We start from the raw sequence: 53,486 nt of genomic DNA, 5'->3' as shown, positions 1-53,486 counted from the left end.
CCGGAGCCGAACCGGCAGCCACCGCGGACTCGACCGGAGCCGAACCGGCAGCCACCGCGGACTCGACCGGAGCCGAACCGGCAGCCGCCGCGGACTCGAGCGAACGGGGGATCCTCCCGGAGTTCATGCGCCGACTCTAGCTGGACGGGCGTCTACAGACAAAGCAGGGTAAGGTGGATCAGTACGTCAAGAGGCCAAAACGGAACCGCTCGCTGCAGGACGGTCGGCTGTTCCGTGCCCCATTCGCGTGAATTATTGCCGTACGCTACTGTATAGTGCCCCTTATCGCCATAGTAGCGGTCTTATCGCACCGCCGTCAGCAGTAGCAACTACCTGCAAATTTATTATTTATCGGGCACAACTAGCACGCGCAATGGCAGATGAATCCGAAATCCGCGACCAGATGATCGACGCGTTCGAAGGTGCCGACTATCCAATCTCCAGCCCCATGGATCTCGTGCCGGCACTACCAAACGGTCCCGGGACGAAGTTCGAGTCCGGCGACTTCTCGATGACCGCAATGGAACTGAACACGAAAACCTCGGGCGGGGACTTCCCCTACGACGACCCCGAGTCCTTCGTCGACGACATCATCGAGGACCTCAAAGAACAGGGCGAAATCTAACTCGGACGGCGGGACTCGAACCACCCGAACGACCGTTTCACGTACGGGAGACGGACTGGCTCCCCGACGATTCCAGTCCCCAATCCTCCGGCAACCACAGATCAGTAGGTCCACAGCTCAGTAGGTCCACGGCTCAGTAGTCCTCGGTCCAACACGGCGGGCCAGACACCGACACCAGTGTCAGCGAACGCAGGCCGAAGGTAACGAGCTACTGAATCGTTATCGCACGGGAAACACGTGACAGCCCCGGAGTGATGCCGTGATCACTCAATCTGCAATACTATCGCCAACCGGTGCGGTGCCGTACAGGCAGTTCACAAATTGTACACAGTGTACACCGTGTAGACTGTGCTGGCGGTCCATCATCCAGAAATCAAGCGAGCGGGCGACGAACGCGGGGGATGACCGTCGAGCGCGTTTCCGACTCCCGAGACGTCTGGCGTGTCGACTAAGCTGACCGTGAGCGAAATTTACGAGTTTCCACCGAGTTAATATCAGGTTTTGTGATATTCGATCGGTCGTCCGACATCGCCCCCTGGTTCCCGAACACCTCGTATAGCGGCGGGGGAGATGTACCAGTAGTCTTTTATTCTGATGTGGTGATAGGACAGAAAGAAGACGCCGGCAGATTGCGATCGGTGAATACTGGTACCGCATGCCCCACGAGAACCCATCCGGATCGATCACACACATCACGGCCGCGCGATCGAGTTCCCTCCGAAACCGACTGCGCGACGGGACACCGTACGCTACTCGAACGGTTTCAGTAGAAACGACTCTCGAGAACGGTCTCGAGGACGAGTTCGAGTCTGCCTCTCGAGAGGGAGTCGGCCCACAGGGTCCTGTCGCCGTCGTCATCGAGCACGACGATCCGGTGGAAACGACGGCCCTACTCGAGCGGTGTCACGCGACCGATGCAGCCGTTCCGACGATCGTGGTCCCGAAGGCGGGAAGCGAAGCGCTCGCGACGGCTGCGCTGCGGGGAAACGCCGACGAGTACGTCGTTCCCGGGACGGACGAAGATCCGGTCGAACGAATTCTCGAGACGATTCGCTCAACCCGAGAAACGAGTGTGGAGACAGCGCGAACGCGACCGTCGACGCGATCCGCCGACCGCGACTACCACCGAATCCTCGCGAACGAACTGCCCGACGAGGCGTTCGTCCTCGGCGAAGACGGAACCTACCTCGAGGTGAAGGTGCGACCGGACGCTGCGGAGCTGTACACGAAGCCGGCCGACCAGCTCACGGGCGAACAGCTACAGAACGTCTTTCCGGACGACGTCGCAGCGAAGCTAGAGGCGTGTATCGATCGAACGCTTCGGACCGATACGATTCAAACGATCGAGTACGGCGCGAAGACGACCGAGGGAGACCGGCAGTTCGAAGCTCGAGTCGTCCCGATCGACGATCGAATCGAGGGACAGCGAGCCGTCGTCTGGCTCGCCAGGGATATCACCGAACGGGCGAAACGCGAACGCGAGCTTCGATCGCGTCAGGATCAACTCGAGACCCTCAATCGAATCAGTACGGTCGTCGGGCAAGTCATCGATACACTGGTGGAGGCCCCGTCGCGGGACGCCATCGAGCGCGAGGTCTGTGAACAGCTCGTCGACTCGGAGCTGTACTGTGGTGCCTGGATCGCCGAGCGCACTGGCGAAGGGACGCTTGCGTACCGAACCGGTGCCGGCGGTGCCGAAACCTACCTCGAGGCGGTCGAAGCGCTCGACGCCGACCACGAGTGGTTAGGACAGCGAACCGTCCAGACGGGGTCGGCCCAGACGGAGATGGACGTCCAGACGAGCGAGGCGGTCCCCGAGCCGTTGCGAAACGCCGCTCGCGAGGACGACGTCAGGTCGGCGATCACCGTTCCGATCGACCACAACGATTCGATGTACGGCGTGTTGACCGTACTCGCCAGCCGTGACGAGGCGTTCAGCGGCGACGAGTTGGCCGGCTTCGAACTCCTCGGCGAGACCATCGGTTTCACCATCATGGCCGTGAAGAATCGACAGCTGCTGTTCGCCGATACGGTCGTCGAACTCGAGTTCCGGATCGACGGCGGCGACACGTTCGCGTTCGACCTCTCGGAGGAGTACGGCTGTACGTGTTCGCTCGAGTGGGCCGGAACGACCTCCAGCGGGCGGACCGTCCAGTACGTGATGGTCGACGGAATCGACGGCGAAACCGTCCTCGAAGCGGCCGGAGACCACCACTCGATCGAGGAGTGTCGACTCATCCACGACGGCGATGCCAGCTGTACGATCGAGATGCGTCTCTCCGAGTCGGGCGTTCGGACGCTGGCAAATCACGGTGCGACGATCAGGGACGTCAGCGTCGAGGACGGCGTCGGACGCTGCGTGATCGAGGTTTCACAGGACGCGGACGTCCGAGAGATCGCGGAGGCACTGACCGTCGTCTACGAGAACACACAGCTCATCGCTCGTCGCGAAGTCGACCGATCGGTGCAGACGGCAGCCGAGCGTCGCAACCGAATCCTCGATCAGCTCACCGATCGACAGCTGACCACGCTACGACTCGCCTACTACAGCGGCTTTTTCGACTGGCCCCGGGAGAGTACCGGCGAGGAGATCGCAGACGCGATGGGGGTTACTCCACCGACGATGCACCAGCACCTTCGAAAGGGGCTAAAAGCAGTTCTCTGCGAGTTCTTCGAAGTCGGCACCGAGACGGAGTGATGGCACAGTCGATGTCAGACGAGGTGCGGACCGAGCTCGCTACCGGAGAAACGTTCTCGGTACAATCGAGAGAGCTTCACCGGAAATCCGGTGTGGTAGATGGGGTGAGACACACATCGATCGAACCGCGCAGAATCGAGTGCGTACGGACTCGAACGGTTCGATGTCGGGCGGACGACGAGGCGCTCGAGAGACGGGACGGTCAGTCTTCCAAACGGTCGAACGGTCCCTATCAAACGGCTTGGGAGAGCGAACAGGCACACGAACGCACAACGCGGATACTGAACGGCACGCTACGGCGATTCGTATGCCAGACGCAGCAATCGTCGGTCTCGCCGGTACAGAGTCGCCATCCGAGCTTGGCCGAGTTGTCAACGCTCTCTAGACCGCACAGAAGTTCGACGACGCGGGAGATAACGTCGAGATCATCTTCGACGGCGCGGGAACGCAGTTGATTCCCGAACTCGAGGACGAGGATCACGACTATCACTCGCTGTACGCCGAACTGACCGGACTCATGTCGGCCTGTAACTATAGTAGCCACTGCAAGTCATTGCACACCTGATCGCCGAACCGTCTGGCGATCAGTGTGTAAATCGTTGCAGTTGTTACTATACTGTGCGAACGCCTACGAGGTCGCCGACGAGATCGAAGACGGTCCGGCAGAACTGCTCGACGAACACGAGGGCCACCCAAGTATCCGATCGCTCGTCGTCGACGGCTACAAGATTATTACGTACTGAGGACGCCAGTGAACCGCCTCGAGGTCAAGTGGTTCGAGAATCTTCGATTCTCGTCGTCGCGGAAATCGAAGACTTCCGTACGACCCCGAGGCACTCGGCCTGCACCGCCTGTAGACATAAACGAACGATACGCGGCCCAACATATTGGTGCCAACGACGCCGACAGCTATTCTGCCGAGCAACGGAGAACTCGTCGAGATGCCAGCGAAGGCACCACCCTCGGTCGCATACCTGCGTCCGAATTCGTCCGCGGAACACTCATAACGAAATCCGATAGTCACGATATCTTAAAGAAACAGTATGTGAACCCGAGGGCCGATGCCGTCGCCTCGAGTTCGAACGACTGGGATGGGTACGACGACCGCCTCGGCAATAATCACCGTCGATCGATCGACGGAGAGCGTGGTATCGTGGTGACGGATACACCCGTCGACGTGCTCTACGAGGGGGCAAACGGCCACTACTACACCGACTGCCAGGTCACGACCAATCTGCGTACCGAACGATGGAAGCCATGCATCAGACAGCGTGACCCGGATCGACGACTGGTGGAAACGAGCGACGGTGGCCTGCTGTTGCTGACACCGACAGACGACCTCCCCGCCTGGGCGGAGATACGCGTCGACGACCGCGGTACTCGCGTCGTCGATACGCGACGCCCACTGCCGGAGTGACGTTCCGTCCCAACGATTTTCGCTGCGTTCGACGGCGGCGCCTGCTGTCGACACCCGTAGTTCGGAAACGACGTTGCCTCGACGACGAAATGGGTGTGGGGATGAGTGTCAGGCGTGCCTGACCGACTATAATGGAGTACTATGTAAAGCGGTACAAACTGGCCGTCGCGCGCGAGAGGAGCGATCGTGAATCGACGCGTGTTTCTCGGCACGGCCGGCTCTCTCGCCTCCGTCGGGACGCTGGCGTACGCGACCCGGGACCCCGTCGACACGCTCGAGATTCGCGTCTGGCTCTCGGAGCAGGCGGCAAGTTACGACGGCGTCACTGATCGTATACAGGAGTACCTCGAGCGAATCTTCGATCTCGAGTACTGGTCGCTCACGGTCTCGAGTGGTGGAGCCGTCGACGTCTCGACCGAGAACGGTGCGGCAGTGACGAGCGGTGGCGAATGGCCGGCAGCGCTCGCTGCGGGGGCAATCGGTCGCCGTGACCTCGAACCGGTCTCCGACGTCAATCTGCTCGTCACGGACGGCCAGATGCGGCAGGCCCCGACCGGCTACGGGCTTCCGCACATCGCGTCGGTCGGCGGGGCCAGGCATATCGCAGCACTCGACCCGTTCGACGACCTCTTCTCGTCGCCGGGAGCCGACGCCGATCGGTGGATCGTTCCGAACGGACGGCCGCCGCGAACGATGCAGATCCTTGCCCACGAAATCGGTCACGCGCTGGGCTTACAACACGACCACGGCGTCGCCTATCGGTACGGCGACGCGATCGTCGCCTCACCCATGCTGAGCAGTTACGCCTGGTCGGCCGACTACGACGACGATAGCTCGCGATGCGGCACGAGCTACCCCGACCCCGCGGGTCTCGATCGAAAGCTCAGTCTGGCGTTCTCGCCCTGTGCGCGCCGCGAACTCGCCGACTACAGCGGCGGGTTTCTCCCGTAGACGAACACAAATTCCACACCTCCCCTTGACGCGCCGACGGGGAGGGCTCGAGTTGGATCAACGGAAGGAGACGACCGGATCAGTCTTCGTCGTCGTCGCTCTCGTCCTCGCCGCGGACGAAACTCGCCTGCGCGTCGCCACCCTGTCCGGTCCCGCCCGCGCTTGGACCTTCGATGAGCGAGTCGAAGTCGTCGACCTCGTCGTACTGCTCCCGGTAGACGAGCGCTGCCTTCCCGAGCGATGTAATCTCGTATAATCCGGACCGTTCCGCCGGCCCGATCTTCCGAACGAGTCCGTAATCTTCCAGTACCGGGAGCCTCGTGTTGATGTTTTTGCGGCTCTTTCCCGTGTGAGCGGCGAGATTCGTGGCGACGTTTCGACCCTTGTCCTCGAGCGCCTCGAGGACCAAGAAATCAGTAGGTTGACGTAACTTCACTATCGTTCACTCTCATCTATCACTATATTTCCAGTGGTAACTAATACTTTCGCCTTTTTCGGTTGTGGTTTCTACGATACCGGGGGGCGAAAACAGCGAATAAAATTACGAAATTTAACATTTCAAGCCCAGCAGAAGGCACGAGGGCACACGGCAACGCCGAGTATCGGGCCCTGGTGTCAGGTTCGTGACTGAATCCGATAGTTAACTCGAGCGGATCTCATCAATACGTGTCGTATCAGCGTTCGACCGTGTGCCAGCGGTCGAGCAGGTATCCGGGATCAAGTGGATACCAGTCCTTGATCGGTCGTCCGGCGAGTTCGTTCGCGTTCGATTTCGCTCGAGTGCGTCGACGCCGACCGAACCGAGCCACTCCAGGAACGTCGCGACGTCGTCGGGAGCGTCGAGTCGACAGGAGGCTGCAGACGGCTCGTCGCCACCGACTCGAATCCCGATTCCCTTCGGTTCGACGGTCCGAAACGCCGATTCGTCAGTCACATCGTCTCCGATATATATCGGCACCGTCCGTGCCGGCATATCCGCGTCGATCAAGCCAACCGCGTTCCCCTTCCCCCACGGAATCGACGGCCCGATTTCGAGGATGCGTTTGCCGGTCGAAATCTCGAGTTCGTCGCCGCCGAATCGGTCGACAACCGCGGTCGTCAGGTGCTCGACGATCGGCCGCAACGCAGGCGGGACCGATCGCACGTGAACCGTCCCCGTCAGTCGCTTGTTCTCGATTCGCGTGTTCGGCACGTGTTCGAGGGCCGTCTCGAGCGCCGTACAGACCCGCTCGATCTTCGCGGCCCGCTTTCGAGCGACGGGATGGACGGCGACCGACTCACCGCGCTCGAGTTCGAGCCCGTGGTTTCCGGCGTACGTCTTTGGGCCGTCGATTCGCTGCCGGACGTCGGCTAACGCACGGCCGCTGACGATCGCCGTCGTCACCGATGATGCCGCCGCGAGGGTCGCCACAGCGGCCTCGTTTTCGGCCGTCGGCGCCGCCGCGTCGGGATCGTCGACGATCGGTGCGAGCGTCCCGTCGAAATCCAGACAGCACAGGAGATGCGACGCGCCGGCGAGTCGCGACCGAATTCGATCTCGCTGCTCGTCGATCAGCTGTGGTGGTGTCGCGTCCGACATTGATCACACGGTGGAGGTGTATTCGGGTGGGTCAGTATCCGAATCCGAGTCCGGATTTGAATCTGAATCTGAGTTGGAACTGGAACTGGAACTGGAACCGGAGTCCATCTCTGTACTACCGTCGGAGTCACCAGACTGACCCGAATTCGAGTCCGACGGCCGATTCCGAGCAGTTGCCGAGTCAGTTCCTCGAGCCACTCCCGAATCCGTTCCTCGAGTTGCACCACCGTGACGGGTATCGCGGCGGCGCTCGTTATGTACCCGGCGAATCCAGTCGAACTGGGTGTCCATCCACCACTCGAGATCGCCGTCGAACACCCGGTTGCGGAGCGTGCGCATCCGGCGCTGTCGACCGTGTAACGGCATCTCGACGGCGGCCTCGAGCTGGCTCGCGAAGCCGTCGATATCCGCCGGATCGATCGTGAGCGCGTGGGAGCCGAGCGTCTCGTGGGCACCGGTTCGATCGCTCAACAGGAGCGTCCCCTTGCCGTCGACGCTCGCGGCGACGTACTCCTGGGCAACCAGATTCATCCCGTCGCACAGCGGACTCACGACCATCACGTCCGCACGGCAGTAGAGCGCACAGAGCTCGTCCTTCGAGAGGTAGTCTTCGGTGTAGACGATCGGCGTCCACTCGTCCGTCCCGAATCGCTGATTGATCCGCGTGACCTCGCTTCTGACGAGATCCCCGTGTTGCTCGTAGGTCCGAATATTCGTTCGGGAGAGCGAGCACGACTGCACGAAGGTGAACTCGCCGTGCCACGACGGGTTCCGTTCGAAGAATCGTTCGAGAGCGGCCAGGCGTTCCGGAATCCCCTTCGAATAGTCGAGTCGGTCGACGCCGAGACCGATGACGTTCTCCGGCGAGATATCGTATCGCTCGAGCAACTCGGACACCGCCGTATCCGAAACCGATCGCGCATCACGGTCGTAGGACTCGGCGTCGACACCCATCGGCGTCGCGACGACGCGCGTCGTCGTCCCGTTGTAGCGGACGACCCGCCGAGAGCGATCGACGCTGGCAGCCGGCACGTACCGCTGGACGCAGTCGAGAAAACGCTCGGCGTATCGGTCGACGTGGAACCCGAGCAGGTCGTTTCCGAGCAATCCCTCGAGAAGGCTACCGCCGGCCGGGCAGTGCTGGAACGTCCGGGCCATCGGCCACGGGATGTGCCAGAACTGCGCGATGGTCGTCGACTGCGGAACCGACTCGCGGATCATTCCCGGCGCGAGTGCGAAGTGATAGTCCTGCAGCCAGACGACCGAATCGTCAGTCGCGTGCTCGCTCACCGCGTCGGCGAATCGTTCGTTGACCGTCCGGTACCAGTCGAAATCGTTCGACCGGTTCTCGACCAGATCGGTAAAGCCGTGACAGAGCGGCCAGAGGACGCGATTACTGAATCCGTAGTAGTAGGAGTCGACCGCCTCGTCCGAGAGATCGAGCCGCCTGAGGGTGTACGACTCCTCCGCCGGCGGGACGGCAACGCAGTTGTCCTCGTCCGTGACGTCGAAGTCCGCCTCGCCGTCACCCCAGGCGATCCAAGTTCCTTCGGACTCCTGAACAACGGGGTCGAGACCGGCAGTCAGTCCGCCGGTCGGCTCGTCGACCTCGATGGATCGACTCGCCGTCTCCGCGGCAGCCTCCTCGCCACCCTCGTACTCGTGCCGGTACGGCTGCCGGTTCGAAACGACGATCAGCGAGCCGGGACAGGCCGATTCGTCGGCCTGCGTGTCGGCAGTCACTCGGCCGTACCCGTCGGCCCGTAACTGTCTGTTATTCGGGTGCGTCGACGACCGCTCGTCGGTAAATCGCATTCGCTGAAAATACACAGTTCCGTGACGGGTTGCTGCGCGGCCTGCATCCGCATGGACCTCTAATAGCGTCCGCTACTCGTCGAATAGAACAGACAATGAGGAAAAATGACCGGATCTGTTCCAGATACCACGCAACAATATCGGATATTTCTCGACAGGTAGAGCACGATATCGTGGAGGAGAGTACACCTGACCGTCCGCCAAGCTGGCATCGGTTCGCCTCACAGACTGCCGCTAATTCATCCGTCAGACCACCTCGTCAGTCCAAACGTTCTTTCCGTTCTCCCGCGAATCGCGAGTATGCAATCGCCCTTCGAGCGCCGAATCGCGGACTGTCAACGCCGACTCGAGCGCACCGACGCGTCGCTCCTCGTCTGTTTTCCGAGCCCGAATCTGACCTATCTGACCGGGTTCGAAGAATCGCCCTCCGAGCGCCACCTGTTGCTGTTCGTTCCGCGAGTAGGCACCCCCACCGTTGTCGCACCGACGATGTACGACCGACAGCTCGCCGACGTGCCGATCGACGACCCGTCTCTCGAGATCCGACTCTGGGACGACAGCGACGACCCGGTTGCCGTTATCGACGGCGTTCTCGAGGAACTGCTCGAGCAGGGAAGGGGAAACGACAGCACGACGAGCGACGGAACGGGCGACGAACCGCCGACGATACTCGTCGACGACCGGATGTGGGCAACGTTCACGCAGGATCTCAGAGCGTGCGTTCCGGACGCACGGTTCGGCCTCGCGAGCGACGTCCTCGAAGACATCCGAATTCGAAAGGACGAGGTCGAGCTAGACGCGCTGCGAAGGGCCGGAGCGATCGCCGATCGCGTTTCGCTCGAGATTCGGTCGCGTGGAGACGACCTCCTCGGCACGACCGAGGCGGAGCTGGCGAGCGAGATCGAACGCCTGCTCGCAGCCGAAGGCGGCGGGAAGCCGGCGTTCGAGACGATCGTCGCCTCGGGACCGAACGGTGCACAGCCCCATCACCACAGCGGCGACCGGGAGATCGAACGCGGCGATCCCATCGTGTTGGATTTCGGTGCGTTCGTCGCCGCCGATCTCGAGGCCGGGACGGGACGCTACCCGGGTGACCAAACCCGGACGATCGTCGTCGGCGAGCCGTCAGACGAGTACGAGCGAGTCCACGAAGTCGTCCGAGAGGCACAGCAGGCCGCGGTCGATGCGGTCGAGCCCGGCGTGAGAGCCGGCGCGGTCGATCGAGCCGCTCGGACGACGATCGAGGCCGCCGGCTACGGCGACGCCTTCGTTCACCGAACCGGTCACGGCGTCGGCCTCGAGGTCCACGAGCCGCCGTACATCGTCGAGGGCAACGACCGCAAACTCGAGCCCGGGATGGTGTTCAGTATCGAACCGGGCGTCTACCTCGAGGGGAAGTTCGGCGTCAGGATCGAAGACCTCGTCGTCGTGACCGAGGACGGTGCCGAACGGCTGAACGACTCACCGCGGGGCTGGGAAACCGGTGTGCCGTCTCAGTCGTAACTCGAGGAACTCACAGTCGTAGCTCGGGGAACTCACAGTCGTAGCTCGAGACACCACGTTTCCGGTGAACCAGTCCAGACTGTCAGTGAATCAGACACCCGGTTTCCGGTGAAATATCGTCGTACTGTCCGCCTATCGATCGGAATCGGCGCTACGTCTCGTCCGTCTCGACGAGTACCTTCCGTACGACGTCCGGATCCTCGAGCAGTTGGTGTTCGGTGTAGCTCCCTTCGGCGCTGCCGCCGCTCTGTCGGGACTGTTCGATGATGTCGAGAAACGCGTGCTCTTTTAACAGGTCGCGGACCCGACGCAGCGAGAGCGTATCGGAGCCCTCCTGCCGACAGATCTCCTCGTAGACGTCGAAGATGCGCGTCGTTCGAAAGCCGTCCTCCTCGGGTCTGTTGAGTGCGAGCACTGCGAGCGCCTGGAGCACGTACCGGGAGTGGGGTGTCGATCCGCGGATAAGCTCGCGGAATCGATCGGTTTCTGCGCGCTCGCGGGCCTGTACGACGAACTCCTCGCGAACCGTTTTACTCCCGTTCGACTGGGCGATCTCGCCGGCGTACCGGAGGATGTCGATCGCCTTTCGGGCGTCACCGTGTTCGCGAGCCGCGAGCGCTGCGGCCCGCGGAATAACCGACGGATCGAGCACTTCGTCCTTGAACGCGTCGCTGCGCGCCTGCATAATATCCCGAAGCTGATTCGCGTCGTACGGCGGGAAGACGAACTCGCGCTCGCAGAGACTCGACTTGACCCGTTCGTCCATCCGATCCTTGTACTTGATCTTGTTACTGATCCCGATAACGCCGATCTTGCAGTTCTCGAGTTTCCCAGCCTCACCCGCACGCGAGAGTTGCATGAGAATGTCGTCGTCGTCCAGTTTGTCGACCTCGTCCAAGATGATGAGCACGACCTCGTACTGGGTGTCGAGCACCCGCCAGAGGCGTTTGTAGTAGGTCGACGTGCTGAGCCCTTTGTCCGGGATCTTGATATCGGTGACCGCCGAGTCGTTCAACGAGTGGGCGATCGTCTGGACCGCCTGCGTCTCGGTGCTGTCCTGTGCACAGTCGACGTAGGCGAACTCGGCCGTGACGCCCTCCTCTTTCGCGACGCGGACCAGCCGTTCGGAGATGTGCTTCGCACAGAGGGACTTTCCGGTGCCCGTCTTGCCGTAGATGAGCAGATTGCTCGGACTCTGTCCGAAGATCGCCGGGTTAACGGCGTTCGCGAGATCCGCAATCTCGTCGTCTCGCCCGACGATACGCCCTTCCTCGGGGAGGTGATTGATCTCGAGCAGCTCTTTGTTCTCGAAGATCGGATCGTCTCGGGTGAAGAGATCGTCGCCGGAACTCGACATAGGTAGTAGACACCACGTTTCCGGTGAAACGTCTTTACTGTTTGGACTCGTTCGCCGGAAACCGGTGAAACGGTGAAATATCGAGGGGAGAGCGAGTCTCGAGAGGGGAGGGTGGAACGAACTGGAAGTGGGTGAGAAGTGGAGCACACACACACCACGTTTCCGGTGAAACGGGGTGAAGGGGGTGTGGGGGTGCAGTTGAAACGGGGGTTGCGTTCATCGGAAACCCGGTGTGGTGGGAACAAGCTATCGACATATCAAAACTGATCTGAACCAGTGTGAGCGCTTGTATCGCGAATGCAGTGTATCGCGAACGCAGGGTAGTTAAAAGCGAGTCAATCGAAGAGCGGATCCATCGCTACAGAGATATCTGCGAAAGGTGGCCAAACCTGAAGAGACCGAGATGGGGTCACTCGAGGATAGGACCGGGAGTAACCGAAATGCAGACTATGAGATCCGAAAGACGCCGATAACTGAAAATGATTTTATTGCAGACCGAGTGCGTGATCTCGGATTTCCGGTGAAAAGTCTCTAATCGACTGACGTCGATTTCTATTCTAATTTTGTACTCAATGGACTTTTTCATCTGAAAATACTTATAGCTACTGCCTCCAACCTCACATGTCTTTGGATTCTTCTGGCAGTCTTCTGATAGTGACTTCAGCTGGTGACCTTCTTTCTCCTCGTTTCACCGGAAACGTGGTGTGTCGGTCTGTGCAAAGAGCACTGTGATGTGTTAGATATCGGTTTTCTCCCCTATTAGCGTTTGAACCCGCTGATTAGCGTTTGCCTCGATCTACTCTTTTCCTCGAGTTCATCCCGTTCGAGCGCAGTATCGCTGCCTCGAATTCGGATCTTTCGCTGTGATCATCGAATCGGATCTCTCTCATCCGCCCCTCTGTTTACCCCCTTTCACCGGAAACCCGGTGTGTGCGCGCGGCCCAACTGGGTCTTTTCAGTTGTCTTACTCGCTCCCGGTCTACCCACTCGTTTCCCCGTTCACCGGAAACGTGGTGTGTCAGTGTAACCGATCATCGGTTCGGATGACCGACTGGTTTTCTCTGATCACGATCTTTCCCCCACCTACGGTCTCACTATCGCTATTCCATTCGTACTGACTTGCTCCCAGCGTGCTCTCTCCACAGGGCATCTCCCGTTGTACGCCCACCGATCACGTGTCTTCACCGGAAACACGGTGTGTAACTCAGTACCGACGCTGTTCTCGAGTGCCGCGTGCCGACCGTCCACTCGTGCCGACCGTCGTGTAATTTCACCGGAAACATGGTGTGTCCGTTCCACTCTATCGTAGCAACTGGAACTTCCGGTGGCTACTATCGCTGCAGCCATTTGCACCGGACGATCGAAATCAAACCCGAGCGTCGAAACCGACGTTCGATATCGGAATCAGTAGTAGTACAGCTCGAGTTCGTGTCCACAGTTCCGACACGCGGTTTCCCTCCCCTGGAGTCGGTTCGTGGCACGTTCCTCGTGGATCCCCGGACCCGGCGGCACGGACGCGTTGACGCGTGCCTCACACTCCGGACAGCCGATACGCATATCTGAGTGGTCTGATCGAGACATACCCCGAGAGTATTCGAGAGCTTCGGTTAGTTATACCAGTCGTACGGTCGATTCATCGTCGGTTTCGATGCGTTTCGTCGTCGTAGGGTCGAATTTCTGCCACTCGACGATCGGTATCGGCAACGAACACACCATCCACCGATCCCGGTCTACAGGAGATCCGGACCGTCCAGCTGGTAAGCTCACAAGGCACGAACTTGTTAGACGGTGAATGAAACGTCTTCGAACTCGAAAAACGCCGTCTCGTACCCGTCGTGGCGCGACACCTGGGGTGGTGAGTCGACGGCGACCGTGATCTCGTCGTCGCTCTCGAGATCGTCGACCGCGACTCCGTAGTGGTGACCGTACTCGTGATCGATCCGCTCGGTCAGTCGTTCATCCTCGAGGACGGCCGATCCGTCCCGGTCGATCGTCAGCCGTAACGAGGCAGACGGGAGGATGACGTCGTTGTATGGGGTCCGCAGACAGCCCATCAGATACGCCGCGTCGTCGGCGAATCGGTCGGTATTGGGGACGATCACGGATAGCTTCGCGTCGCCGCTCCGTTCCGTTCCGAGGACGTCACCCGGTAGTTCGTCGACGGCTGGACCGTCGGACGTCGGCGGGTGTCCGGGGTCGTCGCCGTGGTCGCCTCCCTCGCTACGGCCGTCGTGGTCGTGATCGTCGTCATCCCCGTGACTAGCGTGCTCGTCGTCTCCATGATCAGCATGCTCGTCGTCCCCGTGACCGTCGTGCGCTCCGTGGTCGCTGTGGTCCATCAACTCGAGGGCGTCCCGTTCTCCGCGCCGATCCTCGTCGATCAGCTCGAACTCGAGGTCGTGGATGTCCGACCGGGTGAACTCGAAGTCGATCTCGAGCGTGGACGAGCTATCGAATCGATCCTCGAACGCGCCCGTCCCCTCGGCCTCGAGCCGGCCGATCCGAATTCGAGCCGTGTACTCGCCTTCGTCCGGGAGCGAGATGTTGTCGCCGTAGTGAAATCCCATCCGCTGGGAGAGCATCGGCCAGGGCGAGAGCTGTCCGGTGACCGAGTCGCCGTCTCGGCGCACGTCGAGTTCGGCGTTCACCGGAAGGACGGTGTCCGTTTCGGGGTCCCAGACGGTGAGCATGAGGTGCATGCTGTCGTCGGTATCGACGTCGACGCGCTCGGTTTCGCCGGCGACGAGCCAGAATCGGTGCGGGATCGTGTAGGTGAGTTCGACGGCGTACTCGCCGTCGGTCGCTCGCCCGTAGGTTCCCATCTCCTCGATGCCGGCGGGGAGGTAGACGGCGTCGGGTCGATCGTCGACGAGCGGCGGGTTCGACCAGGCGGACTGCTCTTCGAAGCCGAGTCGCTCGAGACAGCCCGCGACGGCGACGGTTCCAGCCACCGCGGTTCCGCGCAGGAATCCCCGACGGTTCATTGCGCCGATTTTGGGGTGCCAGTGACAAAACGGCTGTTGGTTTGCTGCTCGAATCGCAGCTGTCGACCTGTCTTCGAACCGCGGCTGTCGATCTTTCGTTCGAATCGCGGCGATCGAACCGACCGAGGGAGTGTTTTGTCCCTTCTCGCTGTCAGCCCCTGTTCACTCCTATCCAGCAACGTACACCGGCTCCATCGTCGGGAGCGTCAGGAGCCACAGACTGAGCGCCGTGTAACAGACCATCACGACGACGAACGGGTACTGACTCCGGATCGCCTGTAATCGACCCGGAAAACAGTCGAACGCGATCGCGTGGGCGGTCCAGATCGCGAGCACGTGACCGGCGAGGAGGGTGACGATCTCGAGCGTTCCCATCCAATCGGGCACGACGAGCGTCGTCGGATTCACCGGCGGAGCGAACGGACTCGAGAGCGCTGCCAGCGACGCCGGAGCGAGCGAGACGGCGAACGTGACGTAGTGCGCGAGGTGATAGCCCGCGGCGATCGCCAGCAGCGGTGGGGCGAATCGCCGGGCGAGCATCCGCTCCGAGAGGTACGTCGGTGCGGTTCGCCGCGAGAGGTGTGCGGCCAGCCAGTAGAGGGCGACCGCGACGGCGAACCCGCCGACGAGCAGCGCGAGGTAGACGCCGCGGGCCGGGAGTCCGGTCGCGACGATTCCCTCGACGGTCCGTCGGCCGGGGCGTGTCACGACGAACCCGTTGAACGTCAGTTCCCAGACCAGCAGGACGACGAAGGCGACGTCGCTCGAGTCGGTCACGACGTCCGCGTCCCGAAGACGAGCGCCCGGAACGACAAGTCGAAATTCCCCGTCGCGTCGCTGAATCGGAGCGACGGCTCCGTAGAGCCGGAAGAGGACGGCCAGCGGGTCAGCGCGGCGAAACCAGACCGTCGGCGAGAAGAGGACCGCACCGGTGACGGTGTACCCCGCGTAGCCGATCGCGACGAGCGCGAGGCGCTCCGGATCGGTCGTCACGGGGAGGACGAGCTCGAGCCACACGAGCGCTCCCAACCCGAGCACCGCCGGCCACGACGAGAGCCACGCGGGGTACTCGAGGAGAGCCGAGTCGACCGCGGACGAACCGGTTTCGTTCGTATCGTTCGCTCCGTCCGTTCCGACCGTTCCGTTCGTTTCGTCCGTTCCGACCGTTCCGTTCGTTTCGTCCGTTCCGACCGTTCCGTTCGTTCCGTCCGTTTCGTTCGCACTCGGGTTCGACGGGCGACGCTGGACCACCTCTCGAACGCGAGTCACCAGTTCTCGAGCACGAGTCACTGACCTATCGACACCGCGCGCGAGGGTCCGAAACGGATCGATCGTCGGCCACGGATCGACGACGAGGAAGGCGATCATCGGCAGGACGGCTCGCACGCCTACGAACGCGATGATAACAGCGAGGTTCGCCGTCGGCATCGCCGGGCCCTCGAGACCGACGACGATCACGGCTGTGAGTCCAAGCACGCCAAGACTCCCACCGATGAGCGATCCCGCGGCGACCGTTCGTCTCGAGAGCCCGATCGATCCGACGGGACTGGACGTATCGAGACTCGACTCGACGAGACCCGATTCGGTGGGGCTCGACTCCGCGATAGCCGCGAGCGGAACGCACCACTCGTGGACCGCATCGACGAAGCGACGGTCGGTCACGAGCGCGGCGAGCAGCGCGGAGGCTCCAACGGCGGCCCCGCCGGTGAGCAGGGTGAGCCACGTCGGGACGGTGAGCGTCCGATCGTCACCGAGTCCGGCGGCGACGTTCGAGGCCGCGACGGGTTCGGTCCAGTAGCCCGCGACGATACCGGCTGCTGCCAGTCCGAGGATGATCGAACCGATCAGTCGAGCCGAACGCGTCGGTGACACCGCCGGATATCACGACGCCGACCCTCATGTATTCGGGTCTCGATCGCAGCAGTCGAGAGGGGGACGTCGACACCGGTTTCGGAATGTTCCGCGCCGAATCGTCTCGCATCCGGTCCGAATCGTCTCGTACCCGCGTCGGATCGTCTCGCATTCGGTGAGCGAACCAACGAGCATTTCATGGCGCGCTCCTACGCATCTCGTATGGAACGACGGACGTACCTTCGCGCTCTCGGGGTCGCGGGTGTTGCTGGGACTGCCGGCTGTCTCGACACGGTGGAACAAGCACTTTCCGACGACCACGATGGTGACGGGATTCTCCCGCCGCCGGACCACCCGACGGGTGCCTCGTATCCGGAGTACGGCGAGGAGTTCCCCTCGTTTTCGATTCCGGACCCGATCGCGGAGACGACCGTCTCGCTCGAGGACTTCGTCGGCGAGAAGCCGTTTCTGCTGACGTACATCTTTACGACGTGCCCGGACGGCGCCTGTCCGGCCCTGCTCTTGCGGCTCCGGTGGATTCAGGAGGATGCCGTCGAACAGGGGTACGACGACGACATCGCGTTGCTCGCGTTCACGTTCGATCCCGAACGCGACACGCCCGAGGTCCTTCGTGAGTACGCCGCCGAACGAAGTATCGACTACGAGGCGGACAACTGGCACTTCCTCCGGCCCGAAACCAACGACGAGGCCGAGGAGGTGATGACCGAGACCTTCAACCTGCCACTCCAACGGATCGACGACGAAGAGGAACTCGAGGACCACGACGAGTTCGAGGGCAACGGCGATCACGACGGCGAGGGCCACGACGACGGAGACGATCACGACCACGACGATTCGGACCACGGAAACGAATCCGACCACGACGACCACGACCACGGCGAGTACACGTTCATCCACAACAATTTGATCACGCTCGTCAACGAAGACGGAATCGTGGAACGAGCGTATCCGTCGGCCGTCCAGTCCGAACGGGCGGTCGACAACGAACAGATCGTCGAGGACACGAGGACGGTCGTCGGGGTGGAGTGAGCATGCGGAGACGGGACGTCCTCGCCGGACTCGGGAGTGCGGGCGTCGTCGCCGGCGCCGGCGCGATCGCCGTCTACGGACTCCCGTCGACCGAGAACCTGCTCGACGACGAATCGGCCGACGAACCCGACGACCCGCTCGAGATCGAGACGATCGACGCTCCCGGGAGCGAGGCGGGGACAATCGAGGTTCCCGACCTCGGACGGGTGACGTTCGTCGACCTGTTCGGCACGTGGTGTGCACCCTGTATCGAACAGATGCCGGCGCTCGCGACGGCCAACGAACGGATCGGCGACGAGGTAACGTTCTGCTCGGTCACCAACGAGTCCGTCGGCGAGAGCGGCTCGATCACCGAGGCGGAACTCGTCGAGTGGTGGGACGAACACGATGGTGACTGGACGGTCGGTCACGATCCGGCGGCCGAACTCACGGCTCGCTACCTCGAGGGCGGCTTTCCCACGGCCGTCGCCATCGACGCTTCGGGGCGCGTCCAGTGGGCCGATTCGGGCGTCAAGAGCGCAGACGAGATCGTGTCCGGAATCGAGCAGGCGCTCGAGGCCGATGCCGGTGACGAGTAAGATGGTACTGCAGATGAGGGGACCGGTGTTACCAACTCGGGTGACGGGCGATGACTGACGGCTCGTTGCCGCTCACCTTCGCATTGATAGCGGGCATTGCGACGTTCTTTTCGCCGTGTGCGTACCCGCTCTTACCGGGCTACGTCGGATTTTACGTGAGTCAGACCGAGGGAGAGCAAGCCTCGCTGTCCGGCGCGCTGAGTCGCGGTCTCGTCGCCGGAATCGGCGTCCTGGCGACGTTCGGCGTACTGTTGGTCGCCGCCTACTGGGTCGGCCACTCGACACTGTCGAACATCGTCCTCTTCGAGCCGATCGTCGGAGCGATTCTGGTCGCGTTCGGCCTGCTTGTCGTCTTCGACCGCGCTCCGTCGCTCACGATTCCCCTTCCGAAACGCCGCTCGAGCGTGTTCGGCTTCGGAATCTTCGGCGCTGGCTACGCGCTGGCTGCGGCGGGCTGTGTCGCGCCGCTGTTCGTCGCCGTGCTCGCACAGGCGCTGGCGCTCCCGCCGGTCTCGGCGGCGCTCGTCGTCGGAACCTACGTCGGCAGCGTCGTCGTGTTGATGGTCTCGCTGACGGTCGCAACGGGGATGGGGCTCGTCGCGAGCGCCGGCCGGCTGGCTGCCCACAGCGAGTTACTCGAGCGTATTGCGGGGGTCGTCATGATCGTCGCCGGACTCGGACAGCTGTACCTTGCGATCTTCGTCCTCGACGTGATCTAACCGCACCGACTCGCGGATTTCGATCGTGCTAACTCGCAGGTTTCGATCGCAAGCGGACCGTTTGTTCTGTTCGTGGTCATACTCCATGCCACGGATTCGAAACGTCCCGACGTTCGGCTGGACGACAATCCCGACGAAGCGGGCCGCGTGACGAACCCCGACTGCGAAGCGAACGAGGGGCCGTCACAGTCACTGTTCCAGCGGATTCGATTGTACCTGCGTCGATAGCGCCTATTCCGGTCCGGAGTCCTCGAGCAGTCCGAGATCGCTCGCAGCGAGGTCGGCGATACGTTCGACGATATCGGGATCGACGGCTGCGACGTCCTCGCCGCCGTGTAACTGGTCGTTGTGTCGCTCGATGGTGTCGGCGACGTCCGAGAGGGGGATGCGGGAGGTCGTCTCACAGTCGGGACACACGATCGGGACGCGGGGATCGTCCGAGTCGCTGGCGGCTGTCATCGTCTCACTCTCTCGAGCGGAGCGGCAAAATCTCACTGGTTGGATGACTTCGGAAGCGTCGGTAGCAACGCGACTCTGGTCTCGGAACGACCTCGGTCGTTGATGGAACGTCGACCGAGTCGGTCGGCCGGCAGTCTTATTACCTCGAGACCGAACAGTTCGCTCGAGGGGACGATAGACTATCGACCGGTCCTCACCGGTTTTTCGTTCGCCGTACAGCAACCGAATTCATCCAGCGTCGGCTCTTGCGTAGCCTTTCGTATTTTCTCCGAAACAATTTTGTCGATCGTCAGGTCGATCGGCGACGGACGCCGAGGAGGGCGGCGATTGCCAGCGCGACGATCACTGCCGGGATGCCGAATCCGGGGAGTTCGTCGCCGTCGTCAGCGTCGTCTTCGTCGCTCGTTCCGTCGGCACTCGCGGATCCGTCGTCGGAGTCACTCGAGTGGTCCGTTCCGTCACTATCGTCCGAGTCGCCGTTCTCCTCGTTCGAGTCACCGTCGCCGACGCCGGTCTCGTCGGCGTCGAGCTGGAGGACGACGATAACCTGGCCGTGCGAGCCGTCGGGTTTGAAGGTCCACTCGCCGCCGACTTCCTCGTAGGATTCGGCGTCCTCGATCGGATCGACGCTCGTGTCCCAGGTGTCGTGGGTCTGCTCGACGTAGCCGACGACCTCGATCTTGTCGGCGTGTTCGCCCTCGATCTGGGCCTCGCCGTACTCGATGGTCGCGTCCTCGGGCTGGCCGTGCATCTCGATACTGTGCGTGTCCATGTAGCCGTCGCCCTGTGGCAGGTCGTCGGTCGTTCCGAACTGGTCGCTATCGAGCGGTCGGTCGTAGTGGTCGGTCAGCGGGTACTGGACGGTCACCGGATTGGCGTGGGAGTGCCAGTTCAACTCGTCGCCGGTGTCGATCGTGACGGTCGTGTTCGGAACGGTCTCGCCGACGATCGGTTCGCCCGCTTCGTTGAGGAGCGTCACGCCGATCTTCCCGGAGCCGTCACCCAGATACGGGGATCGGTACTCGTCGCGCGGGTTGATGTAGCTGACCCAGTTCCCGTCGCTCGCTTCGTAGTACGGATCGCCCACTTCGGGGGCCGGTTCGACGTACGCCTCTTCGGAGACGTTCGCGTTCGTCGACGCGTCCGGATCGATGGTCGCGCCGGATGCGGCCACCGACTCGTCGGCGCTGACGCCGCCCATCAGGGCGACACCGAGGACGCCGACGAGACAGAACGCGAACACGCCAGCCGCGACGGTCGTCCGTGCTCGATTCGCACTCATCGAGCGTTCCCTCCGAACGTCACCGTGTCGGTCGCGTCGTTCGACTCTTCAGGCCGTGGGTCCGTCGCGACCCGACGCTCGAGGGTCCGGGACCGGTCTTCGAATTCGGTAGTACGTTCGCGATCGAAGATCTCGTGAGGAGACTCGGGGACGGGATGAATACCCCAACGGGATCGGTTCGCCGACCGTGATCTGAATCGGTTCATATGATCGAACCACTTCATTCATCCATTTTTATATGATACGAATAACAGAACGTCTGGAACGAGTAGGGGACGACTTCCGCTGGTTTCGGAGCGGTTACTCCGCATCGGTAATCGGGAACGCAGTCACTACTTGTCCGCACTGACTGGCCTTCCGGCAGTTCGCGGCCGTCCACCCGAACCCCGTGGATCGCCGATGCTCGACGCTTGCGCTGGCACCCCGAACCGACTTCTGGGGCGGGACTGTACGGTTTCTGATGCGCGTTGGATCCGCCGTCGATACGGATACGTCATCGCCACAGGACCGGTCGCCGAACGTGACGAACACCGACTCGAGCAGGGCGCTCCGAACGCTCGTGCTCGTGGCCGCCGGGACCGTCGTCGTCGCGTACGTCCTCGATCGCGTTCTCGGTTCGAGCGACGAGGATGATCCGTCACTCGAGGCGATTCGAGAGCGAGCCGTCGACGCCGTCCCCTCGGCCGTCAGCGACCGCGTTTCGGACGCGGTTCCCACGGAACCGCAGGCCATTCCGATCGGCGACGTCGGCTCCAACGAGGGTGGGGCGGACCCGACGGACGAGGCGAATACGAGCACCGGGACGGGGACCGACACCGATACCTCGAGTGACGCTTCCGCGTCCGATGCCGGAGAACCGGTCGACGACGCGGAGACGAACGTCGATCTCGCCGACGATCCATCGTCCACGAAGATCACGTCGGGATCGAGCGACGAGGTACAGGAGAAGCCGGCCGAACCGGGCGAGCTGTCCGTCGACGAAGACGTCGAGGACGTGATCGACGAGGACGATGTTGGATCCGACGTCGATGCGGACGAGCGTTCGCCTGACGGTGATGACGGCGACTCGAGCGCCGACGAGAACGACAGTGGCTCGAGTGCCGACGACGAGGACGGCGGCTCGACCGCAGACGAAGACGACACTCCCGACTCGAGCACAGACGAGGAGTGAGGACGGACACGTGGGAGATTCTCGAGTCCACCTCATCCGATCCAACCGCCGGGAACGTGGTGCTTATCCGGTTCTCGCCCCTATGGTCTCTCGATGAGTGAGGGCGACGTCGCGGCGTTTACGCACCTCGGGCCGACGGTTCGCGGGGCGCTCTCCGAGCGCGGCTTTTCGACGCCGACGGCACCGCAGCGACTGGCGATTCCGCCGCTGTCGGCCGGCGAGCACACGCTCGTGATCGCACCCACGGGGAGTGGCAAGACCGAAACGGCGATGCTGCCGGTTTTCGATCACCTGCTCGAGGATGATGGGCCACCCGAAGGCTTCGGCGCGCTCTACGTGACCCCGCTGCGGGCGCTCAACCGCGACATGCGCGAACGCCTCGAGTGGTGGGGCGAGTACTTGGATCTCGAAGTGGACGTTCGCCACGGTGACACGACCCAGTACCAGCGGGGCAAGCAGGCGAAAAATCCGCCGGACGTGCTTGTGACGACGCCGGAGACGCTACAGGCGATGCTCACCGGCGAACGGCTGCGGGAGGCCCTCGTCGACGTCTCTCACGTCGTGATCGACGAGGTCCACGAACTGGCGGCCTCCAAGCGGGGGGCACAGCTGGCGATCGGCCTCGAGCGCCTGGAGGACCTCGCGGACGGCATTCAGCGAATCGGTCTTTCGGCGACCGTCGGCGATCCAGGCGAGGTCGGGCAGTTTCTGACGGGCGGGCGGCCCTGCGAAATCCGGGAGATCGACGTCGGGAGCAACGTCGACGTGACGGTCTGTCAGCCCGAAGTTACCGGCGAGGACGAGCGGCTCGCGGGCGAACTGATGACCGAAGCGGACACGGCCAGTCACGTTCGGCTGATCCGCGATCTGGTGGCGGACCACGAGTCGACGCTGATATTCGTCAACACGCGACAGACGGCGGAGGCGCTGGGCTCACGATTCACCGAACTCGAGCTGCCGATCGGCGTCCACCACGGCTCGCTGTCGAAGGAGGCCCGGATCGACGTCGAGGACCGATTCAAGTCGGGCGAACTGGACGGGCTGCTCTGTACGTCCTCGATGGAGCTGGGGATCGACGTGGGACGGGTCGATCACGTCGTTCAGTACAAGAGCCCGCGGCAAGTGACGCGGCTGCTCCAGCGGATCGGTCGTGCGGGTCACCGGCAGGACGAGGTCTCGAGCGGTACTATCGTCACGACCCGACCCGACGACACGTTCGAGGCGCTCGCGATCGCCCGCCGCGCCCGCGACGGCGAGGTCGAACCGGCCGCGATCCACGAAGGGAGTCTGGACGTCGTCGCGAACCAGATTCCGGGGTTCGTCCAGAGCCGCGGCGCGACGCCGCTCCGGGAGGCGTACGAGACCGTCACGCGCGCGTACCCGTTCAGGGATCTTCCCGAGGAGACGTTCCGCGAGGTCGTCTCGGAGCTCCACCGCAACCGGATCGTCTGGTTCGACGAGGCCGACGACCGACTCGAGACGACCGGCGGCACCTGGCAGTACGTCTACGCGAATCTCTCGATGATCCCCGACGAGGAGACCTACGAGGTCCACGACATCGCCTCGGGGGGCCAGATCGGGACCTTAGACGAGCGGTTCGTGGTCAACTTCGCCCAGCCGGGCGAGGTGTTCATCCAGCGCGGCGAGATGTGGCGCATCGCGGAGATCGACGACGAGGAGGGACGGGTCAAGGTCAGTCCGATCGAGGACCCCGCGGGCGAGGTGCCCTCGTGGATCGGCCAGGAGATCCCAGTTCCGGCGGCTGTGTCGGGTGAAGTCGGCGAAATTCGCGGTGTCGCGGAACCGCAGCTCTCGGCGGGGGCCGCCGCCGCGGTCGGTCGCGAGTTGGCACACCGATATCCAGCGGACGACTACACGCTCACCGAGGCCTGCGACCAACTCGAGCGCCAGGTTTCGGCCGAGGCGCCGATGCCGACGGCGAATCGACTCGTCCTCGAGCGCCAGGGCCGGACCGTCGTCCTGAACGCGCCGTTCGGTCACACGGCGAACGAGACGCTCGGCCGGGTGCTCTCGGCGCTTCTGGGGCAGCAGTCGGGTTCGTCGGTGGGGCTCGAGACGGATCCCTACCGGATCGAACTCGAGGTACCGAACTCGGTCGCGACGAGCGACGTGCTGGCGGTGCTCGAGGAGACCGATCCCGGGCACGTCGAGGCCATCGTCGAACTCGGGCTCAAGAACTCGGACGCGCTCGCATTCCGGCTCGCGCAGGTCTCGGCGAAGTTCGGTGCGCTCAAACGCTGGCAGGCGAGCGGGTCGGGGCGGATCTCGAACGACCGTCTACTCGCGGCGCTCGAGGACACCCCGATGTACCAGGAGTCGATCCGGGAGGTGTTCCACGAGGATCTGGACGTCGAGCGGGCGAGCGCGGTGCTCGCGGGGATCCAGTCGGGCGAGATCGAACTCGTTACGTATCGGGGGAGAACGCCGGTGGGGCTGGGTGGTCGCTCCTCGAGCGGGAAGGAGCTGCTGGCGCCGGAGAACGCGGACGCGAGCGTCATCAATACCGTCCGGGAGCGGATTCAGAACGACCGGATCATCCTGCTCTGTACGCACTGCAAGGAGTGGAAGGTGAAGACGAAGGTCAAGCGGGTTCGCGACCAGCCCGAGTGTCCCGACTGCGGCTCGACCCGGATCGCCTCGCTGAATCCGTGGGCCGACGAGGTCGTGCAGGCGGTTCAGGCCGAGGAGAAAGACGAGGAGCAAGCGGAGATGACCGAACGCGCGTACCGCAGCGCCGGGCTGGTCCAGAGCCACGGAAAGCAGGCCGTGATCGCGATGGCCGCCCGCGGTGTCGGTCCCCACAACGCCGCCCGGATCATCAATAAGCTTCGGGAGGACGAAGACGAGTTCTACCGCGACATCCTCTCGAAGGAGCGAGAGTACGCGCGAACCCAGTCGTTCTGGGACTGACACGGTCCGCTTGGGACTGATACGGTCTGCTGTACCCATTTTCCGACACAACCCGGGACGGCCGCAGCGGCACCGGAACTGACGCACAGCGCCCCGTCTGAAACGGCGTTTTCCGGCGGTCTTGCTCGTGTTCGTTTCGGCGGTCTCTCATTTCGTCTCGCCCGCCAGACGCTGCTTTCACGAACCCAGTTCTTATAATGGCGACTGGCCAACTACGCGCAATGGGATCCGGTCCGCCCTCGTCATCCCCGTCCGAAGAGCCGGACATAGACGAGCCGGCAAACGGCTTCGAGCTGGGATCGCTTCTCGCGGCGGCAGACATCGCGGGCTTTCGCGCCCGCCGGGACGGTACGATCGTCGATGTCACCGACGCGTTCGCGTCGCTGACCGGCTACAATCGTTCGGATCTCCTCGGTACGTCGTTCTCTGACGTTGTAGCGGACGACGTACCGTCCCTCGAATCCCTCGTCGCCGGCGAGGGCGGGCAGCCGATTTCTACGGCCCTCTCGATTCGGACGAAAACGGGGGGCGTCGACTCCCGAGTCGTCCACCTCGAGCGCCTCGAGTCCGATGGGGAGGAACTGCGGATCGCGGGTATCGTCGACGGCCGACCGGACGCGACGGGGTCAGGGTCGGAGTCGGAAGCGGGTTCGGAGTCGGAGCCGGAAGTGGGATCGGAGTTGGAGTCGGAAGCGGGTTCGGGGTCGGCGGTAGGGTCAGGGTCAGGATCGGATAGCGGACTCACGTACGGCCGAACGTTTCAGGCGCTCGCCGACGCGCTTCCCGACGGGATTATCGTTCTCGACACAACCAGCGAGATCCAGTACGCCAACCCCGCCATCGAGCGCATTCTCGGCCATTCGCCGGACGAACTCCTCGGTTCGAGCAAGGTCAACATCATTCCGCCGCGGCTTCGACAGACACATCTCGACGCGCTGCAGCGATATCTCGAGACCGGCGAGCGAAACCTGAACTGGACCTACGTCGAACTGCCGGGCCAGCACAAAGCGGGCCACGAGGTACCGCTCGGCGTCTCCCTCAACGATTTTACGTACGACGGCGACCGCTATTTCGTCGGGCTGTTCCGGGATATCTCCCCGCGAAAGGAGGCCGAGAAGACGCTCACGGCGAAGGTCGCCCAACTCGAGTCGGTCGCCTATCTCGGACGGCACGCACTCGAGAACACGGATACCGAGGAGCTGGCCGACAAAGCGGCCGAGCTAGTCACGACGGCCCTCGACGTCGAGTGCTGTGGGGTGTTCGAGCGGACGCCGACCGCTCCCGAGCGCCGGTTTCGGGTGCGTTCACAGGTCGGCTGTGCGGCCCCGCTCATCGACAGCGAAACGCGTCGCTCGAGCGAGAGCAGTTCGCTGGCGGCGGTAACCCTCGACGCGAGCGAGCCCGTAATCGTCGAAGCGTTCGGGACGGACACACAGATCGCCGACACGACGGGATTGACTGACGCCGGCGTCCGAAGCGGTATCGGCGTGAGTATCGGGCCGCTGGACGATCCCTGGGGGATTCTCACCGTCTACGATACGGAGTCACGGGAGTTCGCGGAGCACGACGTCGACTTCCTCGAGAGCGTCGCCACGATCATCGCGACGGCGATCGAACGCCAGTCCTACGAGCGCCGGTTGAGCGACACCGTCGACGAACTCGAGGAGTCGAACGAACGGTTAGAGCAGTTCGCCTACGCGGCTTCCCACGACCTCCAGGAGCCGCTGCGGATGGTCTCGAGCTATCTCCAGTTGCTCGAGGGGCGCTACGCGGACGAGCTCGATTCGGACGCGGAGGAGTTCATCGACTACGCCGTCGACGGCGCCGAGCGAATGCGGTCGATGATCGACGGCCTGCTCGCGTACTCCCGCATCGACTCCCAGGGGGACCCGTTCGAACCCGTGGAGTTGGACGCGCTGCTCGCGGACGTCCTGACGGACCTGCAGGTGATGATCGAGCGACAGGACGCCGAGATCACGGCGGAGTCGCTGCCGGCGGTGCGCGGCGACGCGAATCAGCTCCGACAGCTGTTCCAGAACCTCCTCTCGAACGCGATCGAGTATTCGGGCGACGAGACGCCGCGGGTTCGGATCGAGGCCGAGCGAACCGGCCGGAACTGGACGATATCGGTCCGCGACGAGGGGATCGGGATCGACCCCGACGATTCGGAGCTGATCTTTCAGGTGTTCCAGCGCCTGCACAGTCGCGCGGAGTACGACGGGATGGGGATCGGGCTCGCGCTCTGTCGGCGCATCGTCGAGCGCCACGGCGGCGAGATTTGGGTGGAGTCCGAACCCGGCGCGGGCTCGACGTTTTCGTTTACGCTGCCGCGCCGACAGCCGGCCGAGCGACCTCGGTAGGGGTCGGTTTGTTCGGAGCGCTCGCGTCTCTCACGCCGCGGGCCACCGTAACGGCCATACGAATCGGTCACGTGGGTTGGCGCATGAACTTCGCGCCGGGAGCCTGGAAGTACGCGATTCTCCCGTTGCTCGCCGCGCCGTTCGCGTTCGTCTTCAGCGTGACGGCGAGTATTCTCGCGCTCGCACTCGGCGTCGGAACGCTCGCGTTCTTCCGCGATCCGGAGCGAACGCCGCCGCCGACGGGCGTGGTCTCGCCGGCCGACGGGAACGTCTCCGTGCTCCGCGAGGAGGGCGACCGCGTTCGGCTGGGCGTCTTCATGAACGTCTGGCACGTCCACGTCGTCCGCGCGCCCTTCGCCGCGACGGTGACCGACGTCGAGCACGTCTCCGGGGCGAACCGGCCCGCCTTCTCGAAGGACTCGGATCGGAACGAGCGCGTGCACGTGCGGTGTGAAACCGAGTCGTCGAACCTGCCCACCTCTGAGTCGTCTGAGGGAGTGGGGAACGGAAGTGGTGACGACGATTCGGTCGCCGAGGACCCGCACGCGAAAGCCGACCAGCCGCCGAGCAACGCCGAGGTGACGCTGATCGCCGGCGCGTTCGCCCGTCGGATTCACCCCTACGCCGAGCGCGGCGACGAACTCGAGCGCGGCGACCGAATCGGCCACATCGCCTTCGGCAGCCGGGTGGATCTCCTGTTTCCGCCCGAAGTGGAACTCGAGGATATCGACGTGGAGATCGGGGATGCGATGACGGCTGGGGAGACGGTGGTGCTCGAGGCTCCCGCCGGTGCGGAGATCGAACTCTGATCAGCATTTCAAAAGCGAATCCGTATCGCCTCCGCACAGTATCGCTGAGCCAACTATTCGGATGCTTGTACGACTGGGGCGTGCGGTTATCGGTCTTGATTCTGGGCGAAAGTATCAACCGATGGTAATCAGATAGCTAACCATCGATGTCGTCTCAGAGCAAGTTAGATACACTCCAGCCATTCGTTGGCGAGAACGAAACCGCGATCGAGGCTCAATCGAACGAGGGAGAGACGTTCCTTCTGACCGACCGGCGGCTGTTTTCGGTCCATACGAGCGGGGGAGACAACGAACGGACACTCGTCGATACGCTTCACCTCGAGTTAGTGGGTGGGACGAAGATAGAACACCAACGGAAACCCGACTTCGACCAAGAGACAGTCGGGTACGGGATACTCTCGATTCTTATCGGGTTTGTCGCTCTCGCAGCGGCAGCAGGCCTCGATGGGAGTCTCATGGGGTTGATGCTGATGATTGGAGTCGGTGTCGGTCTCATGGGGATTATTTTGGTGATCGAGGGCTACAGCGCTGCGGACGGCAACGTAACGATCAAACTGCAAAGCGAAACAGGGGAGGTGATGCGAGAGATCCGTCTCGGGGAGGATCAGTTGGCGTTCGGTGAAGCGGTCTCGAGAGCTGTTGGTGGTAATATTACCCAGCCGGATGCGGTCTCGAGAAAAGTCGGCAACTAACGATTCAGAACAACTCCGATCGGTGGTCACATTACCAGCGGATGGGAAACTTCAACATTGGTTCCGAACCGATGTTTTCTGACGCAGTTGATTCCATTAGTCATATCGAACCCTTTTCGGCCGTCCCCAAGGAGACAGCGCTAAAAAACCACACCGCTTCCGTCATACTTCCGTATAGCAGAGTTATAGTTGAAAACTTGAGAAAGCATTATTCTCTAAATATAAAAATAAAAACAATAGTCAAACAATATAAATAATTATATTTTGAATGTGGCGCTAAAATCCAAAGAATAGCCTTTAGAGAGCCTGTAAGGTTCGTAAGGAGCCGGATTAGCCTTGCTACTGATGGTAAAGATTAAGTAACCTAGTGTCTTACTCGGAATCAGACTTGGTCTATGGGACAGTTAGCACGAGAGTTAATGAGGGAGGATGAACAGGAGAACTACGATGCCTATGTGGCAATGGGAGAAGTTCAGTTAGGAAAAGACCACTCTCAAGAGTGACCGTCTCTATCTATAGCTGTTCTAGTATTTGATCTTGCCTTTGACGATTTGGAGAATGGTGATTAAAGTCTGTAATGTCATAAAATCGTTCGACGAAATAACGGTGCCACAAAAGGTACAGTTCGTCCTTACTCCAAAGGTTATCGAACCGGACTTCAATAATATGTCTTCGCAATAGTTTCGATTTGAAAATCGCCTTTTGATATCTGACATCATCCCAATCGAACTTTTCAATTCCATTTAATGACAATAATATATTGAGAGTCGCCATCGCTGTTCGATGATTAGCATCGGGAAAGAAATGTAATCCAATAATTGCTCTCACCCAGTGAGCACATTGTTGTGTTACTGGTTCTCTTTTCGGGAACTCATCCATGACACGATTTAGATCGCCATTTCGAACTACCGAAATTTTGTGTTTCACTTGATTGTATGTCAATAGATCTCCATAGTCATATCTGTGATCTGGATTTTTGAAATATTCTCTATTCCGCCATTTGATGTCCTCTGGATCCAGTTCACTAAAATCAGTAATCCGATCGACTCCTGGGCTAGGGATACTTTCCCGAAAACCATCTAGTTTGGTTTCTGAGTTTGCGAATCTGTGCCCCTTCTCAGACAGTGCATAGAGGTCGTGGGTAACCTCCACAACTAAGCCCTCCCGCGTTAATTGCTGGCAACGGAGACGAACGACGTTCTCTCGAAGACGGTCTTTGCTGATATCTTTCGGGGTAGATGGTGAGTCCTCTTTTAAAAACATTAACACACTCCTGTCTATCTTTTCAATAGAAGGACTAGTCTGCATTTGTATGAGTGTTGACGCAGTTCACCTACGTAAAATCTCTTGTTAGATATTCACTCATCCCTGGGATTTGCTCGCTCAGTAGTACTGGATCGCCGACCTCGAGCGCACCTCGAAACGCTGCTCGAGTGGATTCGAAATACCGGCAAACGCCGCCCCAGAACCCCGTTGGCGGCCAATACGCTTACTTTCTATCGGTCGAATAACCCAGCCGACGGGGGGAAGGGGTACTGTCGTTACCGACAGGGTCCGTTCGACGTGAGACATCGAGCCCGCCGTCACCGATCGAGATCGTTCCACCGTTACCAGCCACCGACGCCTGATTGCCGATCGGCCCGTCCGGTTGACACACCACCAGCGGATGGGGAGCGTCGACGTCGGCTCGGTACCGTCGTCTGTTGAGACAGTCGATTCGATCAGTTCTGTCTACACCCGTTGTGGGTGGAAGGGGACAGAGCCAAAAAATTACAGCGCCCTGCCCCCACCTCCGCACACAGATTTCCACTTGAAGCACATGAAACGAGGGTTAGTTTCTCTATGAGTTTATAAGGCAAGTCGGTGCCATGCGACATCCCCAAGATGATCTGCTAATCGTTTACGCGCTCTCGCTACTCGCTCGGGAGCACAAAGGATTGGAGAAAAAAAGGGCATTGAATTTTGCAGCTGGGATATCAGAGCAGCACGGGCTTACAGTTTCCGAGTCGATTCGTCAACTCGAATGATTTTGTGGCTAAGGCCAAGGTCCCAAACTAACCGCCCCGCTTCTGCAGTTCCAGTCGACGCACTCGAAACGCACTCTTGCGGTGCGCGCGAAAATTTGGAGGAGAGGTTATGAGTGAAGTCGCAGCCAAACAGGAGCGTCATGCGCCACCCGCAAGATGACTTGTTGATCGTCTCTGCACTGTCACTGCTCGCTCAAGAGCACAACGGAACGAAGAACGAAGAGCTGCGTTATTGAAAATGAGATGCGGCGTCGGGATAGGGGTGTATATCAGGGTGAAACGGGCCCCTTTCATCGGTACAGTGTGAGGACTGTACTGACTGGTGGTTTGCCAGCCAGGACGTAGTATCAGAGCCGTTATCTTCTTGAAGGGAGAACCGTCGTCTTGGTATGGGTGAACAGTTAGCAATCCGTCGCTACGAACCACGTGACAAGAACGACGTTTGGCGGGTTCACGAGCGTGCGTTTCGGGCGACGCTCCCGCAGTTTTTCCCTGCCATGAATCGCGACCTGCGGAACGTTCCAGACGCGTACCTCGCCGATGGTGACTTTCTGGTTGGCGAGGTCGAAGACGAAATCGCCGCTATCGGCGGATTTGTGCCCATGAACGAGCGGACGGTCGAACTCAAGAGTCTCCGTGTCTGTCCCGACCACTGGCGACGCGGCTACGGGCGGGCGCTGATTGCTGCCCTTGAGGATCGGATGCGCGAACAGGTCTATGAACGGGTCGTGTTGTACACGAGCGAGGATTTAGCGGCGTCCCAGTCACTGTACCGAAACGAGGGCTACCGAGAGACGAGTCGGAAATGGCACGCAGAAATCGACATGGAGATGGTGCACTTCGAAAAACTGCTCTGCAACGACTAATGGTCAGTATTACCCATGCGAATGCCTCTCGTTGAGAACGTTCTTCAAAAACGGGTAGTCCTGCCGGGTTTCGAAGTGGTCTCTCGTTTGTGATGGGTTCCATGACTGAAGTCATGGACGTCTTGCTTCGGCGACTGGTTTGCACCCGACGGCACAGTGGTCCTCCTGCGCTACTGAACATGTGATACGGACGTACGATCATAGCGTCTTCGCGAGTTTCTTGCTGTTGTTGCGCGCAAACAGTTGAACGATCTCACGGAATCTCGCCGTCGTCTTCCATTTTCAATAGCGCAAAAAGATCAGGCTTGGAATCTTGCAACTAAGATTGCGGATCAGCATGGACTGACAGTAAGTGACGCAATTCGTCAGCTCGAGTAGACTGCGTCCCCAAGGGGACTGAGCCAAAAAATTACAACGCCCTGCCCCGCCTTCGTATGCAGATCTCGAGTTGAAGCACACGAAACCAAGGTGAGATTATGGGTCCAAAATTAGCACGAGAAGAATTCCTAGTATCGCACCTACCAGTGGATCTACTCCCATAAACTCTGTAGCAATGATTGCACCCCCTATTCCACCAAGAATGAGCAATAGCAGATCAGAACCGCCACTATCCTTCGATTTGAAACGGCCTTTGCTGTCTCGAGGTCGACTCCTAGTCGATCCCCCGTCGGTCATTTTTTCCTTTGGACCGTCTCCGAAAGACTCTCCCGCTGCTGATTTGTTTGTCTGGATTTCCCATTTCATTTCATGAATTTGCTTTTGTAGAGTCACATGAGACATTAGAAGGATAATTCCAATAATAGATAAAAAGGCTGGAGACGTGATTGCTTGAGTAACTGTGTTCCCGTATGGTGTAAATCTCATCCCGAAAAACAAATTCAATATCGTCAGTATAAATGCTGATATCCCTGTTGTAACGGTGATATATTTGTGGTATGACTCAATGAAATTTGCGAGGTATTCTACAGCTCCTCGAATAAGTCCTTCTCCCGTCTTCGAATCGGTCATACAAGTCCTGTACAAGTCAACTAATATGAATCATATGCCCCTAAGGGGGTAGGGTAATTGCGCGGCGCGCGCTCTGCGCGCCGCGCTCGCGAAAAATTGAGTGAGCCGATATCGGAAGTAGTAGCGTGGCTAACCCATTGGTAGGATATGGCAGGACCTCGACAACCGTGGTTGCCAAATATGCCTACGAGGGTTTATCCGTGAAGCCGCGGCCAAAGATGGCAGATGCGACACCCACAAAATGACCTACTGATCGTCTACGCATTGTCACTACTTGCTCTGGAGCATCGGGGTACAGAGAAAGAAGACTGGGCCTTGAACCTCGCCGCTGAGATCGCGGATCAACACTGACTGGCAGTGAGCGACGCAATTCGCCAGCTCGAGTAATGTTTTGAGACGTAGATTTCACCCCACATAGTAGAGGGAGTCGGCGAAAAGGAGTCTGGCATCATTCTGTCCTACTGGAACTGATTCGGACGTAACAAATTAGTGTATCTTCCCCCTTGTCGATGTATAATGGAAGTCGAATATTTTGCCCGGAGTGATAAGAGATGAATAAAAATACTGGAAACGAAACTAACAAAGATGATCTCGCTGAAAAAGAGGGCATGTGGGGACTGCTTTTAGGAAATAAGTTAGATAGGATACCACCGAATGAGCGGACCACCAAACGGCTAGTTCAAAAATTCTGTGAAAACAAAAAAGAAATAGTTCGTTTTCATCACAAGTCTGTGGCTGACTTGACCAAGACATTACTAAATTCGTCAACTGAGGAGGCTGAAAACACTTTAATGTTTTTGTGGGCAGAATATGAGTGGAGAAATAAGGCAACCGGGAAAAAATTCGTGCTTGATAATGATTTGAGCAGTGAACTAGATCGGATCGAAGATGAGGGAAATATCGTATACCGACTAAATGAGTCTTTCTGCTTAGTCTGGAGTGGAAAAGAAATTCGAAGACCTGTCTTTGAATCAGATGAAGTTCTCAGTAGAACTGAAACTGAAGCAAAGCCGATTTTCATACGAGAAAAGTCCAGCGACGCCGTTGTTGAGGTTAGAGGTACAATTAGGCTTTTAGATGCTTTTTCTGAGGATTTTTCTGATAAAGATGAAGTAGATGAAGTTGAACCGGAACCCACAGAAGAACCGATCTTGGAGAATCTGTCAAAGGCCTTTGAATTAGATATGTCTACGCTAACTCTTACAGAGGCAAAGTTCAACACAACCAATTTACCGAATCGATCTTCCCTTACTATCAAAAATAACGAAGGCGTCCAAGAGGATATCAAATCATCGAATCTGCAACCGAAAACAATTGATACAGACAGTTTGTCCGATTTAGAATTTTTGAAATTCCACCATGAGAAAACAGGCCTCAATGTCAAGATGAAAGTGGTAAGGGAAAATCAAGGATTCTATTTACACCTTGATGACAGCAATCTGCCAGAGGAAGAGAAAAAGAGCGTTCGAAATCTAATTGAAGAGAGATTAGATGTTTCATTCGAGAGTCTCTACCCGTATGATGTTCAACACCACCGAGAATATATTATAAACATGGTTCTCACAGGTGACATAGATACATATAGAAAATATTACGACAATCTAGATACGGACGTTCAAGAGTTCATAGATGAATTTACAGACGTTTCTGGCCAAAGTGTATTTGTCTGTTATGACTGCCACGAACCATATGTAGAACCTGATGGCGATCTCTGTCCAGAATGTGGAAATTATCTAATGAGAGGAGAAGGAAATGTCGAGATAGATATAAAAGAGAAGAAAATACAGACAGAAATTTCTAAGAAATTCAAAAATCTTGGTGAGGATATACGTGCATCAGACGGAACTCGGTTGTTACAGACAAAGTTTGAACCCGACGAAATCAATGATAACCAATACGTGAAGGCCAATTTCCAGATGGCAGAGTTGGCTGGATCAGCCATGGATAATTACTGGTGTGAATTTTTTGTCTATCCGCTCGGAAATGGTCATATCCCAAAGCGTGTGAACGAGTATCTATTAGATTGTGTTTTAGTAACGTATGGCAAATCTGGGATCCACGGTAGGGATCATTTCGGGGAATTAGATTTGTATGGTTTCCTGGAGGGTGAAAGTCCGGAGGTGCAATTTGCAGATGCCGTCAGAGAAAGTCGGTCTCGACTTAGAAATCGCGTTAGAGAAGAGGCAACACAAGCTCAGGATCGACTTCAGCAGCTACAAGCTAAAGTTGACAATGATGCTATTGAAGATGTTGATTTTGATGAAATAAATGAACTTAGGTCTGAATACGACTATAATGATTTTGAACAGGATGTATTCTACCTACTCAAATCGATGTTTCTTTTCACGGAGAGATGGGGACGGGAAGGAAAGAAAGAGACAGACGGATGTTTGATTGTACCTGATGATGGCGAATATTTCGTCGGTACTTATGACCCAAAGCTAACGTATGATATGAACGGGTACAACTTGAACTCCAGTGAGAAGAACAAGGCTGCGTACTATATTCTCTCGGAGAACGATAGAAAATATATTTCGGATGTGTTGAAAGATGGAGGAACTATAGATAGCCATATTTTTGTATCTAATAACTTTCGGGAGGGGCAATTTGGAAACATTGTGGAAACTGTAAGAGATTGGTTTTCTCTTGTTGAGGGCAATTCAGGTGAACTTGATACCGAGATTGTATTTTTACCGGTGAAGAGCTTGTTAGGTATCTATGATATCTTCTCAACAAATTATGACTATATCATGGAATATTCCGGTGTTCAACATGCGTTTAGGTCTGGGGTAACAAGCCAATTCAGCTTCTCTGGGGGACACTCAGTAATTGATGATGAATCGGTCGAAGAATTAAAAGAAGGGGTATTAGAAGCCAGAAGTATGGAAACAAAAAAGAAGTCATCAAGAGATTATTCGAGTGAATAGCCGTTCAGTTTGTTTTCCCATAAAGTTGCACGTCGACAGATCCGGTTTCCCAAATATGTACACGAGATGCGAATACTCGTGTATACGATGACGCAGTTCCGAACGTGAGACCGTATCGGAATTCCGGAAACTGCACTCCGTTGCTTATCCGTTGTGCGCTCGCTTTGGGCTACATGGGCAAGACAAACCCCACCTACCGCGATCAGCTCCGTGAATTCGAAAACGAGTGGTCACCGTACCACAGAGCACTTCGGCTCGAGTATCAAGATCACTTCGAGCGGCTATTCGTCCAGGCGCAGAACTTCGCCGACGCTAGTGGGGTTTAGAACCACATCGATCCAACGACTACACATCACATTTCGATTTGGCTCGCTCAGGAGTGCTGGATCGCCGGCCTCGGGGAGCAACTTGAAACGCTGCTCGAGTGTATTCGAAATATCGGCAAACGCCGCCCAGAACTGCGTTGGCGGCCAATAGGCTTACTTTCCACCGGTCGAATAAACCATCCGACGGGGGTGAGGAGTACTGTCGTTGCCTACAGGGTCCGTTTGACGTGAGACATTGAACCCACCGTCACGATCGGGATCGTTCCACCGTCACCAGCCACTGACACCCGATTTTCGATCGGCCCGTCCGGTTGACACACCACCAGTGGATGGGAACTTCGACGTTGGTTCGGTACCGACATCTTCTGACGCAGTTAATTCGATCAGTTCTGTCTAAGTCCATTGTGGATGTCCCCAGACAATGAACAATAACAATTCTAAGATGATCGTGCCAAAAGGTTACAGTATCCATAGATTGCATGTGAAACACCAGTTAAGTACAAAAGTAGAGGTGTGAATTAAACCTCCGGCAAAGTAATAACCCTTCAACATAAAGGACAGACCATGCTTGAAGGGCTCAAGATAAAAAAATTCAAAGGTATACAAAAAGGGGATATCGACTCATTCGAAGATATTAATATATTTATCGGGCCAAATAATTCCGGCAAATCAACGATACTTGACAGTATTTACATTTTGAACCACATCTTCGAACCGAATGATATTCTAGGAAATCATATCTTGGATTATCTGACCTCAAAAAAGGCTGGTAATACAAACCTAGAGGGATTACACTGGAAGTACAATAGTGATGAATATTCAACAATAACTCCAGTCATAAGACAAAACGATTCAGATGGTGTGGGAATTGGTCTTAACTATAATATGCTCGAATGGAAAGTTGGTAATCATCTTGAGTTAAAAGAGGTTCTTGAAGACGGTGAAATTAAGAGATCAGTGTCTTCTCAAAAGGGAAGACGAACGTACGATTCGATCAATGAATATTTGCAACGATCGAGAGAAGAGTTATTGGTAGAGTATTTGTTAGACCTTCGCGAAACATTATCTGACACTTATTACATCCATTCTGGAGTATTCCAAGTTTTAGAACAAGTGGAGAAACAAGTCTGGGGAGGATTGTATCAAGATAGAAGTGATAAGAAAGTAATATCAAAGCTCAACGAAGTATATGGAACAAACATAGACCAACTGTCCTATGTGCCAATAAGCGATGAACCAGAGTTGCAAATGTTGTTTGATGATTATGCTGCCCAACCCGGAAGTTTAGGTGATGGGTTTAGGTATGCTTTTGCGTTATTTGCTGGAATTGAAGCATATTCCCCTAGTACTATTTTGGTGGAGGAACCAGAGAATCATCAGCACCCGAGTGCATACCGAGGGATTGCAGAGTCAATTAGCGAATATTCTGCAGTTAGCGATAGGCAATTCTTCATCACTACCCATAGTTTTGACTTTCTTAATTATTTAATAGATTCTACATCGAATAAAGATGTGGGGGTGAAAACATATCATCTCACCTTAGATGAAGGGGACTTAGAGGTCAGAGAATTAGATGACCCAGATATTGAGGTTCTAAAGGATCTAGGTATTGATCCTCGTCGATTAGAAGAATACGGACGAGGTGATCAATCTTGAATCTTGAGGACCCCGGGACCCCTATTCTTGTAGAAGGACCCACTGATAGAGAGTTAATTTCCCACATGAATGTCCAAACAGTGAATGCCAATTTTAATATAAGGGAAAATGGGAGCAAAGATGATGTCCTTGGAAACATGGTGACTTTAAGCCAATATATTCAACGGTTAGGTGTTTTAATTGACATAGATGATCAATCTGTATCAGATGCTCGACAACGAGTGATTGAAAAATTAAGAGGTAATTTTAGTAATGTTTCGATTCAATCTGATACCAAAGTTGTTGTTGAGGATAGGACAATTATTGTCATTGGATGTTCTGGGCTAGACGATGATGAAGATCTGAATGATTTTGGAATATATCGAAATGCTATTGAGGACCATTTACTTAAAATATTACTGACTGACGACGAGACGGTAAACAGATTATCTAACACTACTATTACAACATCAAGCCAGCTATCCGAGGCACTCTATGGCCACCAGGAGCTAATTGAGGACTACACAGAAGAGGTCTCACGTAGTAAATTGCTCTATCGCTTGTCCTCTATATTGTTGAGGTATGATGGGAATATTGACTCTTTTTCGAATGTTCTTCTGCACTGTTCCGGAATTGATATGGAATCTCATGAATCCACTAGTGATCTAATATCCTTTTTGAATCAAGTAGATCCCATGTGAATTACACTAATACGAGATCTTATTACGACTTACTCTTCCTATCCCTGGTGATTGGATGTGGACCTGATTAATTTTCTGAATATGAAACGAAACTGGACTTTCGGTGTTCATATTCATTGATCGCCGCTATCGCCGATATAACCTCTCTGGCTATATTTTCACCTTGATATCCTAATAACAGCTAATCAACCGCTAGGACCAATAGAAATTGTGGTCACGAAGCCGCTCTAAAGGCATAGGCTGGTTGTTTACTCTAATGACTGACCGCAACGAATAGTCATTACGAACCGTCGGGTAATCCTTCAAGTTCGCTCGCATCTAACTCCTCGTTCAGATAGGCCTCTCCCTCCTCAGTAATCCCGTAGAGGCCTCGAGAAATCCGCTCGAGCAGTCCATACTCCGCGAGAACTGGACAGCGGTTTCGAGCATGGCCGGACGTTGGCCCACCGAGATCATCGATGGCCGTCGGCGTCAAATTGCCGTGTTCACGGACTAACTCGAGTATTCTGTCGTCCGACGGAACCATCCAGTCCGCAGCTTGGCGCATCTTGTTCGGAGCATCGAAGTCCATAACCATACGAATACTGGTTATCTGTGCCAATTTGCCACCTGTCTGCGTAGGATTGTCTAGAGCAACGTAGCACTGACGACTTGCCAGTAAGTTATATTAATGGTCAGTGAGAAGTTGTTGTTGACCTGCCCTTTCGGACTGAAAGTCCGACGTGCTAAGGACACGCCGGGGTCGGGTCAACCTCACCTAGAGGATTTCCGACCATGCGAAACGAACGCTCGAGGGGTCATAGAGATTACCCCATAGACGACCGTACAGCTAGCCAGCGAGACGGCTACGACCACCCCACGATCAACCTGGACGACGAAGCCGTCGAACTCCCACTTCTCAGCGATAACGCGCTTTTCGTCGTCAGCGAGGACGCCATCCTCGAGTCCCGCGGAGGACCCCACCGATGACCGACTACATCGTCCCCACGGGCCGGGGCTACCTCGGCACGCACGCCGTCAGCCCCGGGCGGACGGTCACGCTCTCGACCGGCGTGCTCTGCGATCGGGACTGGACCGATCGGTCTCGAGTCCACGCCATCGCACACGACGACGGCGTCGCACTCGTCCCCGCGGCCGAGTCGACTGACCCGCTCGCCGCGTACGCGCTCTGCGATCGCTACGACGGCGCTCGAGTCGCCGTCGGACAGGTCGCCGTGGCCGAACTCGGGCTCGAGGCCGGCGATTCGGTCCGCGTCTACGATCTCGCGGTGATCGACGACCGACCCGGGCTGTTGCTCGTCGACGCGGCCGACGATCCGTGTCTCGCAGCCGACCGCGACGCGGGGACCGACGATGAACGCGACGCGGGGGCCGAGCCGTGACCGACGATCCCGATGATTCCGAGTCGTCCCGTCCCACGGAGCAGTCCCGTCACAACGAGCCGTCCCGTCGCGCCGACTCCCCTCCTGTCCCCGAGGCGATGACCACCGAGTGGTTCGTCGACCACCTCGAGGAACTCGACGCGCACGTCGCGCGGCTTCTCGAGTCCATCCCGGAGACGGAGGCGTTCGACGACGAGACGCGCGCCCAGACCAGGCGTCGGCTGCGGGAGATCCGCGCCCAGATCAACCCGCTGCTGGTCGCGCTCCGCGCTCGCATCGATACTGACGACGGCCATTCCCGCGCGGCCACCGACGACCGAGATTCGCAGAGTGAGTCCGACGATCCGCCGCCCGAGTGACGACTCGGACACCCTCCCGACGGCCCCGTATCGTCGTGCAACCACCCACACCATTCGACACCGATGCCATCACCGACAGCGGCCGAGACGGACGAACCGACCCCCAACCAACCCTCGAAGCACGACCGACGCGACGAGTTCGACCACCTCCGCGAGCGTCTCGAGACCCTCGAGGACCGCCTCGAGCGCAAGGACGACCGGATCGAGACACTCGAGCGAGATCGCGACCGACTCGAAGCGACCGTCGACCGGCTGGACGGTCGGGTCGCGGAGCTCGAACGAGCAACCGAACGGCTCGAGGCCGATACCGAGCAACTCGAGCGCGACACCGATCGCCTGGAGGCCGACACCGACCGACTCGAGACCGAAACGACGCGCCTCGATAGCGTCACCGACGCGGCGCTGAACAAGGCCGGCGCGAACAAGGAGCGGATCGCGGAACTGCAGTCCCGCGAACTCGAGAAGGGCGCTCACCTCCGGACGGAGCAGGTCGACGAGCACGCCGTCACCGTCCCGGAGGGCCGCCTCGAGCGGATTGAGAAGGACGATGGCGCGGCCTACTACCGACTGCCGGAGCACGCCGACCCGCTCGAGCGCAACGACTCGGTCTCGCTCGCCTACGGCGACCTGCTCCCGATCCAGCAACTCGCCCGGATGGACGACCAGCGGCGGCGCTCGGCGGCGAACGCCCTCCCCACCAGACTGGCCGCGAAACTCTGGCAGGCCAGAGCCGATCCGAGCGTCGGCGACGATCCCTGGGAACGCGGCTGTAAGGACGTCGACGAGTACGTCACCGCGAGCGACCTCAGACACTGGATCCGCCGCAACGAACCCGGCATCAGCGAGAGCTACGCGAAAAAGCTCGTCTCGCGGACGATCGATTCCCTCCTCGATCTCTCCAAGAACCGGCTCGCGGTGCGCCGGAAGACCGAACGCAAGAACGGCCTCGAGTACACCGAACGGCGGGTGATCCTCCCGGCGGACGCCTCGATCCCCGGCGAGACGAGACGGGACGACGGGAGCGAGTCGACCCGACGGACAGAGGTGACCGACTCGACGAGCGGAGACGCGACGGCCGACTCGAGCGACCCGGAGACAGCTGACGTCCACGGATAGGCCCGTCCACGGGATCGGACCGTCCCTCGAGAGAGACTCCGATCTTACTCCCAACGCACCACTGCGGCCACGCGCGGCTGCTCGCTTCACCGCGGTAGCCGCGGGTCCACCGCTCGAGCGGTCCTCGGCGGTCACGTCGGAGACGCCGAATCGATGCCGTCCGGAGACAACAGCTGTCCACGGCGCTACTCGAGGAGTGAGCCGTCGAATACGTTCCCGAGACGACGACGGTCCCGCTCACCACCGTCTTGCTATCCCCTACCGCAGTTATTTCCGCCTGGCGAGCGTCCCATCAGTTATGTATCGGGCAATCCTCCCCGAGGGGCAGATCGACTGCGATCGATACGAGCACACCGACAACGGCATCGAACTCTACGACGACGATGACGAGTTCATCGCGTTCGTTCCCTATGCGAACCTGCACGCGGTGGCGGATCAGGACCTCTACACGAGCGGGCGCGGAGACGAAGAGCGGTCGATCATGTAATCAGCCGTCTCGGCAGCATCATCAGGCCGGCTGCTGGTCGATCGCTTCGAGCTGTTCTCGGTACCGATTCCGAACCGTCACCACGGTCGTCTGTGCGGTGTCGGCGACGGCTCGCTGCGGGATCGTCTCGTCACAGAGCAGGCCGGCCGCGTAGATCGCCGCCGCGGCGAACCCGGTCGGGGACTTCCCGGAGTGTAGTCCCTGCTCGGTCGTCGTGTCGATGATCTCGACGGCCTTCGTCTCGACGTCCTTCCCGACGTCGAGTTCGGAGCAAAAGCGAGGGACGAACTGACGCGGGTTCGTGGGCTCGAGGTTGATGTCGAGCTCGTCCGCGATGTATCGATAGGTCCGACCAATCTCTCGTTGATCGACGCGTGAAACCGAGGTTACCTCCTCGAGACTGCGCGGAATATCCTCCTTCCGACACGCCGTGTAGAGGGCGCTGGTCGCGACGCCTTCGATCGAACGGCCGCGGATGAGATCCTGATCGAGCGCCTGTCGGTAGATGACGCTCGCGGTCTCCTTGACGGGTCGCGGAACGCCGAGCGCGCTGACCATGCGGTCGATCTCCGAGAGCGCGTACTTGAGGTTGCGTTCGCCGGCGTTTTTGGTTCTGATTCGCTCCTGCCAGACGCGGAGTCGGTGGAGCTGGCCGTGCTTGTCGGCCGACATCGAGTGTCCGTTCGCGTCCTTGTTGCGCCAGTCGATCGTCGTCGTCAGCCCGCGGTCGTGCATCGACTGGGTCAGCGGCGCGCCGACGCGGGAGAGTTCGTCGTGTTCCTGGGCGTTGAACGCCCGCCACTCGGGACCGTAGTCGATCGGATCTTCGGTGAGGACGAGACCACACTCTTCACAGACTCGTTCGCCGCGGTCCGGGTCGTGGATGATGGTATCGGTTTCGCAGTCAGGACACAGCCCGGGCTCCGTTTTCGTTGATTCTGTCTCCGTGTGTTCGATAATGGACCGCGTCATCAGTAGCGGAAAGAGCCGTGCCGGCACTGTAAGGGGTTCACATGGTTTCGCGAGAAACGCCGACTTACCGTTTCGATCGCCGACTGACGACGAATATTCGCCCAGTCGTGTCTGTACGGGGGTTGCCGAGAGCTGTGAGCGACTATCACGCGGTGGGAGTCGCGTCGAGCGGAGCAGTATCGACACGATATCGCCGTCTCCGATCGAGACGGTCTCCGATTCGTGTCGGGACCCTGTCTCATCGGTCAGTTACTGGCGACCAGCGGCCGGAACCGGTTTCGCCAACCTGTGTGCAGTGTGGACACGAGTCGTGAAATACGCCAATTGTTCCGACGGAGAGCCGGCGTAAATCACGCGTTCACTGCGTAAATTCGAGTTTCCCGTGCGAACTGTCGCTCGACTTTATGTCGCTACGAGCAAACGTTCCGAACCAGTGTCGTGTCGCACCTTTGCCCCTCGACCCGGAGACGCGTTTCGTTGCCGTCGACGCTTTCGTACGTACGCGAAAGATACTCGACCACAATCGACCGATACCGTTCGCACCGACCCGCCGCCTGGATCGGTCGCCGAGGTATCGATTCGATGCGGTGTTGGCAACCCCGGGAAGCCTATCCGTACCCGCTTTGCAGCCGGTGCGAAACGTGGCCGTCCTTAAGAGTGTCAGTATTGGTGTACAACTTGGTGTGTCAATCGTGATTGCGATTTGCCGATCAAACAGTCAGCGGAACCCGTCGACCCGACAGTATGGTAGACGCTTCTCGTCCAACGGATGGGGCTGGACCGGCCGTTCAGTGCCTGGAGGTCGAGACTAATGTCATCGATCGATACCTCGCTTCCGGACGAGATCGCGTCGGTCGCCGACTCAGACGAGGAGCAACGGCTCTCGAAAGACGTTATTTTCGAGCTCCTGAAAAACCGCCGCCGTCGAGAAGTCCTCGCGTACTTGCTCGAATCCGATGAAACGGTCACGCTCGGCGAACTCGCCGAGCAGATCGCCGCCTGGGAGAACGACACCGAGGTCAACGCACTCAGTTCGGATCAGCGTAAGCGAGTATACGTTGCCCTTTACCAGACGCATCTTCCGAAGATGGACGATGCTGGAATCGTCGAGTACGATCAGGACCGCGGCCTGATCTCGCTCGCGGACAACGCCGATCTGTTGATGATGTACCTCGATACGGATACACATCGACAGGATCGATGGGACTGATGGTACGCGACGCTCAGCGTCGTGGGTGCGGCACTCGTTACCGGTGCCTTCCTCGGTCTCCCGCCGCTGTCGTCGATTCCGACGCTCGGGCTCGCCGGCGTCGTCGTCGTCGCGTTCTTCCTCCTCTCGGTCGCCCACGTCGTGACCAATCGACAGCTAGAGCGCAACGTCGACGGCAAACTCTCGCGAATCGAGTAACTGTACTGTCGGATTTGTGCCGGCGTTTTCGGCGATACTGACCGTCCCTCCGGCGACAGCCGCGTCGACGGGTGGCAACGTTCATGCGATCTGGCTCTTCTCCCGTGCGTTTGCTCGTTCCCGTACGTCTCCCTCCTCACGTCTCCCACCCCACGTCCGGTGGTCCACCACCCGTTCTCCGTGCTCCACTCGTCCGTGGTCTCGAGTCAGCCGACTCGAGGGAACTAGCCCGCTGCGGACTTTTACGAAACTCCCTCCGAACACGCTCTTCTCCCCACGTCTATCGGGAGACGACACCGTTAGCGTCCGTTTCTGGCAACGGACGTCTCGGCGACGGATTCCCATCTCCGCGGCGGTTCTCTCGCCCGTAAGCACCCCTTTCGATCGGTCCGGTTACCGAGGCGAACGGACCAGTCGGTCGGCGTCGGTCCGCGGATTCGAGCGCTACTGATCATAAACCGTAACATTACAATATACGTGTCTTTCCTCGATGCGTTCATGGTCGGTATCTCCGGTCGCACGCGACATTCGACGGCTGACGAATCGTTTTCCGACTCGCTCGAACCCCTGTGTCACGACGAACGGTACCGCGCCGAGACGATTCTCGAAACGGATGCGTACGCCGCCGGGACGACGACGTATCCCGAGTATCCGACGCAGGTAGTCGAAACCGAAGCGCTGTGGGTGTACCTCGAGGGACGCATGTACGATAGCGAGAGCCAGTCGCTGGAGTCGGAACTGCTCGAGGTCGGTGAACGCGTGCTGGCTGACGACGGCTCGAGCGAGTATCTCCGCAACTGGGTACGCGAGACCGACGGGGAGTTCCTGCTCGTTGCCTACGACAAACGGAGCGAGCGAATCGGTCTCTGCAACGACCTGCTCGGACGGCTTCCGGTTTACTACTACCACGACGACGACGCGCTCCTCTTCTCTCGAGAACTTCGCTACATCATCGAGGCGCTCGACGACACCGAGTTCGACCCCGTCGGTGTCGCGCAGTCTCTCCTCTTCGGCTATTCGCTCGGCGAGCGGACGCTCATGCGACGAGTTACCCGGCTGCGACCGGGAACCCATCTCACGTTCGATCCGGACGAGGGCGTCGTCACGCGGACCGCGTTGCACCGGTTCGATTTCGGACAGCAGACGGCTGCTGACCGGAGTCGGTCCCGTAACGCAGCCGAACTCGCGGACCGATTCGAGACGGCGTGTGAGAACAGATCCGGATACGGAGACGGCGACGTCATCTCGCTGAGCGGCGGACTCGATTCGCGATCCGTTCTGGCGGGGTATCACGCGACGGAGACGCCCGCGACCGCGGCGACGATGGATTCGGAGACGTACGTCGCCGACTCAGATGTAGAGATCGCCGAAAAACTCGCCCGAACGTTCGATATCGAGTGGAATCGCTATCAGATCGAGCCGCCGAAAGGCGAGGATCTGGACATGCTCATCAAGTCGAAGACCGGTCAGATCGGGCTTCTCACATCGTTTATTCTCGACTTCTTCCGCAAGCTGCGTTCGGACCACGGCGCAGGAATCACGTACGTGACCGGCGACGGCGGGGACAAAACGTTGCCCGATCTGACGCCCACGCGCCCGCTCGCGAATGAGTCCCAACTCGTCGAGTACATCATCGAGGAGAACTCCTTTCTGGACCTCGAGGAGGTCGCGCGGCTGACGGGCGTGTCGACCGAGGAGATCCGACGGAGCGTCCGCGACCGAATTCAGACGTATCCCGAACGGGACCTCGCCTCGAAGTACGTCCACTTCCTCGTCTACGAACGCGGCGTGAACTTCCTGTTCGAAGGCGAGGACCGCAACCGGCTCTTCTTTTGGAGTACGTCCCCGTTCTACTCGCTCGACTTTTTCCGCTACGCTATGAGCTGCCCGGCCGATCAGAAGGCGCGATACGGCCTGTACCGCGAGTTCCTCGAGCAGCTCTCGCCGGCGGCGGCGGAGCACGTCCATCCCGACTACCGGGCTCCCGTCGCATCGACTCGCCACGCGGTCGCCGCCCACGTCGACGACCTGCTATCCCGGTATCCACGGCTGTTCGAGACGGTGTTGCCAATTATTCGGTCGATCAACGGGCTCGAGAAGGGGTCGACCGTCGATCCCGAGACGATCGGTTGTATCCGGACTCAGCTCGAACAGTGTAACGCGGTCGACGACGTCCTCTCGGCCGACGACGTACAGGCGTTCCTCGACGCCGCCGCCGAACACGAGCGGACATCGATCTACCGGGTCTTCGCGATCACGTCCGTCGTCGACGACATTCACTCCTCGCAGAGCGTTCTCGAGTCACACCAGGAGACGACCTTCGGCTAGCGATTGTGATGCGTGACTCGCAGTTGACGAATCAATTCTCCACGACGCGAGACCGTTGAACACCCCCTAGGACGGTGGCGGCTTGGTATGTCTGTTGACCGATAGCGGTATCGCTGCTTCGAAGCAGATTCTACGCGATGCAGTAAAAGAACTACTCCTCTACCGGTAAATGGAACGATGATTTGTACACTATTTAATGAAAATCACGATTTCTTGTACATAATTGAGCGAGAAAGTTTATGGTACAATAGTATCGTTCTCCGGTCGCATGGCACGCGATTATCCGGTACGGGATCCAGGTGATCCCGAGACGAGCGATAGCGATACTGAACAGTCGACTCGGTCCGAACGCGGCACGATCGATCGCCGGTCGTACCTCAAGTTGGCCAGTGCGACGGCGATTGCTGCAGGTGCCGCATCCGGCGTCGCCGGCGCATCGAGCGGCGAGTACGAGACGATCACCGCGCGTGGACAGGTGATTCGTATCGGCTCCGGCGAGACCTGGGAGAACAAACTCATCGATCTCGGCAACGGGAACTCGATCAACATCGTCGCCCAGGGAACGGATTGGACGATCCGTAACATCGGCATCACGGGAACGTTCCACCACAACACTCACGACTACCTCTTCTCGCTCGCTGACACGGGCGGGAACACGTCGACGCTCGAAAACGTCTACGCGGGCGACGGGGACCCACGCGCCTCCTCTAACGAACGCGGCGGCGTCGTCTGGGTCGCCCCCGATCACAGCGGTCGACTCGAGGTGACCAACGTCAACTTCTCGATCGCCGGCGCCCTCGGAATCTACGGCAGCGCCCCCGGATCCAACTCCAACGGGCGCGGCGGAGCGATTCACCTCCGGAACTGTTACGCTAACGACTGTCATCACACCGCGTTCCGAATCCCCGACAACGGCTCGAGCGTGCGAAACTGCGTCAGCTACAAGAGCGGGAACCGGACTGCGAGCCGGAGCGCCTGGGTGTGGGAGGGTCGCTTCGGCGGGAGCGCGACGTTCGAAGACTGTCATTTCATTACGAATGGGACGGGGGCCGGTCTCGTCACGAACGGGAATCCGAACCTCTCGCTTTCGAACCTTCGTACAGACGACGGCAGCGGTGACGCCGGGAACCCACGACACTTCGTCCCCGAGGGCTGTCCCGAGAGCGCCGAGGAAGCGGCCTCGGGGGGACGCTCCGACGACGGCGACTCGAGTCCGCCGGTCGAGGACCTTCCCGAGAACACGCTCACCGTCATCGGCGAGGGTGAACCGACGAGATACTACTTCGAGACGACCGGCGAGATCACCGGGAACCCCGAGCGCGGCGACCTGCAGGAGCACGACGAGATCGACGGCACCAGCGCCGTCGGCTGGGTGACGACGCCTGACCACGTCGACGGCTTCCGCTTCGACGGCGACCTCGTCGACGTCGGATTCCATCAGGGGGCCGCCAGGGTCGAAGTCAACGGCGACGTGATCGATCCCGACGACTACAGCGACGACGGTGACGAGGAGGACGAAACCGGTCCCGACCACACGCTCACCGTCATCGGCGAAGGCGAACCCACGAGGTACTATTTCGAGACGAGCGGCGATATCGAACCGAATCCCGAACGCGGCGACCTGCAGGACCACGACGAGATCGACGGCACGAGCGCCGTCGGCTGGGTGACGACGCCCGAGAACGTCGACGGCTTCCAGTTTGAGGGAGAACTGCTCGAGGTCGGCTTTCACGAGGGTGCCGCGAGAGTCGAACTCGACGGGGAGGAGATCGACCCCGACGACTACTCCGGCGAGCCTGATCTCGAGAACCTGCTGCTCGTCGACGGCGTCGGCACGTCCGGCGGCACTCGCTACGAGTTCAGCGTCTCCGGCGAGGTCGAGAAATCCAACGAACGGAGCGCGACGATCGACGACGAAGACGTGATCGATAGCGGGACGGTTACGGGAACCGTCGCCGGCTGGCGCGACGCCTTCCGGTTCAGCGGTGACCTCGAGAACCTCACCGTCGACGGTCCGGCACGGGTCTTCCTCAACGACGACCGAGTCGATCCGAGCGAGTACGGTGCGGAGAAACCGCACGTGCTGACGATCGTCGGCAACGGGTCGCCCGCGAGCTACGAGGTCAGCGTCGACGGCGCGATCGGTCGGATGCCGGGCGACGACTCTACGGAGTCGACGACCATCTCCGAGAGCACGCTCGAGGGATCGATCGAACGCGGCGTCCAGCGCTTTCGGTTCTCCGGCGCAGTCAGCGACATCACGTTTATCGACGGCTCGGCGCACGTCTACGTCGACGAGGAACGCGTCGATCCCGCCGAGATCGGCGACGCGGAACTGCTCCCGCACGCGGTCGTGATCGACGGCACGGATACGGACGGCGAGACGACCTACTTCTTCGAGGTCGACGGCGACGTGATCGCCTCGAACTACCGCGACGCGTCCGTCGACGAGGGCGACGCCATCGAGGGAACGTCCGTCACCGGGAGCGTCGACGACTCGCTCGACGCCTACTGGTTCGACGGCGAGATCGTCGACTTCCGGGTGACCGGCAACGCGACCGTGGACGTCGAGTACAACGTCCGAAGCCGCTAACACCTCCGTTTTTTCTGGCGATTGTCGGTGTCCGTTCGGTCGCGCGCGACTCTTCTTTCGACTCACGTCACCGGTGTGGGTAGGAAGGACTTTTATTCACGGCTCCCGAAGTACCGACTGGCTCCCGGCGACCGTCATCCAGTACCGGAGCAGTTCGCGTGCCAGCATCTGTTTCCGATTCAGGCGCGGGAGCCACCTTTCGAACTCACGCCGCGAGCTGTGGCTCTGATTTCGGCTATCTCGTCTCCACTTCTGGAAGGGGCTCCGGTTCGACTGTCCTGTTTTACACTCCCGGAACGGGCTCCGGTTCGGGTCGGTCGGCTGGGGGGTCGATGTCGAGCGTTTCGTAACAGAATTGCTCGAGGTCCCGCGCCTGCTCGTCCCAGCTGAACCGCCGTACGTCCTTGCGAGCGCGCGTACCGAGTCGCTCTCGAAGCCGCGGTGAGTCGAGTAACATCGTTAGTTTGTCGGCGAGATCTTGCGGATCCCCGACGCGGGCGAGGAGCCCGTTCTCACCGTTAGCGAGGTAGGTTTCGACGCCCTCGAGATCGGTCGTGACGACCGGAAGTTCACACGCCATCGCCTCGACGTTCGCCATGCCGAAGCTCTCGTCGTGACTCGGCAAACAGAACACGTCAGCACCGGCGTGATAGGACGGCAGCTCCGCGTTGGGAATCTCTCCGTGGATAACGACGGCGTCCGAGATCCCGAGGGAGCGGGCTCGGCGTCGCACCCATCGTTCGTCGCCGCCGCCGACGATGTGGAGCTCCTGACGGCCGTCGAGACGCGATACCGCCTCGAGCAGGTCACCGATACCCTTGGCTTCGATGAGCCGACCGACGAAGAGGACGATCGGGTCGTCGCTGCCGATCGCCGGATCGACGTCCGGTCGGAACTGGTCCAGATCGATACCCGGGTAGATCACCTCCCCGATATCGTAGTCGAACGTTGCCGACACCTTCCGGGCGGTATCGTCGGAGTTCGCCAGAATCAGCTCCGTCTGGGAGAGTGCATCGCGCAGTTTGATTCCGAGACCGACGTCGGAGAACTGGTGGAAGGTGTAGATCGTCGGCACGTCGGTCAGATTCGAGAGCAGGAGATCGTCGAGGAACTGGGCGGTAACGAGCACGTCGAGGTGGTCGTCGATGTGGTCGATGACGTCGTTCCGAGCGGCCCAGTACGTCATGAGGAGCTTCGAGTGGTCCTGATCGGTGAGCGGACTCAGCGCATCGATCGAGTGGAGCCAGTGATCGTCGAACGACGGCGTTTCGACGACGGTGACGTCCGATTCGGTTAGCACGGACGACAGCTCTCCTCGCTGGGTGTAGAGGTAGACGTCGTTCGATCGGCTGAGTGCGGCGGCTAGCTGCTGGGTGTAGACGGCGATTCCACCGGCGTGGCGGGTTCCAGCAGCGTCGTGATAGAAGCCGATTTGCATACCCGATGAACTGTTCTCGTACTGCTTTGTTATCTTCGACGTACTATCTTTTCATCCCATAGGTTGCTTGAAATCGTGAGATAGAAGCCCTGATACCCGCTGAGAGTGGTATCGGTTCTCGCACTGCCACGCTCGTTCCGTCTCCGGCAGTCGGTCAGCGGTATGACTGATAAAACATCGGGTATGTGGAGGATTACAATGGCTTCCTTCGGGTAGGCATAGGTCAGTGACAGCGAAACCGTCTCTACCTGCTCGATGGTCGAATCGCCCGTCGGAGTCCGCTGGTGGTGCAGTCGATCGTCCGTGGCTCGGACGCTGGGTCGGTGGAGACGTCGAGTGCCGTTGCAGTGACCCGTGTCGAAATTACACCGACGATCGACGACTACTCGTGCATGTCGCTCACTGATCGTATCGTCGACGGGTTCAAGGCGACGCTCGGCGCCCGACTCGTGAACAACCTCGCGAACGGGCTGTTGATGCTCGTGCTCGCGCGATTCCTGTTGACGAACGACGAGTACGGGCTGTTGTTTACGATCATCTCCGTCATCGCCGTCGCCCAGCTCGGTGCCGACCTCGGGATCGGCCGCTCGGCCGCCCGCTACGTGTCGGACAAGAAGGAAACCGAACCCTCGGCTATCCCCTATCTCCTCCGCTCTTCGCTCAGCTACCGGCTGGTGTTGCTCGCGATCGTTTCCGTCGGGCTCGTCGTCGCCCGGGATCCGCTCGCCGCTGCCCTCGACATTCCGGAGCTCTCGACGCTGATGTTGGTCGCCGTCGGCTACCTGATCTTCCAGTCGCTGTTTTCCTACCACATGACCCTGTTTCAGGGGTTCAACCGCGTCGATCTGAGCGCGATCATCGAAGTCATCAACAACGTCTCACGCCTGCTGTTCGTCGTCATCCTGACGGGGCTCGGTCTGGGGGTCGCCGGAGCGCTCTTCGGGTACATCATCGGTGTCTTCCTCGGAACGATCGTCGGGCTGGTCTTTCTCTACCGCCGATTCTACACGCAGTACGCTGACGGCGGGGGGAGCAAGTCGCTCCGGAACCGGATGCTGAAGTACAGCGTGCCGCTCACGGCGACCCACGGTGCCGGCGTGCTCGACAGGCAGATCGACACGGTCCTGGTCGCGTTCTTCATCAACCCCGTCGCGGTCAGCTACTACGTGCTGAGCAAACAGATAACGGAGTTCGTGCTCGTTCCGGCTGGCTCGCTCGGGTTTTCGGTCTCGCCGACGTACGGCGAGGAGAAAGCCAACGATTCGCTCGAGCACGCAGCAGACATCTACGAGACGACGCTCGAGTACATGTTCCTGCTCTACGTGCCGGCCGCAGTGGGAATGATGCTCGTGGCGGAACCCGCCGTCACGCTCGTCTTCGGCGCCGAGTATGCCGGGGCGGCGCCGGTATTGCAGGTGCTCGGGGTCTACGTCGTCTTCCAGGCGATTACCGACGTGACGACCCAGGGGCTCGACTTTCTGGGTCGGGCGAAAACGCGGGCGTACGCGAAGGGATCGACGGCGGTCGCGAACGTCGGTCTCAACATCGTCATGATCCCGACCTACGGGGTCACCGGCGCTGCCGTCGCAACGGTGATCACGTTCGGAATCTACACGCTGGTGAACGTCTACGTCATGCACAGCGAACTCTCGCTCGACTTCGTTCGGATCGCTCGGTCCCTCGTCGTGACGACGGCTATCGCGGGCGGGATGGGTCTCGCGGTGATGATGCTGATCCCGTACGCGTCGAATCTGCCGGCACTGTTCGGCGTGATCGCCGCTGGGATCGCGATCTGGGGCGTGTTGATTACGGCTAGCGGCGTGATCGATCCGCGTGAGACGATCGCGCAACTGACCTGAGCGTCGTAGGCGATCGCGCAACTGACCTAACCGTCGAAAGCGACCGGCGGGAAGGACTCGAGTGGCGGCGACTATTGATTCCGGACGTTGACTACTGATCCCGGACGTTGTACTGCACGTCAACCGCCGCTCTGCCGCGGAGCGTAAAGTCCTCGATGCCGCCGTCGAACCAGTAGGCGTCGAGGTGGTCGTCGACGACGCCGCGAACGGTTCGCCCCTCGATCACGTCGTCCGCGTCGATCGTGGCGTCCTGGTACGTCGACTTGAAGACCGCGCCGCTGGCTTCGAAGGCGTACGCGCTCGGCTCCTCGTCTTCGGTCCCGTCGATGACCAGCGCGTGGGGGAGCAGTTCGTGGTCGCCGAACTCGTCCGGGTCGATCTCCTCGTCGTCGAGGCTGACCGCGGCTTCGCCGTCGATGATGGAAACGTCCGTGAGCGCGCCCGAGAACCGGAACGTCAGGCTGTCGTCGGTGACCGAACTCTGGACGGTCGATCCCGAGATCGTCGTCGCTTCGTCTTCAGGTTCGTCCTCGGAGTCGAGTTCGATCGTGCCGTCGACTGTGATCTCGAAGCTCGTCGGCTCGCCCCGTCCGTCGACCTCGAGGACGTGTGGAAGCTCTTCGCCGTAGTCGGCCGGATCGATCTCTTCGTCGTCGAGCAACACCGTCGCCGGCCCGTCGACGGTGAGGTCTTCGAGGTCGCCGCTGAACCGGAAGGCGTCGCGCCAGTCGGCGACGACGCCGTGGGCGACGGCGTCTTCGATCCCGGCCGCGTCGTCGATCGTCGCGCCCTCGTAGTTCGACGGTTCGACGTCGCCGTCGACCGAGAACTCGTACCGAGTCACGTCCGACGCGTCGCCGTCGAAGAGGAGCGTGTGCTCGAGTTCGTCCTCGACGGGTTCCGAACCGCCGTCGCTCCCGCTATCCGACTCGCCCGACGCGGCTTGCTCCGCACTGGTCGGCACGCCGTCGGGGATGGAGAGGTCGGGGCTGCTCCCCGCGTTGGCGGTGTTGACACGCCCTTGCGTGCCGCCCGAGACCGCTCCACCGTTGAGGGAGACCGACGCTCCCTGGTGCGTGATTACGGCCGCGCTGTACTGGCCGGCGTCGAAGTGACAGTCCTCGACGGTGCAGCCACCGGGTTGCCAGACCCACAGCGGGCGGCCGGAGCTCTCGTTGTAATTGCCCCAGCTGCCGTAGTCGGTCGAGTAGTCCGTGTTGTCG

Annotated in this window: 42 protein-coding genes and 1 pseudogene (1 of these 43 running past the window's edge); 28 read left to right on the top strand and 15 right to left on the bottom strand. The window is 59.6% G+C overall.

Annotation, left to right across the window (positions count from 1 at the left end; genetic code table 11):
• Positions 1 to 373 precede the first annotated feature (373 nt).
• The 5 genes from ACSFDB_RS20375 (at position 374) to ACSFDB_RS20355 (ending at position 5,691) form a co-directional block, all read left to right on the top strand.
• Positions 374 to 625, top strand: coding sequence for an MTH865 family protein (locus tag ACSFDB_RS20375; protein WP_090311698.1), 252 nt, complete (start codon positions 374 to 376; stop codon positions 623 to 625).
• Positions 626 to 1,280: 655 nt separating this feature from the next.
• On the top strand, positions 1,281 to 3,323 hold the full coding sequence (locus ACSFDB_RS20370) for a bacterio-opsin activator domain-containing protein (RefSeq protein ID WP_440772722.1): 2,043 nt from the start codon (positions 1,281 to 1,283) through the stop codon (positions 3,321 to 3,323).
• A gap of 605 nt (positions 3,324 to 3,928) precedes the next feature.
• Positions 3,929 to 4,066 carry a hypothetical protein gene (locus tag ACSFDB_RS20365; protein WP_440772721.1) on the top strand — a complete coding sequence of 46 codons (138 nt, stop codon included), beginning with the start codon at positions 3,929 to 3,931 and terminating at the stop codon, positions 4,064 to 4,066.
• Between the two features lie 8 nt (positions 4,067 to 4,074).
• On the top strand, positions 4,075 to 4,740 hold the full coding sequence (locus ACSFDB_RS20360) for a hypothetical protein (protein WP_440772720.1): 666 nt from the start codon (positions 4,075 to 4,077) through the stop codon (positions 4,738 to 4,740).
• Positions 4,741 to 4,926: 186 nt separating this feature from the next.
• Positions 4,927 to 5,691, top strand: coding sequence for a peptidase M10A and M12B matrixin and adamalysin (locus ACSFDB_RS20355; protein WP_440772719.1), 765 nt, complete (start codon positions 4,927 to 4,929; stop codon positions 5,689 to 5,691).
• Positions 5,692 to 5,770: 79 nt separating this feature from the next.
• Here the strand turns inward: ACSFDB_RS20355 and ACSFDB_RS20350 are convergent, their stop codons facing one another.
• From ACSFDB_RS20350 to ACSFDB_RS20340, 3 genes are all read right to left on the bottom strand, one after another.
• Entirely contained in the window at positions 5,771 to 6,127 is a 357-nt protein-coding gene (locus ACSFDB_RS20350; RefSeq protein ID WP_090311705.1) for a winged helix-turn-helix domain-containing protein, read from the bottom strand.
• A gap of 204 nt (positions 6,128 to 6,331) precedes the next feature.
• Complete coding sequence (otsB, locus tag ACSFDB_RS20345) at positions 6,332 to 7,270, bottom strand: trehalose-phosphatase (RefSeq protein WP_440772718.1); 939 nt, start codon at positions 7,268 to 7,270, stop codon at positions 6,332 to 6,334.
• 3 nt (positions 7,271 to 7,273) lie between these two features.
• Positions 7,274 to 9,085: an alpha,alpha-trehalose-phosphate synthase (UDP-forming) gene (locus ACSFDB_RS20340; protein WP_440772717.1), complete on the bottom strand. Its 1,812-nt coding sequence runs from the start codon at positions 9,083 to 9,085 to the stop codon at positions 7,274 to 7,276.
• A gap of 300 nt (positions 9,086 to 9,385) precedes the next feature.
• On the opposite strand from ACSFDB_RS20340, the gene ACSFDB_RS20335 reads away from it, so the two are divergent.
• Positions 9,386 to 10,588: a M24 family metallopeptidase gene (locus ACSFDB_RS20335; RefSeq protein WP_440772716.1), complete on the top strand. Its 1,203-nt coding sequence runs from the start codon at positions 9,386 to 9,388 to the stop codon at positions 10,586 to 10,588.
• A gap of 151 nt (positions 10,589 to 10,739) precedes the next feature.
• On the opposite strand, the gene ACSFDB_RS20330 is transcribed toward ACSFDB_RS20335, so the two are convergent.
• From ACSFDB_RS20330 to ACSFDB_RS20315, 4 genes are all read right to left on the bottom strand, one after another.
• Positions 10,740 to 11,945, bottom strand: a complete 1,206-nt coding sequence (locus tag ACSFDB_RS20330) for a Cdc6/Cdc18 family protein (protein ID WP_090311712.1) — start codon at positions 11,943 to 11,945, stop codon at positions 10,740 to 10,742.
• Between the two features lie 1,404 nt (positions 11,946 to 13,349).
• Positions 13,350 to 13,526: a hypothetical protein gene (locus ACSFDB_RS20325; protein ID WP_440772729.1), complete on the bottom strand. Its 177-nt coding sequence runs from the start codon at positions 13,524 to 13,526 to the stop codon at positions 13,350 to 13,352.
• A 200-nt stretch (positions 13,527 to 13,726) separates the two neighbouring features.
• Positions 13,727 to 14,929: a twin-arginine translocation signal domain-containing protein gene (locus ACSFDB_RS20320; RefSeq protein WP_440772715.1), complete on the bottom strand. Its 1,203-nt coding sequence runs from the start codon at positions 14,927 to 14,929 to the stop codon at positions 13,727 to 13,729.
• Between the two features lie 168 nt (positions 14,930 to 15,097).
• Positions 15,098 to 16,801, bottom strand: a complete 1,704-nt coding sequence (locus ACSFDB_RS20315) for a hypothetical protein (RefSeq protein ID WP_440772714.1) — start codon at positions 16,799 to 16,801, stop codon at positions 15,098 to 15,100.
• Between the two features lie 201 nt (positions 16,802 to 17,002).
• On the opposite strand from ACSFDB_RS20315, the gene ACSFDB_RS20310 reads away from it, so the two are divergent.
• From ACSFDB_RS20310 to ACSFDB_RS20300, 3 genes are read left to right on the top strand one after another with little or no spacing between them, the layout of a single operon-like run.
• Positions 17,003 to 17,830, top strand: a complete 828-nt coding sequence (locus ACSFDB_RS20310; RefSeq protein WP_440772713.1) for an SCO family protein — start codon at positions 17,003 to 17,005, stop codon at positions 17,828 to 17,830.
• A 2-nt stretch (positions 17,831 to 17,832) separates the two neighbouring features.
• Positions 17,833 to 18,408 carry a TlpA family protein disulfide reductase gene (locus tag ACSFDB_RS20305; RefSeq protein ID WP_440772712.1) on the top strand — a complete coding sequence of 192 codons (576 nt, stop codon included), beginning with the start codon at positions 17,833 to 17,835 and terminating at the stop codon, positions 18,406 to 18,408.
• Between the two features lie 50 nt (positions 18,409 to 18,458).
• Positions 18,459 to 19,127, top strand: coding sequence for a cytochrome c biogenesis CcdA family protein (locus ACSFDB_RS20300; RefSeq protein ID WP_440772711.1), 669 nt, complete (start codon positions 18,459 to 18,461; stop codon positions 19,125 to 19,127).
• 231 nt (positions 19,128 to 19,358) lie between these two features.
• On the opposite strand, the gene ACSFDB_RS20295 is transcribed toward ACSFDB_RS20300, so the two are convergent.
• Together ACSFDB_RS20295 and ACSFDB_RS20290 are read right to left on the bottom strand one after the other, a co-directional pair.
• Entirely contained in the window at positions 19,359 to 19,586 is a 228-nt protein-coding gene (locus ACSFDB_RS20295) for a DUF8149 family protein (RefSeq protein ID WP_440772710.1), read from the bottom strand.
• A gap of 289 nt (positions 19,587 to 19,875) precedes the next feature.
• Positions 19,876 to 20,868, bottom strand: a complete 993-nt coding sequence (locus ACSFDB_RS20290; RefSeq protein ID WP_440772709.1) for a PGF-CTERM sorting domain-containing protein — start codon at positions 20,866 to 20,868, stop codon at positions 19,876 to 19,878.
• A gap of 460 nt (positions 20,869 to 21,328) precedes the next feature.
• Between ACSFDB_RS20290 and ACSFDB_RS20285 the strand changes: the two genes are divergently transcribed.
• The 5 genes from ACSFDB_RS20285 to ACSFDB_RS20265 all read left to right on the top strand — a co-directional run bounded on the left by ACSFDB_RS20285 (position 21,329) and on the right by ACSFDB_RS20265 (position 28,831).
• Positions 21,329 to 22,039, top strand: a complete 711-nt coding sequence (locus ACSFDB_RS20285) for a hypothetical protein (protein ID WP_440772708.1) — start codon at positions 21,329 to 21,331, stop codon at positions 22,037 to 22,039.
• Positions 22,040 to 22,132: 93 nt separating this feature from the next.
• Positions 22,133 to 24,970, top strand: coding sequence for a DEAD/DEAH box helicase (locus ACSFDB_RS20280; RefSeq protein ID WP_440772707.1), 2,838 nt, complete (start codon positions 22,133 to 22,135; stop codon positions 24,968 to 24,970).
• Between the two features lie 221 nt (positions 24,971 to 25,191).
• Positions 25,192 to 27,330 carry a PAS domain-containing sensor histidine kinase gene (locus tag ACSFDB_RS20275; protein WP_440772706.1) on the top strand — a complete coding sequence of 713 codons (2,139 nt, stop codon included), beginning with the start codon at positions 25,192 to 25,194 and terminating at the stop codon, positions 27,328 to 27,330.
• Between the two features lie 83 nt (positions 27,331 to 27,413).
• Complete coding sequence (locus tag ACSFDB_RS20270; protein WP_440772705.1) at positions 27,414 to 28,139, top strand: protein sorting system archaetidylserine decarboxylase; 726 nt, start codon at positions 27,414 to 27,416, stop codon at positions 28,137 to 28,139.
• Between the two features lie 146 nt (positions 28,140 to 28,285).
• Positions 28,286 to 28,831 carry a hypothetical protein gene (locus tag ACSFDB_RS20265; RefSeq protein ID WP_440772704.1) on the top strand — a complete coding sequence of 182 codons (546 nt, stop codon included), beginning with the start codon at positions 28,286 to 28,288 and terminating at the stop codon, positions 28,829 to 28,831.
• A gap of 513 nt (positions 28,832 to 29,344) precedes the next feature.
• Here ACSFDB_RS20265 and ACSFDB_RS20260 read toward each other — a convergent pair.
• A complete protein-coding gene (locus ACSFDB_RS20260; protein WP_440772703.1) occupies positions 29,345 to 29,983 on the bottom strand; it encodes a hypothetical protein in 639 nt (212 codons plus the stop codon).
• A 1,264-nt stretch (positions 29,984 to 31,247) separates the two neighbouring features.
• Here ACSFDB_RS20260 and ACSFDB_RS20255 point away from each other — a divergent pair.
• The gene (locus ACSFDB_RS20255; protein WP_440772702.1) at positions 31,248 to 31,724 is read left to right on the top strand and encodes a GNAT family N-acetyltransferase; all 477 of its coding nucleotides are present in this window, start codon (positions 31,248 to 31,250) and stop codon (positions 31,722 to 31,724) included.
• A gap of 474 nt (positions 31,725 to 32,198) precedes the next feature.
• On the opposite strand, the gene ACSFDB_RS20250 is transcribed toward ACSFDB_RS20255, so the two are convergent.
• Positions 32,199 to 32,732, bottom strand: coding sequence for a hypothetical protein (locus ACSFDB_RS20250; protein WP_440772701.1), 534 nt, complete (start codon positions 32,730 to 32,732; stop codon positions 32,199 to 32,201).
• Positions 32,733 to 33,283: 551 nt separating this feature from the next.
• Here ACSFDB_RS20250 and ACSFDB_RS20245 point away from each other — a divergent pair.
• The 4 genes from ACSFDB_RS20245 (at position 33,284) to ACSFDB_RS20235 (ending at position 38,321) form a co-directional block, all read left to right on the top strand.
• Entirely contained in the window at positions 33,284 to 35,659 is a 2,376-nt protein-coding gene (locus ACSFDB_RS20245; RefSeq protein WP_440772700.1) for a hypothetical protein, read from the top strand.
• A gap of 173 nt (positions 35,660 to 35,832) precedes the next feature.
• On the top strand, positions 35,833 to 35,985 hold the full coding sequence (locus ACSFDB_RS21075; protein WP_502260899.1) for a DUF8156 family protein: 153 nt from the start codon (positions 35,833 to 35,835) through the stop codon (positions 35,983 to 35,985).
• Positions 35,986 to 36,549: 564 nt separating this feature from the next.
• Entirely contained in the window at positions 36,550 to 37,641 is a 1,092-nt protein-coding gene (locus tag ACSFDB_RS20240) for an ATP-dependent nuclease (RefSeq protein WP_440772699.1), read from the top strand.
• Complete coding sequence (locus ACSFDB_RS20235) at positions 37,638 to 38,321, top strand: DUF3226 domain-containing protein (RefSeq protein ID WP_440772698.1); 684 nt, start codon at positions 37,638 to 37,640, stop codon at positions 38,319 to 38,321. Before ACSFDB_RS20240 ends, ACSFDB_RS20235 begins: the two co-directional genes overlap by 4 nt.
• Positions 38,322 to 38,601: 280 nt before the next feature.
• Here the strand turns inward: ACSFDB_RS20235 and ACSFDB_RS20230 are convergent, their stop codons facing one another.
• Positions 38,602 to 38,868 (bottom strand): winged helix-turn-helix domain-containing protein, encoded by a 267-nt coding sequence (locus ACSFDB_RS20230; protein WP_440772728.1) that lies wholly within the window; start codon positions 38,866 to 38,868, stop codon positions 38,602 to 38,604.
• Between the two features lie 227 nt (positions 38,869 to 39,095).
• Here ACSFDB_RS20230 and ACSFDB_RS20225 point away from each other — a divergent pair, with 227 nt between their 5' ends.
• From ACSFDB_RS20225 to ACSFDB_RS20205, 5 genes are all read left to right on the top strand, one after another.
• Positions 39,096 to 39,290: a hypothetical protein gene (locus ACSFDB_RS20225; protein ID WP_440772697.1), complete on the top strand. Its 195-nt coding sequence runs from the start codon at positions 39,096 to 39,098 to the stop codon at positions 39,288 to 39,290.
• Complete coding sequence (locus ACSFDB_RS20220; RefSeq protein ID WP_440772696.1) at positions 39,287 to 39,703, top strand: hypothetical protein; 417 nt, start codon at positions 39,287 to 39,289, stop codon at positions 39,701 to 39,703. The genes ACSFDB_RS20225 and ACSFDB_RS20220 overlap by 4 nt, the downstream gene beginning before the upstream one ends.
• Positions 39,700 to 40,062: a hypothetical protein gene (locus ACSFDB_RS20215; protein ID WP_440772695.1), complete on the top strand. Its 363-nt coding sequence runs from the start codon at positions 39,700 to 39,702 to the stop codon at positions 40,060 to 40,062. Before ACSFDB_RS20220 ends, ACSFDB_RS20215 begins: the two co-directional genes overlap by 4 nt.
• A gap of 63 nt (positions 40,063 to 40,125) precedes the next feature.
• Positions 40,126 to 41,178 (top strand): DUF8008 family protein, encoded by a 1,053-nt coding sequence (locus tag ACSFDB_RS20210; protein ID WP_440772694.1) that lies wholly within the window; start codon positions 40,126 to 40,128, stop codon positions 41,176 to 41,178.
• Positions 41,179 to 41,476: 298 nt separating this feature from the next.
• A complete protein-coding gene (locus tag ACSFDB_RS20205; protein ID WP_440772693.1) occupies positions 41,477 to 41,665 on the top strand; it encodes a hypothetical protein in 189 nt (62 codons plus the stop codon).
• A 21-nt stretch (positions 41,666 to 41,686) separates the two neighbouring features.
• Here the strand turns inward: ACSFDB_RS20205 and ACSFDB_RS20200 are convergent, their stop codons facing one another.
• Positions 41,687 to 42,637 (bottom strand): transcription initiation factor IIB, encoded by a 951-nt coding sequence (locus ACSFDB_RS20200; RefSeq protein ID WP_440772692.1) that lies wholly within the window; start codon positions 42,635 to 42,637, stop codon positions 41,687 to 41,689.
• An 811-nt stretch (positions 42,638 to 43,448) separates the two neighbouring features.
• On the opposite strand from ACSFDB_RS20200, the pseudogene ACSFDB_RS20195 reads away from it, so the two are divergent.
• The 3 genes and pseudogenes from ACSFDB_RS20195 (at position 43,449) to ACSFDB_RS20185 (ending at position 48,966) form a co-directional block, all read left to right on the top strand.
• Positions 43,449 to 44,045, top strand: a pseudogene (locus ACSFDB_RS20195) (DUF7344 domain-containing protein).
• Positions 44,046 to 44,522: 477 nt separating this feature from the next.
• A complete protein-coding gene (locus ACSFDB_RS20190) occupies positions 44,523 to 46,373 on the top strand; it encodes an asparagine synthetase B family protein (RefSeq protein ID WP_440772691.1) in 1,851 nt (616 codons plus the stop codon).
• Positions 46,374 to 46,641: 268 nt separating this feature from the next.
• Positions 46,642 to 48,966, top strand: coding sequence for a hypothetical protein (locus ACSFDB_RS20185; protein ID WP_440772690.1), 2,325 nt, complete (start codon positions 46,642 to 46,644; stop codon positions 48,964 to 48,966).
• Between the two features lie 283 nt (positions 48,967 to 49,249).
• Here the strand turns inward: ACSFDB_RS20185 and ACSFDB_RS20180 are convergent, their stop codons facing one another.
• On the bottom strand, positions 49,250 to 50,404 hold the full coding sequence (locus ACSFDB_RS20180; protein ID WP_440772689.1) for a glycosyltransferase family 4 protein: 1,155 nt from the start codon (positions 50,402 to 50,404) through the stop codon (positions 49,250 to 49,252).
• 392 nt (positions 50,405 to 50,796) lie between these two features.
• Between ACSFDB_RS20180 and ACSFDB_RS20175 the strand changes: the two genes are divergently transcribed.
• The gene (locus tag ACSFDB_RS20175) at positions 50,797 to 52,263 is read left to right on the top strand and encodes a flippase (protein WP_440772688.1); all 1,467 of its coding nucleotides are present in this window, start codon (positions 50,797 to 50,799) and stop codon (positions 52,261 to 52,263) included.
• 91 nt (positions 52,264 to 52,354) lie between these two features.
• Here the strand turns inward: ACSFDB_RS20175 and ACSFDB_RS20170 are convergent, their stop codons facing one another.
• Positions 52,355 to 53,486 carry the 3' portion of a hypothetical protein gene (locus ACSFDB_RS20170; RefSeq protein ID WP_440772687.1) on the bottom strand. It continues 650 nt past the right edge of the window, so the window shows 1,132 of its 1,782 coding nt (coding positions 651-1,782); its start codon lies off the right edge, out of view — the gene reads right to left on this strand; it ends in the stop codon at positions 52,355 to 52,357.

This window comes from Natronorubrum amylolyticum (genome assembly GCF_052040145.1).
In the GTDB taxonomy this organism is placed as follows: Archaea; Halobacteriota; Halobacteria; order Halobacteriales; family Natrialbaceae; genus Natronorubrum.
Note: the sequence above shows the minus strand (reverse complement) of the source record. Positions and strands in the feature narration are given on the sequence as shown.

Coding starts and splice junctions, on each gene's coding strand:
- ACSFDB_RS20375 (WP_090311698.1), top strand. CDS start 374: ATGGCAGATGAATCCGAAATCCGCGACCAGATGATCGACGCGTTCGAA.
- ACSFDB_RS20370 (WP_440772722.1), top strand. CDS start 1,281: ATGCCCCACGAGAACCCATCCGGATCGATCACACACATCACGGCCGCG.
- otsB (WP_440772718.1), bottom strand. CDS start 7,270: ATGTCGGACGCGACACCACCACAGCTGATCGACGAGCAGCGAGATCGA.
- ACSFDB_RS20340 (WP_440772717.1), bottom strand. CDS start 9,085: ATGCGATTTACCGACGAGCGGTCGTCGACGCACCCGAATAACAGACAG.
- ACSFDB_RS20335 (WP_440772716.1), top strand. CDS start 9,386: ATGCAATCGCCCTTCGAGCGCCGAATCGCGGACTGTCAACGCCGACTC.
- ACSFDB_RS20330 (WP_090311712.1), bottom strand. CDS start 11,945: ATGTCGAGTTCCGGCGACGATCTCTTCACCCGAGACGATCCGATCTTC.
- ACSFDB_RS20325 (WP_440772729.1), bottom strand. CDS start 13,526: ATGTCTCGATCAGACCACTCAGATATGCGTATCGGCTGTCCGGAGTGT.
- ACSFDB_RS20320 (WP_440772715.1), bottom strand. CDS start 14,929: ATGAACCGTCGGGGATTCCTGCGCGGAACCGCGGTGGCTGGAACCGTC.
- ACSFDB_RS20310 (WP_440772713.1), top strand. CDS start 17,003: ATGGAACGACGGACGTACCTTCGCGCTCTCGGGGTCGCGGGTGTTGCT.
- ACSFDB_RS20305 (WP_440772712.1), top strand. CDS start 17,833: ATGCGGAGACGGGACGTCCTCGCCGGACTCGGGAGTGCGGGCGTCGTC.
- ACSFDB_RS20300 (WP_440772711.1), top strand. CDS start 18,459: ATGACTGACGGCTCGTTGCCGCTCACCTTCGCATTGATAGCGGGCATT.
- ACSFDB_RS20295 (WP_440772710.1), bottom strand. CDS start 19,586: ATGACAGCCGCCAGCGACTCGGACGATCCCCGCGTCCCGATCGTGTGT.
- ACSFDB_RS20290 (WP_440772709.1), bottom strand. CDS start 20,868: ATGAGTGCGAATCGAGCACGGACGACCGTCGCGGCTGGCGTGTTCGCG.
- ACSFDB_RS20285 (WP_440772708.1), top strand. CDS start 21,329: ATGCGCGTTGGATCCGCCGTCGATACGGATACGTCATCGCCACAGGAC.
- ACSFDB_RS20280 (WP_440772707.1), top strand. CDS start 22,133: ATGAGTGAGGGCGACGTCGCGGCGTTTACGCACCTCGGGCCGACGGTT.
- ACSFDB_RS20275 (WP_440772706.1), top strand. CDS start 25,192: ATGGGATCCGGTCCGCCCTCGTCATCCCCGTCCGAAGAGCCGGACATA.
- ACSFDB_RS20270 (WP_440772705.1), top strand. CDS start 27,414: ATGAACTTCGCGCCGGGAGCCTGGAAGTACGCGATTCTCCCGTTGCTC.
- ACSFDB_RS20265 (WP_440772704.1), top strand. CDS start 28,286: ATGTCGTCTCAGAGCAAGTTAGATACACTCCAGCCATTCGTTGGCGAG.
- ACSFDB_RS20255 (WP_440772702.1), top strand. CDS start 31,248: ATGGGTGAACAGTTAGCAATCCGTCGCTACGAACCACGTGACAAGAAC.
- ACSFDB_RS20250 (WP_440772701.1), bottom strand. CDS start 32,732: ATGACCGATTCGAAGACGGGAGAAGGACTTATTCGAGGAGCTGTAGAA.
- ACSFDB_RS20245 (WP_440772700.1), top strand. CDS start 33,284: ATGAATAAAAATACTGGAAACGAAACTAACAAAGATGATCTCGCTGAA.
- ACSFDB_RS21075 (WP_502260899.1), top strand. CDS start 35,833: ATGGGCAAGACAAACCCCACCTACCGCGATCAGCTCCGTGAATTCGAA.
- ACSFDB_RS20240 (WP_440772699.1), top strand. CDS start 36,550: ATGCTTGAAGGGCTCAAGATAAAAAAATTCAAAGGTATACAAAAAGGG.
- ACSFDB_RS20230 (WP_440772728.1), bottom strand. CDS start 38,868: ATGCGCCAAGCTGCGGACTGGATGGTTCCGTCGGACGACAGAATACTC.
- ACSFDB_RS20225 (WP_440772697.1), top strand. CDS start 39,096: ATGCGAAACGAACGCTCGAGGGGTCATAGAGATTACCCCATAGACGAC.
- ACSFDB_RS20220 (WP_440772696.1), top strand. CDS start 39,287: ATGACCGACTACATCGTCCCCACGGGCCGGGGCTACCTCGGCACGCAC.
- ACSFDB_RS20210 (WP_440772694.1), top strand. CDS start 40,126: ATGCCATCACCGACAGCGGCCGAGACGGACGAACCGACCCCCAACCAA.
- ACSFDB_RS20205 (WP_440772693.1), top strand. CDS start 41,477: ATGTATCGGGCAATCCTCCCCGAGGGGCAGATCGACTGCGATCGATAC.
- ACSFDB_RS20200 (WP_440772692.1), bottom strand. CDS start 42,637: ATGACGCGGTCCATTATCGAACACACGGAGACAGAATCAACGAAAACG.
- ACSFDB_RS20185 (WP_440772690.1), top strand. CDS start 46,642: ATGGCACGCGATTATCCGGTACGGGATCCAGGTGATCCCGAGACGAGC.
- ACSFDB_RS20180 (WP_440772689.1), bottom strand. CDS start 50,404: ATGCAAATCGGCTTCTATCACGACGCTGCTGGAACCCGCCACGCCGGT.
- ACSFDB_RS20175 (WP_440772688.1), top strand. CDS start 50,797: ATGTCGCTCACTGATCGTATCGTCGACGGGTTCAAGGCGACGCTCGGC.